The sequence below is a fragment of the uncultured Eubacterium sp. genome (genome assembly GCF_937958975.1).
Lineage (GTDB): Bacteria > Bacillota > Clostridia > Lachnospirales > Lachnospiraceae > Eubacterium_G.
Window position 1 is genome coordinate 1 of sequence record NZ_CALGRE010000037.1, and the last position, 57,671, is coordinate 57,671.

A 57,671-nucleotide genomic window follows, 5' to 3' on the forward strand; every position below is an offset into this window, starting at 1 on the left:
GTACATTCATCAATCATTTTCATGTAGTTTGAGCCTGTCAGCCTGTCGATTTCCTCTATCATCACGATTGACGGCATAACCTGTCTTTCCAGCCATTGCAGAGTGTGTTCCATATTGACAGGTACAGGGTTCATTTCAAAAGGTAAACTGTCATGGGCAATGAATATCTCCCACAATGGATAGTCGGGAAATTCTACAAAATCGGTAATGAGATAAAATACCAGCCCATGAGGGTTATACGTCAATAATAATTCTTCGACTGCCTGTACCGCCTTTTTATCACGCAGACGGATTTCAAAACGATTGATGTTTCTTTCTCGTTGCCTGTTCCTTTTGCTTTTCATACAGGCAGAAATATTTTGTACTTGTCTTTGAGCCGATATAAAGGGTAGTCGCTAAATTGCTGTTTTTTCCGCTTAATTTTCCACCCTGCACGTTTTCGTAATTTTTACAGCGACAATCCGCACCGCCATTTCTGTATTTTTCAGATAAGACAGGAATCTCCAACAGACCGCACATATCGTTGACTGCCAAATCAAAACGTCGGATAAGACCGCCACAGTCAAGACAGCGGTTTAAGAATGAATACCAATCTCTGTTCTGTGCCTGTAAGACGTATTCCATGTTGCGTGAGCCTGCCCCTTTTAATTCCAAAAATACGCCCATGTGTTCATCATCAGAAGCCATGACCTTGATTTCTCCGTAGGCATAATGTTCCTTATAGCCATAATACCCATAGTCATAATGGATAAAATAGTCTGCTTTCATACCAAGCACCTTTCGGATAACTTCCAATGCGTCAGTCGTTGGAAAACGGACAGACAGATAATCAACGAGTAGATAAAAAGGCTTATCACAGACATAGTAATTCAGACAACGCAGGATAATGTTCTGTGTTTCCTTGCTGGCGTTGGCTTTTCCGTTCTCAAAGCGGTTGATACTATATCTTGATACATGGACAAGACTTGCAAGCTCTCCTTGCGAAAGACCGCTGGCAAGGCGTTTGTTCTTCATTTCAAGTGCAAATTCTAAATTGTTCATTGTATTCCTCCAATCCCACAATAGCCTTGAAATAGCTGTAAACCTCTATTCAAAAAGTGTGATATGCACTATCTTCTTAAAACTTCTCATTACTACTCACAGCTTTGGGATTGTATGGTTTTTGACTTGTCTTTTGTGAAATAGTGCCCCCCTGTTAGATAACGGGGGCACAGTCAAGGCTCGCCAGCCGACAAAGCATTTCCGTCCTTTGACGGCAAGCCGTCATGGCGTTGTTGCTGACGCACGCCAACAGTCCTACAATGTTCTGTCGGCAAGTCCTATTTCGCCTTTTCTAACAAGCTCCATTTCAACCAATATTCATATCTACAGGTTTAATCAAATAGGTATTTCTTTTTGAATATTTTTGTATTTCATTCTATTGTGCTTATTTGTTTATGCGAATATAGTAATTCTTATACGCTTATTTGTCAATATGTTTTTTTGCCTTTACAAACTTTATTAAGCGTGTTAGACTTATAAAAGAAACAAAACAAGAAGATATGCAGAGTTGCGGAGGGTTATGCAATGAAAATAAATTTTTTAGGAAACAACATACAGACCATAAGAAAATTTAAAGGAATGAAACAACAGGAGCTTGCAGACAAAATCGGTATCAATATGCAGAGCCTTTCCAAGATTGAACGAGGGTTGAACTATCCTGCTTATGAAACGCTGGAAAAGATAATGGAAGTGCTGGACGTAACACCGAATGAATTGTTATCGGGAGAATGGGAATATATCAGCCAATCCGAAAAGGAAGTCTGTCAATTTCTTAGAGCAGAAGAACGACTTAATACCGAACTGAAACACGGACATTATGATAACTTCTTTGACAACGAGGAAGAATGGCTGGAATATGAATTAGAAAAGTTGCGGGAATATATTACCGACTATATCAACGGAAAGAGCATAGAAGCGTCCGACCTTTACCCAATCAAAGAATTTATCCAGCATTTGAAATTCAAAAAACTGTTAGACCGCTATGATGATTTATACAGCATGGATATGTTTGGAGAAAGCATAGAGGGACATAAGTATAAAACACCTTATCAAGTTGTGAAGATGATAAACCCAAATTCAAAAGAGGATATGGAACTGTTATCAAAATTACCATGGGTAAGGGGTAAATTTGATGATGAGGACGAGTAATCTCAGAAAATAAGACTGTAGCACATGAAAGGAGTTAAAATCGTGAAGAATGAACTTGATACAATAAATCCTATGCAAAATTTGGCTAATATAGAATATTATCCTGCTATGCAAGATATAAATCTACCAATGGAAAAAACAACCAAAATTCCATTAAGCCAAATAAATAATCTCGGTGTTGCCTTCCAGCCTTTAACCACCGTTATTCAAACCGCAATAAATGGTACTGGCGGAAGTGGACTCTATTTTGTTAACACACATGGAAAAGCTATGTTTCAAAAATCCGGTAGTAGTGAATTTATCGGTTCTCTAAAATCAGCTTCTGGACAAGTTGGCGGAGGGCAGGCAACTATGACAACTCTTGCCTGCGATCCGACTATGCTATTTATGGCTATGGCTTTAATGAATATTGAAAAGAAATTGGATAAAATTCAAGAAATCCAGCAAGAATTACTTGAATTCCTAGAAATCAAAGAAACAGCTAAGTTAAAAGGTAATTTGAATACATTAACAGATATTCTGAATAACTATAAATTCAACTGGAATAATGAAAAATATAAAACAAATAAACACATTCTAGTCCAAGATATTCGCAAAGAGTCTGAACAGAACATACTTCTATATCGAGACTTAATTGCCAAAAAACATATAATGCCGTCCTTGCTACATAGCGACCAAGAGGTTGGAAGAAAGTTAAAAAAATTAGAGAGCTTATTCAAAGATTATCAGCTTGCTTTATATTTGTATGCATTTTCTACTTTCCTTGAGGTCTTACTATTAGAAAATTTTGACCCGCAATATTTAAACAGTACCTCAAGAAGAATTGAGGAGTATTCTTTAAAATATAGAGAATTGTATACGCAGACTTACAATCTATTAGAACACTCTTCAAATACCTCTATTCAATCCGGTTTATTAAGCGGAATATCTGCAACAAGTAAAATAATGGGGAAAGCTATTGCCAAAGTTCCTGTTATTAGTAAGTCGCAAATAGATGAGAATTTAATTGAAGCGGGTAAAAAACTTGAACTTCACACTTCAAATAGAACTATAAAAACATTAGATAAATTTGTAGATGTACAGAATACTGTGGTTACCCCTTTCATTGAAAATATCAAAACTATAAATATCCTGCATAATACAGCTACAGAGTATCTCTTTGATAAAGAGAACTTGTATATCTGTCAGAATACTAAATAAGAAAAACACAAGGGATTTCCTTCGCTAAGGATATATCTCTTGTGTTTCTTCTTTATGTATACTTTTCTTCTTTATTCGCCTCTCGTTTATTTTTTTCTATACATTTTTGAATATCTTCTTTGGAACGATAATATGTTGGAAATAAATCATTCACCTCTTTAATACATAAAGGGACTTCGATATTTGCTTTATTTTCATAACTACATTCTGAAAAACTCGTTATATCTATACCATCATAATTCCATGTATCTGTCGGATTAAAGTATAAAATAAATCCTAATGGATAAGCAGTTATCTCACTAACCGCCATTGATTCCAATGTAAAATCATTCTCTTTAAGTAAAACTGTTAATGGAGCATATTTTATAATATTACTTTTAGTAAAGTACATACAAATTTTATATTTCGTTTTATCTAGCCCGACTTCATTTTTATTTAAAACAAAGTTCCTCAATGCATCCATTCTTGCATCTTCGAAATTATTAATTGAACAAAACATGGATAATATCTGCTTTATAAACCGAAGTGGGTAGACACCCTTTATACCGATTCCTTGTGTAGTGTTAGGAATATTATCTTTTAGTGTATAATGCATGACATGAGCAATTAAACTATAATCGTTTCCATACCACGCCCCTGTATTATTATTACAATTACTACAGAGAGAGTATTTCCCCATTCCCTTTTGTTGATTGTCATAAGGCAATCCAGAAATATCCCAAGGCATACGTTCACTATCTTCTATAATCTTATCTCCTGTTACAGGTTTGACAGGATTTGAATTAAATGCTGTCCTAGGTGGAATATGTTCAAATGTCAAATCACATTCTTTTCTACATAAAGCACACTTTCCTTTAGGTTTCTTTCCCATTTTATCTCCTTAAATTTCATTTACTTGTAAATTGTTTTCGATTCTATATCATCTAATTTACTTAGATTTTCCTCTATAGGAATGTTTGTCCAACACGAACTTATATTATTCAATGAACATATTTCTGCTTTTTTATCACCAAAAGCACTTCTTGTTTTTTCGAGATTTTCAGGCCTTACCTGTTTTCCTATAGGATTAGAATACCATCCACAAAAATACATTTTATCATCTTCTTCAATTTTTCGTCTTTTCGATGCAACCAATAATACTTCTTTATAATTTGGCTTGGTAGTAAAGCGAATCGGAATTCTCCCATTCAATGCTTCAAAAAAATCATTAGGTTTAAAAACATGATTCGGATTATATTTTAACTCTAAATACGCCACCAATTTATTATAATCATCCAAATAGCTTTTTACTTTGTATCCTTTTTCGATTTCTAACTCGAACACTATTGGTTTAATACCAAGGGTTGTTAAATATAATCTAAACGGAATAATATCAACTAAAAATATGCAACTAAACTCTTTTTCATTATATTTAAAAGGAAATATTGCTCTTGTTTCACCGATTTCTTTCATATTTTGATGTAAAACTCTTAATCCTGTAAATTCATACATGTTAATCCCTCCTTTAGTGTAACTTTTCGTCATATCGGAACACTTTTCAAAAGTTGTAAAATCGTTGTAATGTACTCTCCTATTGTAAGGAAAACCGCATAAAATAAGGAGATTTAGGCAAAAGAGAAACTCCTGCCGTGGCAGATGAATAGTACTTTTATCATAGTTATTGTTTACTCCTTTTTGCCCTGAAACGCCCTGTTTTGCAGGGGTTTTCGGGAATTTTGTGATTTACTCTGAAAATGCGGATTGTGGCAAATCAGAGCAGATTTTAGCAAGTTATTACTACCTGTTAGTAATAAAATGAAAATACCTACTACTAAGTTTTTTTGTTAAAAAGCCACACTGATATTTTTAGCGTGGCTCTATTAATATTACTTTGGAAACTCCCATATTTTATTTATTACCTCTACCAACGAATCACATCGCTCAGCAATTTCCTTTTCTCCCCACTCACTTAAATTAACAAGCGAATGACTAATTCTTATTGGTGTATGCTTATACCCTATCTGATTTCCGGCTTTATCTTTACATTCTTTTTTATCTACAAATCTCTTATTTTGGTATTCTGAATTATATCCTGTTAATGTCAAATTACCTAAAGTATGTAAATATGTGCTATGTATTTGTTCAGCATCACTTCCTAAATCAGTTTTCCATTCATCACTAAGAATCTGTGGCATAATATGCTCTATAGTATATTCTCCTGTTGGAACAGATTCTTTTCTACCAGTGTTTTCTATTCTACTTAACAACATTTTAGTAGTTCCAGAATTAATGTAATAAATTGGAAGTTTGAGCAAAATGCTATGCATTTCTTGATCACTCGGCATACGCTGTGCCCATGTTAATTGTGCGAGATTTTTCTTGAAAGCCTTAAGATGATTATCATTATAAAGACTCTTCAACATAGATAAACACACAGGACCTGCAGTATTAGTTGGAAGATTACATACTTTTCTTCTCATCCAATACGCTTCTATTATTGTTAATATTTCAATTGTATCATCATCTGATACTTTTCCTTCTTCATTATCCACAAGTAACTTGAGTATTGCTGGAGTAATCTTGAACTGTCTAGTTGCACGTACCTTTGCCAAAGCATTATTAATTCTACCTAATGTTTTTTCAGATTCTCTCCATTTTTTATATAGTTTTGAATACTGTCTTATCTGCTTGACTATATTTTCTGTTCCCATATTAGCATTATCTGCATAATAATCCTTAAACAATTCATAGTAATCACCTGTAATCTGTTTTTTTGTCACAGATGTCATATAGTGATAGAAAAAATCCTCAAATATTTTTGAACTCCCAGAAGCCATATTAAGATCTTCTTCCATAGGATGCCAATAATCATTAAATAGCAGTGTTTGCTTTATAGGAGGAACAGACATAAGCAAATAATTACGAATCTTATCAGCTGTCGACAATTTCATACCTGTGGTATTCACAGTTTCGAATACAAGTTGAGCATTATCTTCGGGAACAAGACATATATCAACCAATAGAAGTTTTTTAATCCCATCAAAAACTACTTGTGGCTCTATTTTTAGATTTTTCATTTCGTTTAAAAGTATATTATAATTAGAAAATATTTTACTTGTTTTTACACCATCTGGCAATTTTCTATTTTTAATTAAACTTTTATAAGCTTCAAAATCCTCTTGATTAAGTCGAATTTTGTAATATAATTCATCTGTTTCATCTTCATTAACAAGATACTTTCTCATTAATTTGTCAAGATTAGTTACTGATTTGCTATATTCATCATCTTCCTTTATATATTCTCTAGTATAATCGCCAAGTGCTAACAGAAGTAACGATAAAGTTGTTAGTCTCTGCTGTCCATCAATAACAAGATATTCTTTTACAGCAGATGCATGTTGTGCACTATCTTTTGCCAAATAAATTACAGATCCTATAAAATGGCATGGTCTGTTTGCATCTTTTGACACCTTGATAATGTCTGAAAACAATTTCAAACAATGTACGCGTTCCCAACTATACCTTCTTTGATAAATAGGAACATAATACTGTGCCTCTGATGATAAAAATTTAGTTAATTCACTTTTTGTTGCATCCATATTATTCTCCAAACATTATTTATTTGTCCGTACAAAACTTAAGCTTTATTATCTCATAATTTATGACTTTTTACAACAAATAAACGCCCCAGCCATAAAGCCGGAACGTCATCCATCTTCCATACTAAATTACCTGAAACATCTTCTGCAGCATCAGGTTCTCAGTTTTCTTTTCAATATCTACCTGTGCCTTTCGGAATTCTTCCATTCGTTTCAATTCTTCCTCCGCATCATCATATTCGATATGTGTGTACACATTCATTGTAACGCTTATATCTGAATATCCCATGAGGTAATGTAATGTGATATACCTTTTCATTCTTTTTATTTATTACATTCCAAATTTAAAACATAAAAGAGAATAATTTATCCTCTCCTACACTCATTGCTATATCAAAACCTTTCCTATTCTCTCATTTATATTTTTTGTAGTTCTTTTATTGCTTTTTGAATATCCTTATAAACTAATGACTGCATACTATCATCATAAATAGATATATTCGCCTTATTAAGTGCAGAAATAATCTGTTTCTTCAATTGCGGCTTATATTTTGCAATCATAGGCAACAGTTTAATACATTGTCGTGCAGTAATGGGCTTGATATCTGTAATGTGATTCAAATATTTATCAATAATTTCATCAATTTTATAATCTTTATCCCATTTTGCATTATAGGCAAACAGTGTAAGCCCTCTTGTGCGAATATAACAATTATCGTTGTCAAGCATATCGCTTAACCTATCCATATAAGAATAAATACAATCCGTTTTTTCACTTTCTTTTTGTAATTTCTGTAATGCTTTGTATGCAACATTATTATTCTTATCAAACAATAATTCAAATGTTTCTGATATATTAAATGACACAATACTCTCCTTTTCAAACACCTTTTTTCTCCGTTCAACGCCCCAACAAATAAGTCGGTGACCATGCAATAAGGTTGCGGACAATCCACATGATAACGGGCGGTACATGAAAAATCAGACTTGCCGAGCCTGCCACAAAAATGATAAGCGTCCAGACAAGAATATAGGAGCTGATAATATATTTCTTCAAATAATTTGTATTCATCTCCTTAAACTCCCTTATTTGTCCATGCTGATGACAAGCTCACTCTTTATACCGTTGAGTTCGATGATATTGTCGGCATCCGGCACACTAAAAACTTCCGTCGGTTTTCCGTCCTTCTCATAAGAAATGCTCGTACCAATCCCTTTTGCAATAGCAGTAAAAGTTACACCTTCCGGAATATGAATTTTTGAAGTCGCCGACACTTGATTGATTGCCACCTCACCGTTTAAGGAATGACAAACCACTTCCATATCAAGGTTACAATCTATCTCTACCATTCCAGAGACATCCTCCAAAACAATGTTTGGTGTCTTTACATCAAGCTCTATACTATCACACTCCAAAGAACGGATTTCCATGGTTTCTGCATTGACCGCACATTCAATTTTCCCGACATACGCGGATGGAATTTGTACGAAAATACTAACGGCTTCTTTTGCAACCGCTTCGGATACGCCGTTCCTACGGTTTATGTCCACATCAATTCGTTTTCGGATGTCGTCAATCTTAACCTTAAAATCGTTCTGTAACGTGGAAAGGGTATTGGATGTCAGTCGGACACGGATTTTCTCGCCCTCATAGCCCGACAATATAAATTGTTTTGCCCCTCCAAACTTCATGTCATAGCGTTTCGGCTCGTCAATATCATACTCCGTCACACTCTCAAAAAGATACTCTGCCTTTTTATTTACTCCCTTTTTATTAGAAAGCATCTCATCAATGGAAATATCAAACAAGGTGGAGATTGCCATAAGGTTTTGAATGTCGGGGATTCCTGCATCCGTTTCCCATTTTGTAATCGCCTGCCTTGATACACCGAGCTTCTCCGCCAACTGTTCCTGCGACATACCTGCCTGCTTGCGGATGGATTTCAATTTTTCTGCAAATGTCATATTCGTGACCTCCTTGTTTTTGATATGTCAAGTGTAGGAAAATGTATTTTGCAATACAAGCAAATAGAAATGACATTTGAGTTTTTCCTGCTACTTTGCGTGGCATTTCTGTATGATACTCCGCCGACTACAGACAACAGTAACAAACACACATCTCTCACTATAATTCATTATTCAAGATATTTTTGAATAGAAGTTAAATATTTTTTATCTGTCCAATCACACGATTTCCCTACTGCACTCATAAGAGCTTTCATCCATGGCTCATAGGTATTTGGATTTTTTTTTGCAATAGCTTTTTGCAACAATTTGCATAAAGTTCTATCCTTAAAAGACATACGACTTTCGTTCCATGCACCTCTTCCATAAAAAAGCGGAATATCACTTAATTCATCTTTCAGATGTAATTTTTTTATATCATTTAAAGCTTTTTCATCATACGGAGATGCTCCTACACAAAATACAGCAATTTTTTTGCCTTTCAAATTTCTGAAATTTTTTTTTAGAAAAGATAATCCAGCTATACTCGAAGCATATACACCACCACATAATACAATGCTTTCGTATTGTATTACCATCTCTAATCTAGCTTTAGGCGTTTCAATACAATCAAAACCCGTGATTTCCATTAACCAATTTGCATATTTTTTCGTCGCTCCGTATTTAGACTGATATATAATAATTCCATTTTTCATATAAAAGCTACTCCTTATTCATCATTATTTGGCTTAAAAAAGCTTTATACGCCGTTTTCTGCTGTTTATAAATCTCATCTGTTGAAATCCCGGGGGTAGTAACGGAAAAAATTGTTCCAATTCCTATTGTATAAATCAGCATATGCAGATGTAATTTCTTTGCTTGTTCGATACTGATACTCAGTTTATCAGAAATAAACCGTACTATATTAGGGTTTGCTTCCGATTGATACAAATCTTCCAGTGAACAAATCCCGTTCCGTTTGTGCAAAATAAAAATTTTAAATAAATGAGGTTCTTCTTTTGCCAATTGGATATAGGCTTTTCCTGTACTTCCAAAAACATCATCTTTATCAATATGTGCGGCAATATACTTTCTGATAAAACAGTTTACCTGTTCTGTTACATCCAATTTCAACCCTTCCATGTTTTTGCAGTAACTGTAAATAGGCTGAACGGAACATCCTATCTTTTCCGCAATATTTTTTACCATTACCTGCTCCATACCATGGCTCCTTGCTATTTCAAAAGCAGCATTCACAACCATTTCTTTTGTAATCCTTTGTTTAGGCATCTGATTTCCCTCCATAATCAAGTTATATAAATCGCTTATATAACTTGATTATGTCATTTATATGGTATTTTGTCAAGCACCCCAACGGCGTAAATAAATCAAGACTTCCGTACACGACAAGTGTGCTGAAAGCCTTGATTTTTACACCTCTAATTCTTTTGAATCTCTCTTTATCTTGTTAATTCAATCTCTCGATATGATTTTTAAATAATTATCTACTTCTTCTCTTGATTGAAAAATAACAATATTTTTATCTACCTGATATTTTTCCAATAATTCATAAATCTGTGGTAATTGATTTCTAGGGAAATCAATTATAAACCGTTCAAAATCTTCATCCAGTTCCGTTTCAATCCACGGCAAGTCCTCTCTCTTGTTTCCAATACGAGATTTGGCCCCCAAAAGACAGACTTCTAACGGAAAATCCATCAAAAAAACGGTATTACATTGCCTTAGGCGAACCTCAAGTGTACGTTGATAATTGCCATCAATAATCCACTTATCGCCTTGGACAATTTCATTCAATCGGATATCAAATTCTTCTCTTGAAATATTCGTTTTATCCGGCTTATGCCACAGCATGTCCAAATAATATAATGGAAGATTTGTAACCTCTCTCAATCTTCGTGCGAACGTGCTTTTTCCTGCACCAGGACTTCCTATAATAATTACTTTCAAGTTTATTTGCTTCACATAAACCCTAGAATCTTCTCCATGAATATCTTTCATCATCTGAAAAAACTCATATCCATATTTTTCGTATAATCCAACATAATTCGTTGAAATGTATATATTTCTCATTGCAGCTGCTTGCGCCAACACTTCTGCATATTTTAGCAACTTTCCCACATAATGATTTCCTCTATATTTAGGGAAAGTATATATCCATCCAATCCACGGTGTTAATTCCGTTGACGGAACATCATCTTTGTCCGCAAATGTACAAAAAGAAACCAAATTTTCGCCATCTGCTAACATAAGTACCTTAGTATTTTCCCCCACCAAACTCTTTAACCCTTGATTCCTTAATAGTTCATACAAATACTGTCCAGCACCCCAATCACATTCTTTGATTTTAGATAACCAATATTCTTTATTGTCAATGCTGAAATACTCTATTATTCTCATTATATAATCTCCTGCCAATATAAAACCTGCTTTTCCGATTTTTAGCATCAACATTCAAAATAGTTTGGTACTATTTAAATAGTTCACTTGAACTAATCAATGAAACTCTGCCTGCTACTATCCCACTCTTCTTTTGTAATACAGGAAACATGCTCTGTTCGAATATCTCCCATCAACTCCCATACAATATCTTTATTCGTATGATGATATCTAAATCCACACTTCTCCTGTACACGTTTTGATTTCATGTTTCCTTCAAAATATGCGCACCATATTTTTTCCAGATGACATGTTTCAAATCCATACTGTTGTATCCTTCTCACCGCCTCAGGTATCAATCCCTGTCCCCAATATGGCACTCCAATCCAATACCCGATTTCTCCTTCATTATCCTCAATATCCAGATTACTTTGTTTTCCAATCATCAGTCCAACACACCCAATAGGTTTATCACTTGATTTCAGAACTACCGCATAAGTATCCGGTTCTGACAAAACATTCCGAATAACCTCTCTGCTGTTTTCAATACTGGTATGTGGAGGCCATCCGGCTATAGGACCAACATCAGGATGCTTTGCATATTTATATAATTCTTCTGCATCCTCTTCCTTCCATGGTCTGAGAATTAATCTATCTGTATACAATTCCATATAAAATCCTCCAATTTCCTTAAATGCTTCTTTTATTCTTTAATCAAAATAAGATATATACTCTATTTTATATTTGCTATTTGGAAACAGCTTTTTATGTAACTCAACAAAATAGTCATCCGTCATGCTGGCAATATAATCTGCCACAATCTGATTTGGTTCCTCTTTACCATAATCAATCCCCTTATAATATTTAAGAGTATTGCGGACAAAATTCATATGATGTTTAAAAATAATAGATGATTCATCCTTCTTTATCAATTGTTCCAAAAGTGCATAATATACATCCCTAAACATTGGTTTTATAACATTTTCATATTTTGAATTAATCTCATCATTTTTATATATCACTTTATAATTTTCGTCTTTTGCCTTTTTTAAATCTTTATATGCATCCTCGCTGAGCAGTATATAATCCTTGCCATAACTGTTTTCTATAATATCTACTGTCAGATTATTAATAATAGATGCATTGGCAGCCCCAATAATTTCATTGCTGAACTTATGCTTTCTATCAATTATTTTTGCAGTAATTGCATCCTGCCTATCCTTACCAATATACGCAATCATATCGCAGATTCTTACCACACAGCCTTCCAATGTCATAGGAATCAATTCCTTAATTGCTTCTCCTCCCCTGAGATAACATTGTTCCACTTCCATGTCATGGTCATTAAATTTCTTATTCCATTTTGGTCGGTATTCCTGCTGCTCAAACTCACCATTATGACACAATACGCCATCTAAAACCTGAAGGCTGATATTTCTAGAAAAAATTTTGTCCAACACCCTTGTGCTCTGCACATTATGGTTAAATCTACGTCCCGTTTCTTCCTGTAGAATCTCATCTAAAAAACGTTCCCCTGCATGCCCAAAAGGTGTATGTCCAATATCATGCCCCAAGGCAATCGCCTCAATCAAATCCAAATTTAGTCCCAATACAGAGCCAATATTTCGGGCAATTCTTGAGACCAACTGCACATGCAAAGCTCTTCTGGTAATATCATCATTATTATAAAAAGAAAACACCTGGGTTTTATCCGCATACCGATTATAATATGGAAGATGCAAAATCTTTTCTACATCCCTTATAAATGCAGGACGCCATATATTGGGAATATCCTGCTCCATATCACGCCTTATAATATCAGAGTCCTTACATCGGTATGGACTCTGATAATGGTTCTTTTTATCTTCACTAATCTGTTTCTGTAGTTCTTCACTCAACTTATGATAAACAAGCCGCATTCTCTTGCTCCTATTTTTTCTTTTTCACCTTTACTACTTTTACCTTAGACCATGCACCATATATCTTTTCTCCATAAAAAGTTGTGTATGCTCTGGCCTTTACATAGTATTTCTTTTTGGCTTTTAACTTCTTCAATGTAATCTTCAGTTTTTTGCCGGAAACTGTTTTCGTAACTTTTTTACCAAATTTCTTTGATGTCGAATACATAACCTGATATCCCTTTGCCTTTTTCACTTTCTTTAATACCAGTTTTATACTCTTATTATTTTTTGCTCTTGTTGCCTTAGAAATTTTTACTCTTCCCGGTGTAGTAACTTTAGTATTAACATCGCTATAGTCTGCCACAACTTCAGCCTTTATTTTGCTTGGACAATCACTGGCCTTTACCGTATAAACATAGCCGTTTTTCCCTTTTTTAATATCCTTTCCATTCACAACAAACTTCTTGATAATCATATCTTCATCCAATACCATAGCTTTTAATGTAATAGTATCTCCCGGAAGATAAAAACCTGCTCCACCTACATATCCGCCAATACCACTGTTATCTATAACGTTTATAAATCCATTCGTAATTGGAATAGACACACAATTAATGCCTTCCTCTTCCTCCAAAAATTGGTCTAAATTAACATCTTTCGTAGACCAAAACTCATCAAAATCATCCTCTGAATATTGGTCTCCATAAATAACATACAATTTATCCTGCACTGTTGTGGCAAAAAGATTACTATACTCCAATTGATTTGAATTTAATGCATATCCTGTCGCTGTATATGTGTCTTTATTCACATCGTAGCGGAATGTATCTCCCAAGTTTTCTACTCTCATATCAGTATAGACGATTCCATCTTTCACAAGACCAACCTGTGCTGTCGTTACTAAAAACTCCTTATCAGCTACTGAATCATTATATGCATCTATTGATTTACCTAATTTCACCTTTGATGTTGTCCATTTCTTTCCATCAAAAATAATATTCTTAGGAATGTCCTTTGTTCCATTGGAACCTAAAGTTATGACTAATTTTTTACCAACCTGCAATGCTTTCGAAAATGCTCTGCATTCAGGCAATGTAACTCCATTTGTCCACTTTTTCGTTGAAACAGAATACTTTTTAACTTTTGAAACAAAGGTACCAGTCTCGTCGATACCACCGGCTAAATATAAATCTCCGTTATAAGCAGCAAGTATGCTGCCGGTCAAATCATACATATCCTCTGGAATATCTGATAACTTCTTCCATCCCTTTTCTTCATTATAACATGCTAAAATTTTGTCCGATGCATATCCCACATCAATAGTTAATATTCCATAAATTACGCCATTCGTATATGTATAATCCGTATCATTATAAATAGTGTAGTCTACAGCCTGAGCATACTCTTTTCCAAACATCTCTCCTTTAAATTCAAACTGACTTTCACTCCAATAAATACTTTCTTTATTTGTGTCATCATCCACATAAGGCAGACCATATATTACCTGTCCATTTGCATTAATATAGACCATACTTTCACCACTGGAAAGAAGCTGTCCTCCATTCAGTCCACCGCTGATAAGCGCTTCTTTCTTAAAGGACTTTCCTGCTGTAAAGAAATATCTATCTTCATAAACCTGCTCATTCTTTACAACTTTTATATTCATTTGTCGGTTTGAATAAGATTGACCATCAACAACAATCAGCTTTCCATTATTCGATAAAACTTTAACCTGTTTATCATTTATATACACTAATGCGTTTTCAGTATAATATCCATGAATCTCAAGCTGTTTCTTGTTATTAAAAGTAACCTTCTCAATTGTCATATCAGGCACTTCAACCTTAGACAAATCGAGAACTCCACCGGTTACCATTTTTTCTTTCAGACTCTCGCTCTTTCGCACACTGCCTAAAATCCTTGCTTTTATCTGAAGTGCAGTCTCGTCAGGATAAGCATTGGCTACTGCGGCTACTGCACCTGTCACATGTGGCGCTGCCATAGATGTTCCATTATAATAATCATATTTACCAAAATTATCAGCCGATACGTTTTCTCTGCTAATTCCCATATCATCCACATACACTGTATAATCACCCTCTACAGCTGCATAAATAGCAAGAACTAATGCATGTTTTTCTTCCTTTTTATTATTGGAAGAAACTTCGTTCGAGAAATGTGTCCAGTAATTTCCTTCATCAATATAACTGCCGGCAAGCATTTCTTCCTCAATATCACCAATTTTACATTTTCCATCTTTATCTATTTTATAATCTGCAAAATATAATACAGGTGGCACTTCAAACAAATCTTCTATACCTGATGCATCTTCATGTTTCGCCGACGGACCTGTAACCTTTGCCATCAGGCTGGCATGTGTCTGGGTAGAGGATGCTTTTATATCATATGGCAGATACAAATAATAATATCCTTTCGCCTTTGCCCCTTGAATCGTCCACTGAAGAGATTTATCCGTTGAAGATTTTTCACCAAAATACTGCTTTGTTGTGGTAAATACATTCATTTCCCCTTCATCTGTCGCACTTGTTCCATAAGCAATATCACCCTGTTGTGCCACATTTTCCGTACTTCCATTTTCATCCATCGTCCGAATCATATTTCCATTATCAAAGGACTCATATGTACTACACAAATCGAACTTATTTTCATACAATCCCGGATTAAAGCAATTATAGGATACTGTTGATAATATATCAGCGCCCGGAGCTGCAATATCCACACTCTTCTTTCCATAATTTGAAAAAGCTGCAAGTTCATCCTTTTCATTCGATGCCGCAACAGAGACAACATATGGACTGTCGATATTTGCCGGTATTGACGCCACGATATCATTATCCTCGCTCTCATTCCCTGCAGCACAGACAGATATAGCCCCCTTTGCCCCAACTAAATTTATAAGCGTCTTTAATATCTCTGATTCTTCATCGTCTCCACCGCTGCCCCAGGAATTATTCACTGCAACAACATTTACTCCCAGCTGCTGTGCCTTATAAATATAGTTATAAGCTCCTACTGCTTCCATGCCATATCCCGAACCACTCTCATCTAAAATTTTAAGTGCCATAATCTTAACATTGTCACTTTTTGCAGTTCCTGCAATTCCTGTTTCATTGTTTGACTTTGCAGCCATAATTCCGGAACAATGGCTGCCATGACCATTATCATCCAGCGGGTCTGCATCCTTATTTATAAAATCATAACCATGCTGACCTAATAACTTTCTATTATTATAAGGATTATTCCATACTACATCTTTTAAATCTTCATGTGTATAGTCAATACCTGTATCTACTAATGCGATAACTCTCTCCTGACTATCTTTATCAGCCAGAAAAGATACATCTGCATTGATATCTAAGCCATCTATTCCATCATTTTGTCCTTTATTCTCCTGCGCCCACTGATGCCTATAATAAGAATCATTATAATCGGCTTTTTTAATCTTGTAATTTGGCTCTGCATATTTTACATTACTTTTTTTACTCAGCCTGTCAATTAATTCTTTTGTAGAATACTTATCTGATTTTACTAATGACACAGAAAATTCCTTTTCAGGAGCCACTTTATTTGCTCTAATACCGGATTGGTTCTCTCCAAACACATATGTACTTACAATTTCTATATCACTGCCTATAATATTTCCCGTCCTGCTCTTTGCAGATATTCCTTCACTATTATACATAATAATAGCTTCGCCCTCTGCATAATCATTCGTTTCTGTTGTATCTACGTTATACTCTTTCATATTATTCTTACCTGCCATAACCGGATAAACGGTAACCGTCATACATACCGTAAGAAATAACGCAAATGCCCTCGTTATCTTTTTTCTCATATTTTGCCTCCTTATACTTCTCTTTTTCTATTCTAATTCTGTTTGAATTACTTTCCATGTATCCACTAATTTATCCAACTTCCACATTGCATTGGCAGGACTCGTGGACGGTAAACAAATTGCTTCTATTTGACTTTCCGGAAAAATATACTTTTTGTATAATTCATTTGCCTTTTTTCCATTCGTATAAATCTTTTTTATTTTACTCTTATGTAAAATTTCTGAAATATCATTAACCACTACATTTTTGATACTGCTATCGGCGGACCCTTCAATTTCACATGAATGTATTACGTCCCACACAGCAATATGATTTCGTATCAACAAGTCCTTTTTCTGCTCTATACTTTCCGGTACTTTATCTCCCATAATTACAGATATTACTTTCCAGAACCTATTCTGTGGATGACCATAATAAAATCCGCTTTCTCTTGATTTCACTGATGGAAAACTTCCTAATACTAATATTTTTGATTCCTGATTATACACAGGTTCAATCGGATGAATTATATTCATATCTAACCATTCTTTCTGTCTAATTTAATATTTATTCAACAGTTACCATATGTTTAATCTGCTGTGGTAAATGTTTTATATCCGTCCGAAAAAAAACGGGATACATCATTGTATCTGACACCTCTTCCACTGGTATCCATTTCAAAGTTGCCAGATTCTCTGCTTCTTTAAACTCCATATGTATGTCATCCAATAACTCGGTATCTTTCATTAAATAATAGAAAGACAATTCATGCCACCGCATCTTATTTTTCTCACCAAAATCTTCTTCGTTCGTATAGTGTTCCTCTGTAAAAAAATTTTCATGAATATAAACCAGTCTGTCAATATCCATCTCAACACCAACTTCTTCAAACACTTCACGTCTAATGGCATCTTCCAATGTCTCATGCATATGAACCCGTCCGCCTACACTATAATAATAATCCGAAAATTCATCTTTTACCATAAGTAAATTATTGTTATGCATAATAATTGCACCAACACGATAATTAAACTTTCCTTTTTCTGTAATAAATGATAAATCCATATAAACTCTCCTAATTCCTTTTTAACATTTGCTTATTCTAACAGTCCTTTGATTCCCTTTTCTTCATAAATGTTTTTATAGTATTCTACCTCATCAAATATCAATTCATCAATTACCTTCATTCCCAATAATTCTACCGGTGCCTTGTCATCTGTCATAATATGTTTTCCCTGACTATATTTTGTCAAATTAAAACTGATTTCTGACATCAGACTTTTCAAGCTACTATCAACTAATTTTTGCTGTCTAATCTCCAGATTCTTTATCATATTACAATTCTGTGATGCAAATAACTCTCTATTCGTAGAACCTTTTACATCTACAGTATATACATTTGAAAAAACACTGGAAATCGTATCTGCCAAATATTCATTGATATCTCCTTCACGTTTTCCACGCATATTCATATTAACAATCATAATACCATCATCCGTCAAATGTTCTTTTACCATAGTAAAGAACTCGACTGAAGACATCTGAAATGGAATCGTAATATCCTGATATGCATCTACCATGATAATATCATACTTTTTATCTACAGCATTTAAATAAGCTCTTCCATCATATGTGGTAACTTTTACATCATCAGACAAATTAAAATATTTCCTCGATAATCCTGTAATTTTATCATCAATTTCCACGCCTTCTATATTCATATTTCCAAAATATTTTTTACACTGCGTAGCATAAGTTCCTGTCCCCATGCCAAGTATTAACATATTACATTCGGAAGCCTTATCCTTCCCGGCCATAAGTGGTGCTGCCATTGCATAATCATAATACAGACCTGTCAACTGGTCATTTTTCATCATCACCGACTGAACCCCAAAAAGAACATTCGTAGATAACAATACCTTCTCATCATCCTCTTTTACTTGAAGATAATTATAGACAGATTCTCCCTCATATGTTAAATCTTTCTCCCAAAAGGCAAAACTATCTGAATATCCCATTACACTACATACAATAATTAACACTACAGCGACAATACACTTGATTTTTCCCTTATTTTTGCTGATAAAATATACAATACACAGACACATCAATATTCCGGAAAATATCAAAAATGTTATGGATGTCCCCACTGCCGGTATCGTTATAAACGTTGGAACAAATGTACCGATAATACTTCCAATCGTATTAAATGCATTCAGATTTCCCACTGTCTTTCCGCTGTCATCCAGACTGTCAACCGAATACTTTGCCAGTGACGGAGTAACTGTTCCCAGCAAAAATAGCGGAAAAACAAATATAACCATACAGGCTGCAAATGCCGCCCATATCAGAAAATTGCTATTTACGGTAAATATTAATAAAGCCGATATTCCCAAAATAATATACTTTCCAAGAACCGGGATGGCGGCAATCCAGATAGAAGCTATGACAATCCTTCCATATAATTTGTCCGGATTCGGATTTTTGTCCGCCTGCCTTCCACCATAAATATTTCCCAGTGCCATTGCTATCATGATTGTTCCGATTATAATTGTCCATACAATCTGTGACGAGCTGAAATAAGGCGCCAAAAGCCGGCTAGCTCCCAACTCCACAGCCATAACAGACATTCCTGCAAAAAACTCTGTAAGGTATAAAAATAATTTACTATTTAAAATATTAATTTTCATATTATTCTCCGTTTCTTTAGCTTTCACATATTAAGACTATGACACATCTGTTTCACTTTTTCAAGGGTCCATATCATCTCACATTTAGTCTGCAAGATTTTTGCAAGGTTTTCCCAAGAAAAATATAATAATTTTAAAACAGACAACTAACAATTTTTAAGACCATTGTGATACACTTAAATTATAAATAATTAAATCAATAAAAGAGGGAATAACAATGAATCAGAGAAAACAAATGAAAAAAAGAAGGCAAAAAACTTTAAGAATTAAATTCATATTATTTATTGTAACAATTCTTTTTGTCATACTTGTAATCAGCGGCTCCTATAAAAACCTGTTTTCCTTTACGGAAAAACTTTCATCCGACAATCCTTTTACAAAACCGGAAATTTCAAGAGATGTTCCCCTTCTATTCCAATATGATTCCAAATGGGCAGACATCTCATATGGTGACACAGATATCAAAACAGCCGGCTGCGCACCTACATGTCTATCTATGGTTATCCGATACCTTACAGATAAAAAGAATATCACACCTGACGAAGTTGCAAAATTTTCTGAAGAGAATGATTACTATGTTGATAATGTAGGAACAAAATGGACATTAATGTCCGAGGGTTCCACATCTTTTGGTGTCACCGGCACTGAGCTTCCTTTAGATAAATCTACAATATTTCAGCAATTAGAAAATAATCATCCTGTTATATGTGCTGTAGGACCCGGAGATTTTACGACAGAAGGACATTTTATCGTCTTATCCGGTACCAAAGACGGAAAACTAATTATAAACGACCCAAATAATAAAAAACGCAGTAATAAACTATGGAATTACGACAAAATTAAAGGGCAGATTCGCAATTTATGGGCATTTGAAAAAAGCAATTAGTTTTATTTAAATTCCGCTATAGCTTATCTATCATCTGCGATGGCACATATGCCTTAATATAAATTCCATCCTCTTTATACTCCTCGCTGATTAACTGGCCATATTTTCGAATAAGACCAGTTTTTCCGGCGTCCGCATAATCAAATACTCTTTCAATTAAAACACGCATAGATTTAAGAGCCTTCTCAATTGCCTCATGAATGTCATCAATGCCTATCCCCTTTTTGACTGCAGCATCCACTACATAATCAGCCTTAAAGTCACGCAAAATTGGCTTTTCGACTAACTTATCCTGTTTATTAAAAACAGTAATTATAATTTTATCTTTCACATCAAGATTTTCTAATGTTTCATATACCGCATGAACATTCCTATCCATTGCAGGATTCGAACAATCTACTACATGAAGAATAATATCCGAATATTTCGCTTCTTCTAATGTACTTCGAAAGGCATCAATTAAATGATGCGGCAATTTTCTGATAAATCCTACTGTATCTGTAAGAAGAATTTCCTGACCATTCGGTAGCCTATAATTCCGTGTAGTTGGGTCTAAGGTAGCAAATAATTTATCTTCCTCCAAGACATTTGCCTCTGTCAGAGTATTGAGAAGAGTTGATTTTCCGGCATTTGTATATCCGACAATGGCAACAACCGGAACCGGATTATCCTGACGTTTTGACCTTGTAACCTGTCTGTGGTTTTCCATATTTCTTACTTGCTCTTTTAATTGTGAAATTCTATCGCGAATAAGACGTCTGTCTACCTCTAACTTCTTTTCTCCGGGTCCTCTTGTGCCGATTCCACCTCCCTGACGTGAGAGATTTCTCATACCAATCAGTCTCGTGGAACGATATCTCAACTGTGCCAGCTCTACCTGTATTTTGCCCTCGGCACTCTTAGCTCTTCCCGCAAAGATATCAAGAATTATCAAAGTTCTGTCCATAACCTTAACATTCAGTTCATCCTCCAGATTTTTATACTGTGCCGGAGACAGCTCATCATCACAGACAATTGCATCCGCCTCATTTTCCCAGATGAAATCTTTCAATTCCTGAACCTTTCCCGAACCAACGTATGTGGCATTATTTATATGCTCTAAATTCTGAATGACTCTTCCTACAACTACGGCGCCCGCAGTATTTACTAATTCCTCTAATTCATCTAAAGATTCTTCTGCATCCACCCCACTGTCCGTAGAAACAGCCACTAAAATCACTTTTTCTAACTTTTCCTTTGTTTCGTACATACACTCACCTCCCTACACTCTGTCATATCATAATCTAGTACGAACTCTCATTCTTCACCAATCGAATGGTCTTCCACTTTCCTCTCTTATATCTCAACAGGCTAAATACTCCATTTAATAACCAGGTCAACCCTGTAGCATAAAATACCCCATAGCTTCCCATAAAAGGTATTAATGTTAGCGGATAAGCGAAACCTACACGTCCTATACATTCTATAATTCCCGTAAAAAGAGAAAACATTGCATCTCCTGCACCGTTCAACACATTTCTTGTAGGATAAATAAGCCCTAAGAACAAATAAAAACAACTGGTAATTCTGAGTCCGTCAATAGCAATTTTTAAAACATCTACGTCTCTTCCGAAAATAGATACAATCTGTGATGTAAATATCCAAAACACTCCAATCACAAAGAATGCAAAAACTGTATTTATCACGTTTGCTGCGTTAAACCCTTTCACTACTCTCTCTATTTTTTCAGCGCCCAGATTTTGTCCTGTATATGTGGAAACAGCTGCTCCCAGAGACATAAACGGCTGCTGTATCAAGGTTTCTATCCTAGATACTATCGTAAAAGCCGTTGTAAAATTGGCTCCATAACTATTGACAATTGCCTGCAGCACAATAAGAGAAAATGCAATCAATGCATTCTGCAATGCGACCGGCACTCCCAGTCTGAGGCTTTTCTTTACAATATTGCCCTGCAACTTAAAATTTCTTTTCTTAAGCTTAAAATATGTATTGCTTTTATAGGCGTATATCATACACATAACCGCCGATAAAAACTGTGCAAATGCTGTGGCAATACCAACACCGATAACACCCCATCCAAATGCCAGTACAAATAAAAAATCTAAAACAACATTTATAATACTTGCAAATATCAGAAAAAATAACGGTGTCTTACTGTCACCCAAAGCTCTCAGAATACTTGACACTCCGTTATAGAACCCCATACAGCATATTCCAATAGATGTAACCCTCAAATATGCCACCGCATCATTTAAAATAACCGGGTCTGTCTGTAATAACACCAACACAGGTCTGGCGGCAAAAAAACCAATAAGAGACATAATAACGGAACAAATTGAAATAATCCACACAGTGCTTCCTATGGTATCTTTCACCTTTTCTTCATTTCCGGCACCAAAAAACTGAGATACAATAATACCGATACCAACAGATAGTCCCGCTACCAATGAAAAGAAAAAGAAATGTAAAGAACCTGTTGTCCCAATGGCTCCCAGTGCATTTGCACTGACAAAATTTCCTACAATCACGGAATCTACCATATTATATAATTGTTGAAAAATATTACCGATAAACAGTGGAATTGCAAACTGTAATAACAATTTATATGGAGTTCCCACTGTCATATCTTTTACAAATCTATTTTGCTCACTCATTTTATCCTCCAATAGATACGTTTTATTATTAGATAAAATAAAATCCCAGAATACCACTCAATATCCCGACAACCGCTCCTGCAATTACGTCCCTCGGGAAATGTACACCTGCAATAACCCTTCCAAAACACATCAAAATCCCATCCAAAAAAAGCAAGCCTCCAACGAATGGACATACATAAAAAAAGGACATTCCAATCACAAATGTAGAAAAAACATGTCTACTCGGCATAGACTGCCCCTTTTTATCTTTTAAAACCACGGGACGAAAATCATATACAACATAAGGTCTTGGAGCATCCACAATATGTCGGAAAACACTAACCAGCAAAAATGAGATTCCCGTAACCAAGACGATTCTCCATATTCTATTATCTTTCTGAATTGCAAGAACAATAAGCAAAATAAAATATGCCACATACACAATTTGTGTCATTATAAGATTGACATGTTTTACTATACTTTCACCATTCGGATACTTTCTTACAAAATCAGAAATCTTTATGTAAGTTTCCTGTTTCATTTCTATTCCCGCTTTACTGTTTTCTTGCCAGTTTATATTCATCTCCATAAGAAAAATATGGACACGAAATACGTTTAAACTGCATCAGTCTTGCCAAATCATCCTCATCCATATTGACTGTGCAAGTATATTCCTCATATTCTTCATCATACACATAATTGCTGCAAAACTCGCAGCTATACTGCTCACTCATTCACACTCTCCTGCTATTTTCCAAAGCTTTCTGCTAACTTCTTAAACGCCGGCAGGGCATCCTTTATCTGCTCTGTCTGCACACAATAAGATACTCTCACATAGCCGGGTGTTCCAAAGCTGTCTGCCGGAACAAGCAATAATTCAAATTCCTTTGCCTTCTCACAAAATTCATGGGCATCTTCACACATCGACTTTACAAATAAATAGAATGCTCCATCCGGGTACACACATTCATATCCCATCTCTGTAAGACTATGATAGAGCAAATCTCTATTTACCTTATAAATAGATGTATCTGCCGTATCGTCAATGCATTTTGCAATAACTCTCTGATACATACTTGATGCACATACATACCCAAGTGCACGTCCTGAGCCGCACACTGCCGCATATGCCTCTCCCTCATTGACCATAGAAGGAGAAACAGCAATATATCCGATGCGCTCTCCCGGCAATGACAATGCCTTACTATAAGAATAGCAGACAAAAGTATTATCATAATAATTCATGAGATAAGGAACTTCTATATCATCATAAACCAGTTCTCTATAAGGCTCATCTGTGATAACAAAAATCGGATGTCCGTATTCTTCCTGCTTTCTCTTTAAAATATCACACATCTTCTTTATTGTATCCACGGAATAAACCACGCCTGACGGATTATTGGGGGAATTGACAATAACCGCCTTTGTATTTTCTGTAATCGCTTTTTCAAACTTATCCACATCTATCTGGAATGTTTTTTCTGCTGATTCTACTGCAACCAGTTTTGCCCCTGTACGCTCAAGAAAAACGCCGTATTCCGGAAAATATGGTGTAAATACGATACACTCTTCCCCCTGAAGCATAATAGCATTCAAAACAATTGTAAGCGAGGAAGCCGCACCGCAGGTCATATAAATATGATTTGCTGTCAGTTTTGTTCCAAACTTTCCATTCACATAATTTGCTATTGTTTCCCGCACCTCTGCATCTCCCTGAGCTGATGTATAGCCATGAAGCGCAACAGAATCAAAATTTTCTACTAAATCAATAATGGTATTATCAACTGTCTTCGGTGCGGGAACACTTGGATTTCCAATACTAAAATCAAAAACCTTATCCGCACCTATTTCTGCCTTTCTCTGATTTCCATATTCAAAAATCTCTCTGATTTCTGAACGAACCTTCCCCAATTTAACTAATGATTCTGAATACATTTTTATCTACCTCCTCTTTTTCAACCGTTTCCTAACTTTTTATCTTATATTTAAAATCTCTTTCGCTCTCCCGTTTCATATCCTTTTTTGCGATATCCTGTCTCTTATCGTACAGTTTCTTTCCTCTTGCAAGTCCTATTTCTACTTTTACAAGACTTCCCTTAAAATAAACTTTGAGCGGTACTAAAGTGAGACCTTTTTCGTTTAGTTTTCCCACAAGTTTATGAATCTCATATTTGTGGAGCATCAATTTCTTGGGTCTCAAAGGGTCTTTATTAAAAATATTCCCCTTTTCATATGGGTTAATATGCATCCCATAAATAATCACTTCTCCATTCTCGACCCGCACAAAGGACTCTTTGATGCTGCAATGTCCTGCCCGAAGAGACTTTACCTCCGTACCATGCAAAACAATTCCCGCCTCATAAGTATCTTCGATAAAGTAATCGTGCCTCGCTTTCTTATTTGTAGCAATTATCTTTTCTGAAGCCATAGTTTTCCTACCTTTTCTAACTATATATTATTGTCATCGGCTCTATTGTAACACTGTAAAGTCAATAGTTCTAGTCACTTTATCAGCGCTTTCCACTCTTACTTTCAGTGGTTGTCCTAACTTGTAAGTTTTCATCGTTCTTTCGCCGGTCATAGAATAAGAAGTCTCATCATATATATAATGGTCATCTGTCAATGTGCTTACATGTATAAAACCCTCCACAGTGTTTGGCAGTTCCACATAGATACCAAAATTAGTAATACCTGAAATAACTCCTAAAAATTCTTCTCCGATAAACCCTCTCATATATTCTGCTTTTTTCAATTTTTCCGTATCCCGTTCCGCATCGTCTGCACGTCTCTCCGTCATGCTGCAATGTTTCGCTACTTCCGTCAAAATTGAGTTGTAATGTTCTCTATGCTTTTGGCTCATTTTATTATGAATACACTCTTTGATAATCCGATGAATCTGTAAATCAGGATACCTTCTAATAGGTGAAGTAAAGTGACAATAATACTTTGCTGCCAATCCAAAATGACCGGTACATGCCGGCGTATATTCAGCCCTCTTCATGGAACGGAGAGTTACCCTGCTAATCATCGCTTCTTCCGGAGTTCCCTCAATTCTCTTCAACAATTTCTGCAATTCTTTGGGATGAATCTGGTCATTGGCAACCTTCACGAAATACCCAAAATTCGTGATAAACATAGCTAATTGTTTCATTCTATCGCTATCCGGCTCCTCATGGTTCCTATACACAAACGGTACCTGCTGCCAGAAGTAATATTCTGCTATCGTCTCATTTGCCGCTAACATAAAATCCTCAATAATCTTTGTTGCCACGTTTCTGTCATACGGCTCTATGGAAACCGGCTGTCCCTTATCATCTAACTTAATTTTGCATTCCGGAAAATCAAAGTCTATTGCTCCCCTGCCATATCTTTTCTCTCTTAATATAGATGACAACTCCTCCATCAACTGAAACATCGGGACAAATTCCTCATATTTTTCTATTGTATCTGAATTTTTATCAGCAATAATCTCTTTGACCGCTGTATATGTCATTCGTCGGTCTACACAAAGCAATGTCTCCGCTACCTGATGGTCAAAAATCTCACCCTTTTCATTAATTTTCATTATACAGCTCAGCGCCAATCTGTCTTCTCCCTGATTCAGAGAACATATCCCATTCGACAATTTATGAGGAAGCATTGGAATTACCCTGTCTACTAAATATACACTTGTGCCTCTCTCTCGTGCTTCTTTATCCAATGGAGAATTTTCTGTCACATAATTAGATACATCTGCAATATGAACTCCTAAGGTATAGATTCCATTTTCTTTTGTCAACGTAATCGCATCATCAAGGTCCTTTGCATCTTCACCATCGATAGTAACTGTCTGCCATTCCCTGATATCTAATCTGTGGGTCTTATCTTTCTCCGGTACTTCATCGGGAATGTTTTTAAGCTGTTCCATGACTTCCAAAGGGAACTCATAGGGAATATCATATCCTTTTACAATGGATAAAATATCCACTCCCGGATCATTGGCATGTCCGAGAATTTCTGTGATAACACCTTCCGGTTTTCTATCTGCGGTGCCATAACTTTTGAGTTTTACTACAACCTTATGACCATGCACAGCGCCCATTGTGTCGTTTCCGGCAACATATATATCACTTGAGATTCTTGAATTATCCGGTACCACATATCCAAAAGATTTATTCTTCTGGAAATAACCGACAACCTCTCTAATTTCATGGGAAAGAACTTTGATAACTCTTCCTTCTCTTCTTTTTCCTGTTCGCACAGGCTCTACTGCAATTAAAACTGTATCGTGATGAAAAGCGCCATTCACTGAAGTCTCAGGAATAAAATAGTCTTCTTCTTCCCCCTCAACTTCCACAAATCCAAAACCTCTCTCATTGCTTATAAAATATCCCTGTACATATGTTTCTTTTGGTATTCCATATTTTCCTCTTTTCGAGAGGACAATCTTACCTTCATTCACTAATTCTGATAGAACAAAATCCAATAATTTTCTGTCTTCTTTTTTTACATTTAAAATAATAGCCAGTTCTTTAAACTTCATTGGAACATAATGTTTATCGTGCATCAAATCAAGTAAAATTTTCTTTTTCTCTTCAATGAAATCAAACTTATCTGTCATAGGGCTTCCTTTCCTTAAATATAGAAAAAAGGTGTAGAAACCTACACCTTAGTCAGTCAATCTTTAAATTTAATCTTAAAAATTTAAAAAATCCATATTGAGAACTACTGAAAGCACGAAGAATAAAACTACACAGATTTTTGTAACCTTCTCAAGCTTACCTTCCATAGAACGTCCCTTGTTCTTTCCCCAATATGATTCAGCAGCACCACTGATTGCACCAGTAAGACCTGCCTGCTTTCCTTCCTGAAGTAAGATAACTACTGTTATAATAAAACATACTATCATAAACACTGCTGTTAATACTCTTAATAATGTCAATGTCCACACCTCCTCTATAAAGTTTTATAGAAAACACCAAATGTTTCCTCTTAACGACGTATCAAACATAGACAATCTTAACATATTAGGGTATTAAAATCAAGTAAAAAATACACGTTTTTTACAGTTCTTCTTCAATTCTCAAAAGTTGATTATATTTCGCTGTTCTCTCACCTCTGCACGGTGCACCTGTCTTAATATATCCTGTATTCAATCCCACTGCCAAATCGGCAATTGTTGTATCCTCACTCTCTCCCGACCTATGAGACATGATAGCAATATATCCCTGACTCTGAGCCATTCTTACCGCCTTTATTGTCTCAGTCACAGAGCCAATCTGATTTGGTTTAATCAGTATTGCATTGGCACTGTTTTCTCTGAGCCCCCTGTCGAGACGCTTAACATTGGTCACAAATAAATCGTCACCTACCAATCGGATTTTATGTCCCAGCTCTGACGTGATTTTTTTCCATCCTTCCCAATCTTCCTCATCCAGAGGGTCCTCTATCGAAAAAATAGGATATTTGTCCGTAATATTTTTCCACATTGCAATTAACTCATCTGTATTCAAATCCCGATTTTTTTTTGGCATTAAATATTTTCCTGTGGTTTCTGTTTTCCATTCTGATGCCGCAACATCCAAGGATATTTTAAAATCCTCTCCCGGCTTATAACCTGCTTCTTCAATTGCCTTAACTATAATATCAAGCGCTTCTTCTTCCCCTGACAAATCCGGTGCAAAACCCCCTTCGTCTCCAACCGCTACAGAATGTCCACCTGACTTTAGAATTTTTTTCAAATGCTCATATACTTCTGCACACCATCTTATTCCTTCCTTAAAACAGCACGCACCTACAGGTAAAATCATAAATTCCTGAACATCAATATTATTGGAAGCATGAGCACCACCATTTAAAATATTCATCATAGGGATTGGCATTTTCTCAGCAGTAATTCCCCCGATATATTTATATTCCGGTATGTTTAAAGCCTTTGCACATGCTTTCATATTTGCCATAGATACGGCAAGAATTGCATTTGCTCCCAATTTCTCCTTATTATCTGTTTTATCTAAGTCAATCATTATAGCATCAACTTTCCTCTGATTGAGTCCGTTCACACCTTCCAGAGCCGGATAAATTTCTTCATCAATATTCTTTACTGCGTTTTGTACGCCTTTTCCGCCAAATCTGTCATCCCTGTCACGCAGTTCTACCGCCTCAAATTGTCCGGTCGATGCACCGGACGGAACAATAGCGGTACCGGTAAACAGCTCTCCTGCCTTTCCGTCCGCTTTCACAGTCACCTCTGCTTCTACTGTAGGATTTCCACGGGAATCTAAAACCTCCCGCCCCTTTACATTAACGATTTTTAAATATTTATACATAAAAAACCTCCCAAATGTATAACTAATAATGATTCATCTATGCAATACTTCCAACCTTTATTCTGTTAGTATCGTCTATAGTAACTATTCTATACATCTGAGAGTTTTTTATCCGCCACTTTCTGCTATTTCATTATCCACTTTCCAAACACTTCATTCGAAAGCTTTACCAAATCTTTATATTGAATCGGGTCGTACCACTGTATACTGTGTCTATTTAATATGTCCTGAGAATACTCTGACAACTTATATGTATATTGTTCCCTGATTACTCCTGCGGATAATCCCCATACATAATGTGTTACTATCGGCACAACTCCTGCTTTCTTCTTTAAAATTCTAACACCATTCTCATCTTTCCGAATCGTTAACTTTGCCATTCCCCCGAGAAGTGTCTTCCAATTTTGTTGCCCGGATGTATAATTCCCCAGAGAATAATAACATAACGCTTTATTTCCATTGTTGCTCTTTATCCATTGAATTTTTTCCACTACATGTGGATGTGTTCCAATAATCAAATCTGCGCCTGCCTCAACCATCATATCTGCCCATTTTTCCTGTTCCGGTGTAGGGTCCGGCTGAACATATTCCTGTCCCCAATGCGGTAGAACAATCGTAAAATCCGCTAATGTTTCTGCTCTCTCAATATCTGACTTTACCTTATCCCAGTGTTCTTCATCTAAGAGATTGACAAGGTATTCCTTTCCTTTCGGCAGAACAAATCCATTTAGCCCATATGTGTAATTTAAAACTGCAAACTTTATTCCTTTACATTCATATATCGGAATGCTGTGATATTGCTTTTCATTTTTATTCAATCCCACCATCATTATCTTTTTCTTATGTTTATTCCAATATTTAATACAATGCTCTATTCCCTCTACCCGTGTATCAAAAGAATGATTCGATGCCTGCTGCACAATATCAAATCCTGCATCAATTATTGCATCCCCCATGCTATCCGGGGTATTAAAACATGGGTATCCCTTATACTCATAGCTATCTCCACCAAGAATTGTCTCCTGATTTAGTATCGCTATATCCGCTTTTTTGATGTCCGGTTTTAACTTTTCATAGACACCGGAAAAATCATAAGAGCCATCATTTTTCTTTGCGGTAGTTAATACCGCGTCACTTACTAAATCATCCCCCACCGCAACCAGTGTAATATCTGTTTTTTCTGTTGTTTTCGTTGTTTCAGCATTTGTCTGTGTTTCCACACTAAAATTTTCTTTCCTCTCCTGAGGAGTAGCCATAGCTTCTGTTGCCTTATATTTTTCATTATTTCTTATATAAACTGTCGCTATCGTTGCTGAAATCAGTATCACACTGCATGCACAAATCATAATTCTCTTAACATTCAGTCGTCTTCTTTTAATATATCTGGAGTGATATCTATTATAATTCATCCTTGGTCTTCTTCTCTTTTTCATTGGTTTCCCACTTCCCTCGTCGCCATATCAAAACGTGGCAGATATTTTTCTCTGCCACGTTTTTCTAATTCTATATTATTTTACTAATAATGATTTTCCTGTCATTTCTTTTGGCTGTTCTAATCCCATAAGTTCAATTAAAGTAGGGACAATATCTGCTAACACACCATCTTCTCTCAAACGATACTGCGGGTCAGCATTTACTAAAATAAACGGTACAGGATTTGTCGTGTGCGCCGTAAATGGTGCACCTGTCTCATAATCTATTAACTGTTCTGCGTTTCCGTGGTCTGCACAGATAAATAACTGTCCATCCACTTCTTTGATAAAGCTAACAACTTCGCCTACACACTCGTCGATAACTTCAATTGCCTTAACTGCCGATTCCAAAACACCTGTATGTCCTACCATATCAGGGTTCGCAAAGTTTGTGATGATAACATCATATTTTCCGCTTGTAATCGCCTTACACACTTCGTCGCAGACAGTATATGCACTCATTCTTGGCTTCTTATCGTATGTTGGAACATATTTTGGAGAATCCACTAAGATTCTGTCTTCTCCTTCATTTGGTTCTTCCACACCACCATTAAAGAAAAATGTAACATGGGCATATTTTTCTGTCTCTGCAATTCTTGCCTGCTTCATTCCCTTTGCAGCAAGAAATTCACCAAATGTATTCGTAACTTCCACTTTTTTGAATGCGATTAATTTGTTTGGAATCGTAACATCATATTCCGTAAAACATACAAATACTAAATCAAGTTTCTTTTCTCTGTCAAATCCATCAAAATCATCTGCACAAAACGCCCTTGTAATCTGACGCGCTCTGTCAGGTCTGAAGTTACAAAATACAACGGAATCTCCATCCTGGATTGTTGCCACCGGAGCACCATCCTTTGTGATAACAGTAGGAAGCATAAACTCATCTGTCACTTCTTTGGCATAGGAATTTTTGATTGCCTCTACAGGGTTCGTCTCTTTTTCACCTTCGCCCCTTGTCATTGCAGCATAAGCCTTTTCTTCTCTATCCCAGTTATTATCTCTGTCCATCGCATAGTAACGTCCCGAAATCGTTGCCACTTCACCGACTCCAATCTCAGCCATCTTGTCCACCATTTCCTGCATATAATCCGCTGCGGATGCCGGAGGTGTATCTCTTCCATCCAAAAATGCGTGCAGATAAACCTTCTCAAGACCAAATCTTTTCGCCATCTCAATGGTTCCATACATATGTGTATTATGACTGTGAACACCACCATCTGATAAAAGACCAAAAATATGAAGTGCACTGTTATTCTTCTTTGCGTTTTCCATTGCCTTAACAAGTTCTTCGTTTTCAAAGAATGTTCCTTCTTCAATTTCTTTTGTAATTCTTGTAAGTTCCTGGTAAACAATACGTCCTGCCCCCATATTCAGATGTCCTACTTCTGAGTTTCCCATCTGTCCATCAGGAAGTCCCACAGACATACCACTGGCATATCCCTTTACATATGGATATTCTGACATTAATTTATCCATATTTGGAGTATTTGCCAATTTAACAGCATTTCCTTCCACCTTGTCGTTTAACCCGTAACCGTCTAATATCATTAACACTGTAGGTTTCTTGCTCATATTTTTTCTCCTTTTTTATCAAGATAGAACGCCGGTATCAAACCAGCGTTCCACTTTATATCAAATGATTATTTATTATAATTAACAATCTGACCAAAATCCGGTTTCAAACTTGCTCCACCTACTAATCCACCATCTATATCTGGTTTTGCAAGTAATTCTGCCGCATTTCCGGCATTCATAGAACCACCATACTGGATTCTGATAGCTGCTGCTGTAGCATCATCATAAATTTCTGCAATACATGCTCTAATTGCTGCACACACTTCTTCTGCCTGTTCTGAAGTAGCTGTCTTGCCTGTGCCGATTGCCCAGATTGGTTCATAGGCGATAACTGCTTCCTTCGCCTGCTCTGCTGTAACATTCATAAAAGCAATCTTTATCTGCTGGCGAATGAAATCAATTGTAATTCCCTGTTCTCTCTGCTCAAGAGTTTCACCACAGCAGATAATAGGTGTAATATCATGCTCAAAAGCCTTAAGCACTTTTTTATTTACAGTCTCATCTGTCTCAGCAAAATATTCTCTTCTCTCTGAATGTCCGATAATTACATATTTTACGCCGATATCTGTAAGCATGTTTGGAGCAATTTCTCCCGTAAAAGCACCACTCTCTTCAAAGTACATATTCTCTGCACCAATATTAATGTTTGTTCCCTTTGCTGCTTCAATAGCTGGCACTAAATCAATTGCTGGTACACAGAATACTACGTCAACTTCATCATTTGCTACTAATGGCTTCAATTCATTTATAAGTGCAACTGCCTCACTCGGAGTTTTGTTCATTTTCCAGTTGCCTGCGATAATTTTCTTTCTCATTGTAAAATCTCCTTAAATGTATTCGGACGCCTTTTAACGGACTCAACCTCTCTATACTATATAGCGAGCTCGACCGCTTCGCGCTCTCGCTCTTGTCGCGCGTCCTATCAGTCGTTGTGTATCAATCAGATTAACAATCTGATTGATGCTTCGCATAAACATGTGTCAGAAAAAGTGCTCTTTTGTGCAAGCACAGTCGCACTTTTCTGCCACATGTTTTACACAACTCAATTGATTATTTATCATTTGCTGCCACAACACCTGGCAGTTCTTTGCCCTCAAGAAACTCTAATGATGCGCCACCACCTGTTGAGATGTGTGTCATCTTTTCTCCAAATCCAAGGTTGTTTACTGCTGCTGCTGAATCACCACCACCGATGATTGTTGTTGCATCTGTCTCAGCAAGTGCTTCTGCTACTGCGATTGTTCCGGCTGCAAGACATGGATTTTCTGATACACCCATAGGTCCGTTCCACACAACTGTCTTAGCGCTCTTAACCGCATCAGCAAATAATTCTCTTGTCTTAGGTCCAATATCAAGACCTTCTTTATCATCCGGAATATCATTTGTTGGTACAATCATTGTCTCAATTTCAGCATCAATTGGATTTGGGAATCCGTCAGCTGCTACTGTATCAATCGGAAGTAATAATTTCTTTCCAAGCTCTTCTGCCTTTTTAATCATGTCAAGACAGTAATCAAGTTTTGTATCATCTACTAAAGAGATTCCAACATTTCCGCCCTGAGCTTTAACAAATGTATATGCCATACCGCCACCAATAATAAGTGTATCACATTTTTCAAGTAAGTTATTGATAACATTTAACTTATCAGCAACCTTTGCACCGCCTAAAATAGCAACAAAAGGTCTCACAGGATTATTTACTGCGTTTCCTAAGAAATCAATTTCTTTCTGCATTAAATAACCAACAACTGCTGTGTCAACATATTCTGTTACACCCACATTGGAACAATGTGCTCTGTGCGCTGTACCAAAAGCATCATTTACAAATACATCGCAGAGTGAAGCAAGTTCCTTGCTGAATGCTTCACCGTTCTTTGTCTCTTCTGCTCTGTAACGTGTGTTCTGAAGAAGAACAACATCACCGTCATTCATAGCTTCCACAGCCGCTTTTGCATTTTCACCTACTACGTTGTCATCTGCTGCAAACTTTACTTCCTGTCCTAACAATTCAGAAAGTCTTACTGCAACCGGTGCAAGTGACAATTCCGGCTTTGGCTCTCCCTTTGGTTTTCCAAGATGTGAGCAGAGAATAACTTTTCCTCCGTCGTTAATTAATTTTTTGATTGTCGGAAGTGCAGCAACAAGACGATTTTCATCTGTAATAACACCTTCCTTTAAAGGTACGTTGAAGTCACAGCGGACTAAAACTTTTAACCCTTTTACATTTATATCATCAACTGATTTTTTATTAAGCATAATTTGCTCCTTTCAATATTTTCTACACTTTATTCGCCGTGCAACTCTCAGAATCCTTTGGATTCTGTTTCGTCGCGGGCTTCGCCCTATATGAATCAATATAGTCTTCTATCGCCTCGAGCAAGCTCGGGCGATTTCGTCTATATTGATTCATGCACGGCTCATTGCCTTCGCGAAAAAAAGGGTCCGGCCCAAGAAAGCCGGACCCTTGTGGATCTAAATAATTTTTATACTATGCTAATTCTGCAAAGTATTTAATTGTTCTAACCATCTGGCTTGTGTATGAGTTTTCATTGTCATACCAAGCAACTGTCTGAACTTCATAAAGGTCATCACCAATCTGGTTAACCATTGTCTGTGTAGCATCGAATAATGAACCATATGTGATACCAACGATATCAGATGATACCAATGGGTCTTCTGTATAACCAAATGAAGCAGAAGCAGCAGCCTTCATAGCTGCGTTGATTCCTTCAACAGTAACGTCTTTACCCTTAACTACAGATGTAAGGATTGTTGTTGAACCTGTTGGAACAGGAACTCTCTGTGCAGAACCGATTAATTTTCCATTTAACTCAGGAATAACTAATCCGATAGCTTTTGCGGCACCTGTTGAGTTAGGTACGATATTAACTGCTGCTGCACGGGCTCTTCTTAAATCACCTTTTCTATGTGGTCCATCAAGTACCATCTGGTCGCCTGTATAAGCGTGGATTGTTGACATGATACCTGACTGGATTGGTGCATAATCATTAAGAGCTTTTGCCATAGGAGCTAAGCAGTTTGTTGTACATGATGCAGCTGAAATAATCTTATCGTCTGCTGTTAATGTATCTTCGTTTACTGAGAAAACGACTGTTGGAAGGTCATTTCCTGCTGGAGCTGAGATAACTACTTTCTTAGCACCTGCATCGATATGAGCCTGTGATTTTGCTTTAGAAACATAGAAACCTGTACATTCAAGTACAACGTCTACATCAAGTTCTCCCCAAGGAAGCTTTGAAGCATCAGCCTCTGCATAAATCTTTAATGTCTTTCCACAAACTGTGATTGTTCCATCTTCATCGTTCGCTGAAACTTCGTCACAGTATTTATATCTTCCCTGTGATGAATCATACTTTAATAAATGTGCAAGCATTGATGGTTTTGTTAAGTCATTGATTGCAACAACTTCATATCCTTCTGCATCAAACATCTGTCTGAATGCAAGACGTCCAATACGTCCAAATCCGTTAATAGCTACTTTAACTGCCATTTGATTTTTCCTCCTAAAAATAAGAATTTAAAAATTTGTCGTTAATTTTCATTAACCTAAAAGTTATTTTACATAATAAATTTACAAATATCAAGATATTTTTATGGTTTTTATTGGATTTTTGTTAAATTTTTGTCAATTTATAGATAATGTAATGTAAAAGTAGATTTTTATTGTCATTTTTGCTATATTTTACGATGTGTAGAACAATTATTTTCTTGAAACTCACACCAGATAACACAAACAGTATAGAAATTTTTATTACATTATATATTTTAAATCGTTTTTCGTTTTTTATTCATAAAATTTAAATTTACAAGGAGTGTCTATGTATTCAGATTATCATGTACACAGTCTGTTTTCTTTTGACAGCGAAGAAAAAATTAAAAGTATTTTAGAGCGGGCAATCAATCTTGGCATGAAACAAATTGCCATTACGGACCATCAGGATTTTAACTGGCCTGTAAAAGGAGAATTTCCTAATATTAATATAGATGAATATTCTGAGACAATTAATGTTTATAAAGAAAAATATAAAAATAGAATTGATGTCTTAAAAGGCATAGAGCTTGGTCTTATGAAAGGCACCTCTGCCCTATGCCAGAACCTTATTCATACATCAATGTTCGATTTTGTGATTGGCTCCTGTCATATTGTTGACAATATGGACCCATATTATACAGATTTCTGGAATGGACGCAAAGACCGTACTGCTTTTGAACAATACTTTAACACACTATTTGATGGATTAAATGAATTTCACGAGATTGATGCCTTAGGACACATGGATTACATTGTAAGGTATAGTCCAAATAGAGACAGTAACTACTCCGTTTCCGATTACACAGATATCATTGACGAAATTTTAAAGTTTATCATACAACGAGACATTAAATTGGAAATCAATACTTCCAATCTTGCCAAAGGATTCCGCGTTCCAAATCCCCACACTGATATTATAAAAAGATATAAAGAATTGGGAGGTATGTATGTGACCGTTGGCTCTGATGCACATAAGGCTGAATATATCGGTTATGGTTTTGATAATATAAGAGATATTATTGACACTTACCACCTTAAGATTTTTACGAAATAACATTTGAACAGACAAAAGAAAACAGGCATATTTATACCACAATATAAATACCCTGTTTTCATAGAGCAATTATTTTACTTACTCCTTAACATTCTTACATTTTCTTTTAATCTGTGTATTGTATAATCAATTTCTTCTTTAGTATTTTCTCCACAAAGCGTAATCCTTATGGTTCCATATGCATAGTTTTCCGGCACGCCAATAGCTGAAATCACATGGGACGGTTTGTCTGAACCTGAGGAACATGCCGAGCCGGAAGATATACAGATTCCGTCGTTGTCCATCAAAACTACAAGAGAGGTTCCATCAATTCCTGCAATCGTAAAGTTTGCATTTCCGGGAAGTCTTTTTATGCTGTTTCCATTTAGTCGTACATACGGAATCTCGCTTAAAACTCTATTAATCAGATAATTTCTCAGGTTCGTCTCTTTTTTCATTCTTTCTTGTAAATCTTTTGTCATCTCACATACTGCTCCGTTCATGCCTGCGATTCCCGCCACATTTTCTGTTCCGGAACGTTTTCCTTTTTCCTGTCCACCGCCGTAGACGAGCGGCATCATTTGCTCCGGATTTCTGATATACAAAAATCCTACACCTTTTGGCCCGTGAAACTTATGGCCGCTGGCGCTCATCATATCAATATTCATTTTTTCCACATCTATCGGAACGTGCCCAAATGCCTGAACAGCGTCTGTATGAAAAATAACATTATAATTTCTTGCTATCTCCCCAATCTCAGCTATCGGCTCTGTCGTACCGATTTCGTTATTCGCAAACATAATGGAGATTAGTGCGGTGTCACTTCTTATACTCTTTTCCACATCTCTTGGATTCACCACTCCCTGATTGTCGACATTTAAATATGTGACTTTCATTCCCTGTTTTTCTAATTGCTCGCATTTATTTAAAATGGCATGATGTTCTATCTTTGACGTTATAATATGGTTTCCGTAATTTTTTGCGTTTTCTAAGACCCAGTTATCAGACTCGGTTCCTCCCGATGTAAAAAAAATTTTTTCAGGTTTTCCATTAATAGCTCCTGCAATATTTTTTCTCGTCTCTTCTACCAGTTCTTTCGACATTTTTGCAAAGTTATATATTCCCGAAGGATTTCCATACATTTCATTTAAATAAGGTTCCATTGCCTGTATGGCTCCATCGCTGATTTTTGTTGTAGCTGCATTATCCAGATATATCATGGTTTACTCCTTTTTACATATTTAAAAGTTTATAGATTTGTAGCATTTTTTCATATTTAAAGAATACATTGTATAAATAAATATTAGAAATGTGATAATATGTCGGTTAAAAATCAAATTATTAAAGGTACAATCATACTAACCCTTGCCAGTATCCTAAGCAGGGTATTAGGTTTCTTATATAGAATATTCCTCTCAAACCTAATAGGTGCAAAAGGTATGGGTATTTTTCAATTAATTTTTCCGGTTCTCGGCTTTTGTGTTGCCCTCAGTTGCGGCGGTATTCAGATTGCCGTTTCAAGATTTGTCGCAGAATCTAAAAACAATAAAGACAAGTTCCTCGTATTAATCAGCAGCATTATAATGTCCCTCTTTTTGTCATCTGCCACCGCTTTTTTACTCTACTATTTTGCCAGCCCTATTTCAGAGTACATAATAAAAAATGACGATTGTGCAATGCTGTTAAGATATGCGTCTATTACAATTCCATTTACAACATTTCATGCCTGTATTTCGGGATATTATTTGGGATTAAAGAAAACCTTTGTCCCAGCTGCCTCATCCATTTTTGAGCAGATTATCAAGGTTATTTCTATTTATATACTCGGTCTTATCTGGATAGAAAAAGGCGTAGAACTGACACCGCTAATTGCCGTATATTCCATGATAATATCTGAACTTGGTGGTGTAATTTTTTGTATTATTGCTGTAGGTGCAGAAAAGAAATATGCTTTTAAAATCAGACAACTGTTTTCTCAGATGAAAAACTTATTTTCTGTCTCTTATGTTCTCACGATTAATAAAATCATGATTACATTTTTACAGTGTTTAGAAGCTATTTTAGTACCAATTGTTCTCGTAAAAAGCGGAATGTCAAATAACGATGCATTGAGTCTGTACGGTATTCTAACAGGCATGGCGATTCCGGTTATCACCTTTCCATCTGCGATTAATACTTCTGTATCAACCATGATACTTCCAACGATAGCGGGTGCAAATGCAGGCGGAGAAAAAAACAATGTAAAAAAGACAACAGAAGTATCTATCTGGTTTTCCCTTGTCACCGGCATTTTCTGTATCGGAATGTTTTTGTGTTATGGCGATTTTATCGGTACAACAATTTTTGGACACAGTGAAGCGGGCGATTACATAAAAATTTTAGCATGGCTTTGCCCATTTATGTATCTTTCCATAACGCTTGGCTCTGTATTACATGGACTTGGAAAAACGAATACCGCCTTTATTCATAATGTAATAGGAACGGTTATAAAATTGTTCTGTCTCTGGTTTGTTGTTCCTGTTATTGGAATCACCGGATACCTATGGGGATTGCTTATCAGCAACCTGGTGATTACCTTCCTGCACGGTTTTTACATATTTAAAGAAATTCATTTTTCTTTTTCTGCCACAGATAATATCATCAAACCTTCGGCATGGCTATTTTGCAGCATTGTCGCAGGAAAATTAATAAATTACATATTAGGATTTTCTTCTTTCTCAGGAAAAATATTTGATATCGGAAAAGCACTGCTGAGCGCCGGGGTCGTTTTCTTTGTTTTTCTATATTTTCTGAGAAAAGAAATGAAATACTCACGGATATAAATGAACTGCCCCAAAACGTAAAACGGATATTGTGTCTCTTAAATAAAAACACAATATCCGTTTCTCCTATATATCAACTATTATATAATTGATAATAAAATCCTTTTTTTCTGAGCAGTTCCTCATGATTTCCCTGCTCAATGATTTTTCCTGCTTTCATAACTAAAATTGTATCCGCTTCTTTTATTGTCGACAACCTATGCGCAACAATAAATGTGGTTCTTCCCTCCATCATTTTATGAAAAGCTCTCTGTATTTTAATTTCAGTTCTTGTATCTATGGATGACGTTGCCTCGTCTAAAATCAACATCGGCGGTAATGCCAACATAACTCTGGCAATACATAAAAGCTGCTTTTGTCCCTGTGAAAGATTACCGCCATCTTCACCGATTACCGTATCATATCCTTCCGGCAGTCTCTTTATAAAACTGTGGGCATGACTTGCTCTAGCTGCTTCAATAATTTCCTCTCTGGAGGCTTCCGGTTTTGCCATTGCAATATTTTCGGCTATTGTTGCATTTCTAAGCCAGGTTTCCTGCAATACCATTCCATATGACCTTCTTAGACTTTTTCTTGTAATATCTTTGATATTTCTATCGTCAACACTTATAATACCGGATTTCACATCATAAAACCTCATCAGAAGATTAATAATTGTTGTTTTTCCGCAGCCTGTGGGACCAACAATAGCAATTCTCTGTCCCGGCTCTACATGTAAATTTAAATCCTCAATCAGTTGTTTATCCGGGTCATAGGAAAAGCTGACATTTTCAATATCCACTTTCCCTGACACGCTTTTTATGACTGTACTTTCATTTTCCTCTACATCTTCTACTGTTATTTCTTTAATTAAAGAGAAAACTCTTGCACTACATGCCAACGCATTTTGAAGCTCCGTAATTACTCCTGATATTTCATTGAAAGGTTTTGTATATTGATTTGCATAACTCAATATACAGGTCAGCCCACCCACAGTGATTCCTCTCGTCAAAATAGCTTCTAAGCCTCCACTAATGGCAACCCCCGCATATACCAGATTATTTACAAACCTCGTCGATGGATTTGTAATAGAAGAATAAAATGTAGCTTTCACATTGACAACATTTAGCCTGTCGTTTATATCATCAAACTGACTTATCGTCTTCTCTTCCTGACCAAATGCCTGAACCACCTTAATTCCACTAAGCACTTCATCTACCAATGCTGTCTGTTCTCCACGAATTTCAGACTGTTTTCTAAACATAGAATAAGTCCTTCTTGCAATAAAACTTGCAACAAAAAATGATACCGGAGTAATAAGAATAACTACTAGCGCAATTTTCCAATTTGTCTGTAACATAAATATTAATGTAAAAAGTATCGTTATAACTCCTGTAAATAAATTGGAGAATCCCATCAACAGCCCATCCGCCAACTGGTCTACGTCCGTTATCACACTGTTTACAATATCACCGCTGGATTTTGAATCAATATAACTTACCGGAAGTCTTTGAATCCTTGTAAAAGCTTCCTGTCTCACATCTCTTATTACATGAAATGTAATTCTATTATTACATAATCCCATAACCCATTGTGCAATTCCTGCAACAACTGCACAAATAAATATACTGAAAACCACTTCTTTTAACCCATCAAAATTAACTTTTCCCGCTGCAATAATTTTATCTGTGCCAAAACCAATGAGTTTTGGTATATAGAGAGACAAAACCACATAGACCACTGCAAGCATAATTGAACATGCTAATAAATACCAGTATTTCTTTATTCTTAGACCCAATTCTTTGAGAGCTTCTTTTTGTGAAATTATTTTCTTTTCCATCTATTTGCCCTCCTGCTCAGATTTTTTAAATTGTGACTCATAAATTTCCCTGTAAACTTCACAGGATTTCAAGAGTTCATCATGTGTTCCAATCCCCACAGATTGTCCGTCATCTAACACAACAATTCTGTCTGCGTCTATAATGGAAGCTGTTCTCTGTGATACAATAAATACAGTAGTATCTTTGAGTGTTTTTATACTTGCTCTCAATTTTGCATCTGTAGCAAAATCAAGCGCTGAAGAACTGTCATCTAAAATAAGAATTTCCGGTTTTCTCACCAATGCTCTCGCAATTGTAAGACGCTGTCTCTGTCCTCCGGAAAAATTCTTACCATTCTGCGCCACCTCACCGTCCAGTCCATTTTCCTTTTCCATAACAAAATCATAACTTTGTGAACGTTTTAATGCCTCAATTAACTCATCATCTGTAGCGTCTTCATTTCCCCATAATAAATTACTCCGGATAGTTCCCTTAAAAAGTAACGCTTTCTGCGGGACCATTCCAATTTTTTTTCGAAGTACAGACTTATTATATTTTTTTACATCTACACCCTCAATTTTGACACTCCCCTCTGTCGCATCATAAAACCTTGGTATCAAATGCACCATAGAAGTCTTTCCTGAACCTGTTCCACCAATAATACCAATTGTTTCTCCTTTAAAAACTTTTAGGTTCATTCCTTCTACCGATGGCTCTTTCGCCCCTTCATAGGTAAGAGCAGCATTTTCAAATTCAACTGCTATTTCAGAAAGAGAACCACACACTGCCTCTCCCTCTTCTATTCCACATGGAATCTCAAAAATATCCTGAATACGTTTTGCTGATGCGAATGCTTTTGTAAGATTTATAATAAGACTCGCTAACTTTATAAGTTCTACAAGTATCTGAGACATATAGTTCACAAGCGCTACTACTTGTCCCTGTGTCAGATTCCCGGTGTTTACACGCTGTCCTCCTACCCATAAAATTGCAATAATAGCACCGTTGATTACGATATATGTCATCGGATTCATAATTGTAGAAATTCTTCCTGCAAAAATCTGAAACTTATTTAAGATTTTATTTTCTTCCAAGTAATTTTGTATTTCTTCCTCTTCTTTATTAAAAGCTCTGATAACTCTTGTTCCACTGAGATTTTCTCTTGTACTTCCCATAACCTTATCCAAAGCTGCCTGGACTTTTTTATAAAGCGGAATCGTTATTAACATAATTCCATACACAATCAGAGATAAAACAGGAATCGCAACAACAAACACCAGAGCCGTCTTAAAGTCCACAAAAAATGCCATAAGCATTGCACCAATTACGATAAAAGGAGAGCGCAGTAAAAGTCTTAATGCCATATTTACCTGGGTCTGAACCTGATTAATATCTGCTGTCATTCTTGTAATAAATGTCGATGTTCCATATTTATCAATCTGCGAATAAGATAATCCCTGAATATGTTTTAACAACTCATGCCGCAATTGCTTTCCAAACCCTGCTGATGCCTTCGCTGCAAAGTATTGGGCAGTTATCGAGAACGCAAGTCCCACAAATGCCAGAAGAATAAGCACTGCTCCCATTTTCAACACATATACTTTGTCATCATATCTTATACCATTATCGATAAGCGCTGCAACCACTAGCGGCACAGCCAAGTCAAAACATGCCTCAAGCATTTTGAACAGTGGAGCAAAAAAAGACTCCTTTTTAAAATCTTTTAGGTACTTTAATAAACTCTTCATTTCAACTCCTCAAATTCATTTGATTTTTTATTCTTAACAAGTATACGTTACATAAAAAAAAAAGGCAAACTATGTTTGCCTTTTTCTGCTAATTTCCTAAAAGTTTTACAGACACATCACCAATTCCACAGTCAATATCCATATTCCATGCTGCATTGTTGTTAATTTTCTCCTGATTTGAAAAACCTTCGTATTCGTTTTCATTCAATTCTATTTCACCTGTAGCTACCTTCAAAGCATAATTAAAATCCTTATAGCTATTCTGAAGTTCAAGAGAAACCGAACCTACTCCACAATCAATATCTGTATTGCCCATTATCATTCCTGTAATATCCGCATCTCCCATTCCTACATCAATATCACAGGTTCCAAACTTCCCGTTTACAATATCTGCCTCACCGGCTCCCACAGAAACTTTTATATTGTCCGCCGTCACATTCTCGAAAGTACCCTGTCCTGCTCCTATATCAATGTCCAGTTCACCTGCACTAATATAATTTCCTTTTACTGTTCCGGCTCCAATATTAATATCTAAACGATTTAATTTATAATCTGTAGGAATATATACTACCATCTTGCATGACTTATTTTTCCACAAAAATGTTCTCTTTCCATTGTCTACTATCTTTAAAGTATTTTCTTGCACTGAATACTTGATATTTCCCGAATGATTCCTGATACTTATTCCAATTTCCTCCTTATCCCACTGACAAAATTCAAATTCACCATATTTGCCTTTTAATTCAATGCTTTTAACTTCATCTTTAGAAAACATACTCTGATTTTCTGCAAGTTCTTCCATTCCGTCTGTATTTATATCATCTGAATTAAAATGAATAAATAGCTGTTCATTGTTTGAAATATTCTTTTTAATAATGCCTGCACCTCCACAATTTACTCCTATGATTATTAAAATAATGCCTATTCCGGCCAACACCGCACTGATAACAGCAAGTCTCTTTCCAAATCGTTTCATTATACCTGCTCCTTTCTTCCAAACAATCTTTTACATAAATTAACACATTCTTTGACAAGCCAGGGAAGAAATTTACTACAATACAACACAAGCGGAATAAATGTAATAACAGCGAGAGATATGCTTACCATTCCACAACCTGCAAGCAAAATTCCTCCTGCGATTCCTTTTGTAAAAAAAGCCGATACCACCAACGCTCCACCTGCCACAACAAAAGCAAAAACCAGACTTCCTAAAACTGCTAATACTGAAAACAATATACCTATAATCGAAGCAGCAATTCCTATCCACAGAGGAGATAAAACTATCAGTAAAACAATTGCTATTATCTGATTTGTATTATCACCGCCTCTTGGTACTCCTGCATTATTTACATTATTATACTGATAATTGCTCTGTTTATTTTCATGTCCCATCGTGCCATTATAATAGCTTCCACCATTATTTTTTTTATCATTAAACGAATAATTTCTAGCCTTATAATATGGAACATTCTCTGTTTTTCCTTTCATGTTTGCATTTTCGTCAATATAGTTCTCTTTTAAATTCTTACCGGTCAATTCATCAATAATCTGCTTTGCAATACACTCAGGTGTTCCTACGCTGTCCGGTACCAGCATATCATCCATGATTCCTGCCTCTGCAAAATAATCTTCATAATATCCAATCGCATCTATTCTCTCGTCCATAGGAATAACTCTCAATTTATTCTCTAATTCACGCATAAATTCCTTTTTAGTCATTGCGCTTCCCTCCCAACAAAATATTTGTTATTTTTGTAGAATAATTCTTCCATTCTATTTTATATAGGTTAAGCTGTGCATTTCCCTTATCTGTTATTTTATAATAACGTCTGTTTCTGCCATCAATAGCCTTATCATAAGTTTCAAAACATTCCTCTTTCTGGAGTCTCCGCAAAACAGGATACAAAGTTGACTCAGAAACATCAATCACTGTTCTTACATCCTGTGTAATCTTATACCCATATGTTCCCTCTTGTTCTTTTGAAACAACTGATAAAACTATGGCATCTAATAAAGTCGAGCCTGTATTAAAAACCATATTTTCCTCCTTTATTGCTATTTTTATAATATTATACGATATATAGTATTCTTTGTCAACTAACATTCTTTTTATTATTCTTGACCGAATGTTTTGGTAGTGCTATTATTTAAGATGGTTTATAAAGGAAATTTTATATCCTATAAAAAGAATAAATAAAAAGAGGTATACGCAAATGAATAAAAGTTTTGATGATTTACTCGCACAAGTTGCTGAATGTCCAAAGAAAACAGTTGCAGTTGCATGTGCACATGATGATGCAGTATTAGAGGCTGTAAAAGCAGCAAAGGAAAGAGGAATTGCTGATGCTATATTGGTCGGTGACGAAGCAAAAATCAGAACAATTGCCAGAGTCATTAAGATGAATTTAAATGACTACAAAATTATTAATGTAGAAGATACTATTGAGGCTGCAAGAACTGCTGTAAAATTAGTACATGATGGGGAAGCTGATATGTACATGAAGGGGCTGATTGATACAAAATCTTTCCTTCGAAGTGTATTAGACAAGGAAGTTGGTCTCAGAACAGACAAAACTTTATCGCATGTTTGTGTATTTGAAATTAAGGGATTGAACCATCTGCTATTTTTATCCGATGTAGCTTTTGTTCCTTATCCGGACCTTGAAACAAAGGCACACATTATTCAAAACACAGTTGAAATTGCCCATGCCTGCGGTATTGAATGTCCAAAAGTAGCTCCACTTGCAGCTGTTGAGGTTGTAAATCCTAAAATGCCTGCTACCGTGGATGCGGAGGCACTCACAAAAATGAACGAAGAGGGAAAAATTGAAGGATGTATCATTGATGGCCCTCTCTCACTTGACCTTGCCATTGAACCGAGAGCTGCTTTCCACAAAGGAACGACAGACAGAAAAATCGTTGGTGATGCCGACATATTATTATTCCCTGATATTCAGGCAGGTAATATTACATACAAATGTTTAGTTCACACAGCTGAATGTAAAAATGGAAATATTTTAACGGGTACAAAAGCTCCCGTTATCCTTACATCCCGCTCAGATGAATTTGAAGTAAAAGTAAATTCTATTGCCCTCGCAGCAATTGTTGCAGAAAAACTGAAATAATAATATTGGGCAATATAAATATAATTTAAGGAGATATTGTTATGGCTTATAAAATTTTAATTATCAATCCCGGTTCTACATCTACTAAAATCGGTGTTTATGAAGATGAAACTCAGGTAATGGAAGAAACTCTCAGACATTCTACAGAAGAAATCGCAAAATATGCTACAATCTATGACCAGAAAGATTTTAGAAAAAAAGTGATTGTAGATGTTTTGAAAGATAAAGGCATTAACCTGAACGATATAGATGTTGTTGTCGGTCGCGGCGGCATGCTAAAACCAATGCCAAGCGGAACTTATGCCACAACACCTGAACTCTTAGAAGATTTAAAAATAGGTGTACAGGGACAACATGCCTCTAACCTTGGTGGTATCCTTGCACATGAGATTGCATCTGACATTAACGTTCCATCCTATATTGTAGACCCTACCGTTGTAGATGAATTGCAGGATGTCGCAAGACTTTCAGGTCATCCTGAAATGCCTAGGGTTTCTGTGTTCCATGCATTGAATCAAAAAGCTGTTGCAAAGAGATTTGCAAAAGAAAACAACAAAGCATATGAAGATTTAAACTTAATCGTTGTTCATATGGGCGGTGGTGTTTCAGTTGGTGCCCATAAACACGGAAAAGTTGTTGATGTTGCCAATGCCTTAGACGGTGATGGTCCATTTTCACCGGAACGCTCCGGCGGTCTTCCATCAGGTGCGCTGATGAAACTTTGCTTTAGCGGAAAATATACTCAGGCTGAAGTTGGCAAAATGATTAACGGCAATGGTGGTTTCAACGCTTATGTTGGAACAAACGATATGAGAGACCTTGTTAAGATGGCTGAGACAGATGACAAAGCTAAGTTAGTATTAGATGCTTTCCACTATCAGCTTGCAAAAGAGATTGGTTCTATGGCTGTAGTTCTTGACGGTAAGGTTGACCAGATTATTTTAACAGGCGGTATTGCCTACAATGCTATTACACAAAATTATTTTAAAGATACTGTAAGTTTTCTTGCTCCCGTTACTGTTTACCCTGGTGAAGATGAACTCCTCGCTTTAGCACAGGGCGCTATCCGGGTAATGAACGGGGAAGAAGAAGCAATGAAATATTAAGGAGATTTCTCTATGAAAAAAAGACTTTGTAAATCATCATCTGACAGTAAAATTTGTGGTGTATGCGGCGGATTGGGCATATATCTCAATCTGGATTCGACCGTAATAAGATTGATTTGGGGACTTGTCACCGTATGTTCCTGCGGAACAGGAATTATTGCTTATATCGTGGCTGCACTGATTATGCCGGATGACGAAATTATACAATAAATAAAGAAAAGCGTCTTCCAACTATTGTTGGAAAACGCTTTTTTTTGTTCATTAATAACTTAAGCAATTAAGAAAAACTTAATCAGGAATATCGCTGAAATTACATATGTAAGAATCGATACATCCTTTGCCTTTCCTGTAAATACTTTAATAACTGTATATGAAATTAATCCTAAACCAATGGCATGTCCAATCGAACTTGAAATCGGCATAGCAATCATCATAATTGCCACAGGAAGTGACTGACAGATATCACCAAAATCAACATTCTTTAAACCGCTAATCATCAATACGCCAACATAAATCAATGCTGCGGATGTAGCTGCTGCCGGAATAATTGCTGCAATCGGTGCAATAAATGTACAGGCAAGGAACACAATACCTGTTGTAAGAGCTGTCAAACCTGTACGTCCACCAGCCTCAACACCGGAAGCTGACTCAACGAACGTTGTAACTGTAGATGTACCTGTGCAGGCACCAGCCACTGTACCGACAGCATCTGCAAGCAATGCCTCTTTCATCTTTGGCATCTTTCCTTCTTTATCTAACATACCTGCACGGCTCGCTGTTCCAACCAGTGTTCCAATTGTATCAAACATATCAATAATACAGAAAGTAAGCACTAATGTAATCACAGTAAACCAACCGATATCAATAAATCCCTCAAAATTAAACTTAAATAATGTTGTACTTGCCATATCATCAAATGCCGGAAGCCATTTTGCAGTCTTTAAATTTGCAAAAGGATTTACCTCGAAAAAGATAGCCTGTCCTGCCCAATAAATAATACTTGATACTAACATACCAAGAATAACTGCTGCTTTTACACCCTTCTGTGCCAAGATAACAATTACAAAAAGACCAATAAACATTGTTACAACAGTAAGTACCATTGTATTGTATCCATCTCCCATATTTGTCTTTGCAAGACTAGGAGTAAGTGCTCCAAAGAAGTCTCTCATCACAAAGAATGGGCCACCTTTTGACGAATAAACACCTGCATTAGAACCTAAGCCAATGTTCATAAGCATTAATCCGATAGCCGGTGCAATACCTAAACGGACACCTAAAGGAATTGCCTCAACAATCTTTTCACGAATGTTAAGCACTGATAAAATCAGAAATACAACACCCTCAATAAGAATGATACATAATGCTGCCTGAAAAGATGCAACATAGCTCATACCTGTAATACTTACAATGTTTGCGACTACTACAGCAAAGAAACTGTTAAGTCCCATACCCGGAGCCATTGCAAATGGCTTATTTGCTACAAATGCCATAACAAACATACCAATCGCCGAAGCAATACATGTTGCAAGGAAAATACCGTTCCAAAGTTCGGTTCCTCCCTCTGCCCCAAAACCTGTTAAAAGATTCGGATTCAGCGCAATAATATACGCCATTGTCATGAATGTTGTGAGACCGGCAATAATTTCTGTTTTAACAGAAGTCTTGTTCTCACTGAGTTTAAATAATTTTTCCAACATCTCCTCTTTCGTATAGCCGTGCTATACTTTCCTTTCTTAAATATATTTGCTAACGTTCTTTATCAAACGCTTTAGCCATAATGAATGAACACAAATAAAATTATTACAAAGTATTTACAATATAAGAAGGTATGACTGTTCCTGACCAGCCAAACTCTACTTCTCCATATAAAGGCTCTACTTTCTTAATAACCTCTTCATAAAGTGTATTATGGGAACTGAAATTAGGCATATAACTTCCATTATATAATTCCTTTGCCACTTTAAAGATATTAAATCGTACAGTTTCTCCATAAATAATTGTACCGTTATCTAATATTGCATATGGTCTGACTTTATAATTCTGATTATATCCCCCTGCGATATCCATTGTCATCACATAATAATCTGCACTGTCAGAATTTCCCAGTTGAACAAATGCCTTTCCTTTCTGTGTTGATGCCACATGCATAACAAACTCATTATCATTGTCAATAACCATATCCCTGTCTGAAATGTTAGCACTATCCAATCCGATAACCAATCCCATTTCTTTTACTTTGTCATTATTTACAGCCTGCTCTATCTGATATATTGTCCTTATTCCTATTTTCCCCTGGACTCCGCCAATTGATGTTGTCATCTGATAGCCTGTGATTGCAATATCCTTCTCTGTCAACAAATCTTTTTCAGGATTTGGGTCACTATCATAATATGCTTTATCCATATCTACATTCCACTGTTCACACAACCAAATATTTCTATTCTGAATCCATGTTCTCAAAAACTCTATCGGTTGTTCCCACGATGTCCATCCGGACTCAGCAGAATAGCTGTATCCATCTTCATTAGTAAGTTCCCAGCCTGCGCCAAGCTGACTCTGAGGCAGATAATTTCTAATAAATGATTCTTTATAATTATCCAGCAAACCGGATATGCTGAGCTGTGTCTCTGTATCCACTTTATACATATTCTGTATTGTATATTGCAGTTTAGCATACCTGTCTTTTACTTTGTTATAAAATGTTTCATTTTTTAACAATTCTCTGTACCAATTCATACTTTGGCAATAATATCCTTTGTAACTCACACCATCCACATAATAATCATTGTAATAAGATTTTTTGCAATTTCCACTGGACAAATCAAAATCCCAAAGAGGACCTGCATAAATCTTTTCATTCTTTATATAAAATCTGGTAGAACTAAAATTAAAATCTACATTTTTAAATAATTCATTTACAATATAAAAATTAACAAAAGTATCCTCATCAATATAATTTAAAATTTCCTCATAATTTTTATTGATAAGTGCATTCTCAAAGCTGTTTAAATACTCCCTCACCCTGGCAATCTTTGTATCTACCTCCATGTCTGTCAGGTCATCTCCCTTTTCAGGGTCATTCACATCAAAAGTGGTATTCAAAACTGATGTTGTAAAATGGTCTACATCCGGCTCATTTCTTGTGCCAAGCTCCAATAAAATGTCATTGCTTTCTGCATTATATGCATCTATGTTGACACGCTCTTTCTTAGCCTGAACAGCTTCTGTAATAAGATAATTTCCATGAAAAACTCCATTCAGATAAACCTCTGCAAACCGGTTCTGACAGGTGTATGTAACTCCATTTTCTGAGCCAAAATTATATGCAAGATAATTTCTCATCAACGATTTATCAAAAGAATTTGCAAGCAGACACCACTTTTTTCCTTTGTTCATTCCAAGTATGCTCTTTTTCCCACTAAGTTTAATATTCCAAGGCTTCTTTGGCGCCCCTGCTGTGGAATTTCCCCGAATTTTTATATTACACGAACTATCAACAAAGTCTATATATTCTCCTCCATCTTTGTCAATCACCGAAACTGTAACATTCGCATTTTTATGATATTCATTCGTCACATTCTCAGCTGTATAAATATAAACCTGTGGAATATCATTATAATTCCCTACCGTTTGATTCAAATAAAATTCTGTACTGATTTTGGCGGATTCTGCTCCGTCTATATTTGTATTCACAACCGATAACGTATGTATGCCTGTACTATATCCTTTCATGTCCCGAGCCGACAAATACTCTCCGGAACCTTTAATGTTTTTCACCGGCTCTTTGCCGTCATCAATATATACTTTGTATCCCGCTGACTCCTCAGGCTCATTAAAATAAATAAAATATTTTCCTGTGTATTTGTAATAATCTAATATCTTGAGTCCGGACAGTACCTGCACAACTTTTTTCTGTGCCTCCGTTCCATAAATCCCTATCTCATAAATAGAATTTCCATATATAGTTGTTCTGGAGACACAATAAATTCTTACAGCTCTGATATTAATTTCTTTAGACAATTTAATATCGTCTGTTCGTCTCCCATAATTACTCTGTACATTCGCAAGTTTTTCAAAATGATTTCCGTCTTCTGAAACCTCAATATTATATTCCCTCGCAGATGCACCTTCCCAATAAATATCGATATTTTTCACTGAATAGACATTCCCCAAATCAATCGTCAGATACTGCGGGTCTTTTCCATGTTCACTCTCCCATCTGGAATCTAAATTCCCATCCATAACCCTGCCTGCTGCTCCTAAACTGTCTGAGGATGCAAACGCTGTCACTCCATCATACCTGGCATAGTTATTATATGTTACACCGTCAATGACCGTCGTCGTCCCCGACAATGCCTCAATAATTGCCGAACTTCCATTGTTCACAATGTTCACATCCGTGAAAACATCTGACAATACTAATTGTTTTCCTATTTCCTCCGCTCCCGTGGGTACTCTGAATAGATGGATTGATGTTACACCAAGCGCAACAATCAACATTAGAGCAATCATTTTTTTAGCCAACCTCATGTTGATACCTCCTAATTTTCTATCCAAACCCTTTCATTCCTTTATTCTAACAGATATATACAAAAAATGCACTTGTTATGTTTTTAACAATTTGTTTTTTCTTTATAATATAGATAAGGGCAGAACCAATAAAAGAGAGAAACTCTCATCCGTGCAAGCAGGATTCAAGTTTCTCTCTTTTATTATGTCGCTCTGCCCTAAGCTTCGCGTCTATTTATTTGCTTCTTCTGTTTTAATGGCTTCTGTCAGCTGTGGAACAATCTTATTTAAGTCACCCACAATACCGTAATCAGCAACATCAAAGATTGGAGCATCTTCGTCTTTGTTGATTGCGATGATGAGGTCTGATTCTTCCATACCGGCTACATGCTGGATTGCACCTGAAATACCGATTGCAAAGTAAACCTGTGGACGAACTGTCTTACCTGTCTGTCCAACCTGTCTGTCTGCCGGTAACCATCCGTTATCTGTAACAGCTCTTGAACATGATACCTCACCACCAAGAACTTTTGCAAGGTCTTCTAAAATCTTGAAGTTTTCAGCGGAACCAACTCCACGTCCACCGGATACTAAAATCTTAGCATCCATAATATCAACAGTCTCCGTAACTGCCTTGACAACTTCCTGAATTTCAACATACTTGCTATTTTCTTCTAACTTAGCATCATAGTTTATAACTTCTGCCTTTGCACCCGGCTTCGGTTCAGCCTTCTGCATAACGCCGGCACGAACTGTTGCCATCTGTGGTCTGTGATCCGGACAAGCAATTGTTGCAATTGTATTTCCACCAAAAGCCGGACGAGTCATAAGTAACTGATTATGTTTCTGTTCTCTTCCAGGAATTGGATTGATTGGAAAATCTCCAATCTCTAACAATGTACAGTCAGCAGTAAGACCTGTTGCTACTCTTGCTGAAACTGTAGGACCTAAATCTCTACCGATTGCTGTAGCACCAACTAACATAATTTCCGGTTTAAATTCATTGATTACTGCTGTTAAAGCCTGTGCGTATGGTTCTGTTCTATATGTCTCAAGTGCAGGGTCATCAACGACGATAACCTTATCAGCACCATATTCTGCCAACTGGTCAACTAAATTTCCAACATTGGAACCAAGAAGTACAGCTGTAACTTCTGTTTCTAATGGTTTAGCGAGTCTTCCTGCTTCTCCAAGTAACTCTAATGCAATACCGCTTAATTCATTATCTACCTGCTGAGCGAAGACATATACGCCTTTATAATCTTCTAAATTAATGTTCTGCATAATTATAATCTCCTCATATATTGTGTCGCCCCCTCGCTAACGCTCGGCGGCATTTCGTCGAAGTCATTTTAATGATGAACTACATTTCATCAAGACTTCTCCTCTAAATAACGTGTTTTGTTAATAATTTATCCATGATATACTCAACAGATTCTTCAGGGCTGTCAAGCGCAACCTTTTCTCCTGCACCCTTGCGAACCTTATCAGAAGCCTTTGCAATTTTTGTAGGAGAACCCATAAGACCTAAATCTCCATCATTTACATCAACAAGGTCTTTTCTGCCCCAAGTTGTAATTTCAGCATCACATGCATCAAAAATTCCACCCGGAGTCATATAACGTGGGTCATTTAATTCTGAAAGAGCTGTAATAAGCACCGGCATCTTAGCTTTTAACATATGATGTCTGTCCTCATACTGTCTCTTAACAATAACACTATCACCATCTACTTCAATACCTTCTGCATAAGAAATAACAGGGATTCCAAGATGCTCTGCAATCTGTGGTCCAACCTGTGCTGTATCACCATCGATAGCCTGACGTCCTGTAATAATAATATCATAATCCTCAATATTTCTGATAGCACCGGCAATTGTTGTAGATGTAGCCCAAGTATCAGCACCACCTAAAACTCTGTCTGTTACTAATATTCCATTGTCAGCACCCATGGCGATTGCTTCACGAAGTACATCCTCTGCCTTTGGAAGTCCCATTGTCAGAACTGTAACTTCTGCGCCGTACTGATCTTTTAATCTAAGTGCTGCCTCAAGACCTGCCTTATCATCAGGGTTCATAATTGTAAGCATTGCACCTCTATTTAATGTACCATCCGGATTGAACTGAACTCCACCCTTTGTATCAGGTACCTGTTTAATACATACGATAATTTTCACGATTAGTACCTCCTATTACTTTAATAAGTTTGCAGAGATAACCATACGCTGAACTTCTGAAGTACCTTCATAGATTTCCGTAATCTTAGCATCTCTCATCATTCTTTCAACGTCATATTCTCTGATATAACCATAACCACCGTGTAACTGAACAGCCTTTGTTGTAACTTCCATTGCAACTTCTGCCGCATATAATTTTGCCTGTGCTGCTTCAACAGAATATGTTTTCTGTGTAGCCTTAGCCATAGCTGCCTTGTATACTAACATCTTAGCAGCTTCTACCTTTGTAGCCATATCAGCCAACTGGAACTGTGTATTCTGGAACTGTCCGATTGTTCTTCCGAACTGTTTTCTTTCTTTCACATATTCGATTGTTGTTTCTAAAGCACCTTCTGCAATACCAAGAGCCTGTGCTGCGATACCAATACGTCCACCGTCAAGTGTATGCATTGCAATACCAAAACCTTTGCCCTTCTGTCCTAACAGGTTTTCAGCCGGAATACGGCAATCTTCAAAGATTAATTCGTATGTAGCTGAACCACGAATACCCATTTTCTTTTCTTTTGTTCCAAATGAGAATCCCGGCGTTCCTTTTTCAACGATAAATGCTGAAATTTCTTTCATCATTCTGCCACGTTTTTCAATCTTACCTGTTACAGCGATTACAATGTAAACATCTGCATATTTACCATTTGTAATAAAGCACTTAGAACCGTTTAATACCCATTCATTTGTAGCTTCATCGAAAACAGCCTTTGTCTGCTGTCCCTGTGCATCTGTACCTGCACCCGGTTCCGTCAAACCAAATGCACCTAACTTCTCACCTTTTGCAAGTGGTGTTACATATTTCTTTTTCTGCTCTTCTGTACCATATGTCATAATAGGGTCGATACAGAGTGATGTATGTGCTGATACGATAACCCCTGTCGTACCGCAGACTTTTGATAATTCTTCAACACACATAGCATATGTTAAAGGGTCACATCCCTGTCCACCATATTCCTTTGGAACCGGAATACCAAGGAATCCATATTTTGCCATCTTTTCAACTGTCTCTACCGGAAACTGTTCATTTTCATCTGTTTCCTGTGCGAGAGGCTTTACTTCATTCTCAGCAAATTCTTTGAAAAGAGTTCTAGCCATTTCATGTTTCTTACTTAATGTAAAATCCATTTTTTATTTCCTCCGTTTTTTTAATGTATATAAATTTTTTCTTAGTTCGAAAACCCTTGTGCTCCACACAACCATAGCTTCGCTATTTCTGATTTTCTCACTAAAACGCTCAGAGGAAATTGAATACAGGCTTTGCCTGTGCTCATTTTCCTTCCTCGCATTTAAATTATTTACTATAGTCGTAAAAACCTACGCCGGTTTTTCTGCCAAGTTTGCCCGCACGAACCATCTTTCTGAGAAGAACATGTGCACGGTACTTAGAATCACCTGTTTCTGTATAAAGAACATCCATGATTGCAAGAACAACATCAAGACCAACTAAATCACCTAACGCTAAAGGTCCCATTGGATGTGAAGCGCCAAGCTTCATTGCTGTATCAATGTCTTCTACGGAAGCAATGCCATCAGCATAAATTCCAATTGCTTCATTAATCATTGGAATCAAGATTCTGTTTACAACAAAACCAGGAGCTTCCTTAACTTCTACAGGAGTCTTACCGATTTCAACAGAAATCTTCTTAATTGTCTCAACCAATTCATCCGGTGTATTTTCACCGGCAATTACTTCGATTAATTTCATTCTATCAGCCGGATTGAAGAAATGCATACCTATAACCGGTCTGTCAAGTCCTGCACCAATCTCTGTGATAGATAATGACGATGTATTTGTTGCAAAAATACAATTTTCCGGAACAATTTCCATTAATTCTTTAAATGTATCTTTCTTAATGCTCATCTTTTCAGGTGCAACTTCTACAACCAAATCAGCATCTGTACAGATATCTTTTAAGCCTGTTTTAATCTTTCCTAAAATTTCAGCGCCCTTTTCAGCTGTAATCTTTTCCTTACCAACAAGGAAATTTATGTTTTTTTCAATTTTTGCTTTACCGCCGTCAGCAAACTCCTGCTTGATGTCACAAAGATATACTTCATAACCATCTGTCATAGCAAATGCCTGTGCAATACCTGAGCCCATTACTCCGGCTCCAATAACTCCAACTTTCATTCTATTTTCCTCCAAATCATAAATATATTTTATTTATCCACGCAGCTCGATTCCACTATTTTTCTATTGCGTGGTCTATTTGTTTGCAAATGGAACAACTTTTAACTTTTTCTCTTTATCTTTTTCAAGGAAGTTACCCATTCCTGCTTTCTGGTCTTCTGTCTCAAAACAACTTCCAAATAACTTTTCTTCGATTACAATTGCAGCATCCATATCCGCGTCAAGACCATCGTTAATCGCCTTCTTGCAGGCTCTCACTGCAATCGGCGCCTGCATAGCAATACCCGCTGCCATTTTCTTTGCTGCTGCCATAAGTTCTTCCTGTGGATAAACAGCATTTACAAGACCAATTCTATATGCCTCGTCAGCTTTAATATTTCTAGCTGTATAAATCATCTGTTTTGCCATACCCGGTCCAACAATTCTTGCAAGTCTCTGTGTTCCACCAAATCCCGGTGTAATACCAAGACCAACTTCCGGCTGACCGAAAATAGCATTGTCAGAACAAATTCTAATATCACAGCTCATTGAAATTTCACATCCGCCACCTAAAGCGAAACCGTTTACTGCCGCAATAACAGGTATTGGGAATACCTCAAGCTTTCTAAAAACGTCATTTCCCTTTTTACCAAATGCCTCTCCTTCTGCCTTTGTCAGTGTTGACATTTCTCCAATGTCTGCACCTGCTACAAAAGACTTTTCACCTGCACCTGTAAGAATTAATGCTCTTGTCTCGTCAAGATTTACAGCATCCAATGCAGCCTCTAATTCTTCAAGTACCTGGCTGTTTAAAGCATTTAATGCCTTCGGACGGTTAATTGTAATTACGCCGACAAAACCTTCCTGTTCATATGTAATAAATTCCATATTACTTCTCCTTTATTTTTAGTTCCTATCACAACAAACTGGCTTGAAGGCAAGCCTCAAACCAGTTTATCTTTTTTGATTAGTCTCTTTCAACAATTGTTGAGCAGCCCATTCCACCACCGATACAAAGTG

Annotated in this window: 52 protein-coding genes and 1 pseudogene (1 of these 53 running past the window's edge); 8 read left to right on the forward strand and 45 right to left on the reverse strand. The window is 36.3% G+C overall.

Annotated features, from left to right (window positions below; all coding sequences use genetic code 11):
* A pseudogene (locus Q5O86_RS06030) lies at positions 1-1,041 on the reverse strand (replication initiation factor domain-containing protein); the annotation flags it as partial.
* A 525-nt stretch (positions 1,042-1,566) separates the two neighbouring features.
* On the opposite strand from Q5O86_RS06030, the gene Q5O86_RS06035 reads away from it, so the two are divergent.
* Complete coding sequence (locus tag Q5O86_RS06035) at positions 1,567-2,190, forward strand: helix-turn-helix domain-containing protein (RefSeq protein ID WP_302626245.1); 624 nt, start codon at positions 1,567-1,569, stop codon at positions 2,188-2,190.
* Between the two features lie 42 nt (positions 2,191-2,232).
* Positions 2,233-3,390, forward strand: coding sequence for a hypothetical protein (locus Q5O86_RS06040; RefSeq protein ID WP_302626246.1), 1,158 nt, complete (start codon positions 2,233-2,235; stop codon positions 3,388-3,390).
* A gap of 52 nt (positions 3,391-3,442) precedes the next feature.
* Here Q5O86_RS06040 and Q5O86_RS06045 read toward each other — a convergent pair whose 3' ends face one another.
* The 16 genes from Q5O86_RS06045 to Q5O86_RS06125 all read right to left on the reverse strand — a co-directional run bounded on the left by Q5O86_RS06045 (position 3,443) and on the right by Q5O86_RS06125 (position 19,736).
* Positions 3,443-4,261 (reverse strand): hypothetical protein, encoded by an 819-nt coding sequence (locus tag Q5O86_RS06045; protein WP_302626247.1) that lies wholly within the window; start codon positions 4,259-4,261, stop codon positions 3,443-3,445.
* Between the two features lie 20 nt (positions 4,262-4,281).
* Complete coding sequence (locus Q5O86_RS06050; protein WP_302626248.1) at positions 4,282-4,881, reverse strand: DUF6037 family protein; 600 nt, start codon at positions 4,879-4,881, stop codon at positions 4,282-4,284.
* Positions 4,882-5,255: 374 nt separating this feature from the next.
* A complete protein-coding gene (locus Q5O86_RS06055; protein ID WP_302626249.1) occupies positions 5,256-6,968 on the reverse strand; it encodes a DUF262 domain-containing protein in 1,713 nt (570 codons plus the stop codon).
* A gap of 124 nt (positions 6,969-7,092) precedes the next feature.
* The gene (locus tag Q5O86_RS06060; RefSeq protein ID WP_302626250.1) at positions 7,093-7,230 is read right to left on the reverse strand and encodes a hypothetical protein; all 138 of its coding nucleotides are present in this window, start codon (positions 7,228-7,230) and stop codon (positions 7,093-7,095) included.
* Between the two features lie 155 nt (positions 7,231-7,385).
* Positions 7,386-7,835 (reverse strand): SufBD protein, encoded by a 450-nt coding sequence (locus tag Q5O86_RS06065; protein WP_302626251.1) that lies wholly within the window; start codon positions 7,833-7,835, stop codon positions 7,386-7,388.
* 34 nt (positions 7,836-7,869) lie between these two features.
* A complete protein-coding gene (locus Q5O86_RS06070) occupies positions 7,870-8,040 on the reverse strand; it encodes a hypothetical protein (protein WP_302626252.1) in 171 nt (56 codons plus the stop codon).
* Positions 8,041-8,054: 14 nt separating this feature from the next.
* Entirely contained in the window at positions 8,055-8,933 is an 879-nt protein-coding gene (locus tag Q5O86_RS06075; protein ID WP_302626253.1) for a helix-turn-helix domain-containing protein, read from the reverse strand.
* A 170-nt stretch (positions 8,934-9,103) separates the two neighbouring features.
* Positions 9,104-9,628 carry a flavodoxin domain-containing protein gene (locus Q5O86_RS06080; RefSeq protein ID WP_302626254.1) on the reverse strand — a complete coding sequence of 175 codons (525 nt, stop codon included), beginning with the start codon at positions 9,626-9,628 and terminating at the stop codon, positions 9,104-9,106.
* A 7-nt stretch (positions 9,629-9,635) separates the two neighbouring features.
* Positions 9,636-10,202: a TetR/AcrR family transcriptional regulator gene (locus Q5O86_RS06085; protein ID WP_302626255.1), complete on the reverse strand. Its 567-nt coding sequence runs from the start codon at positions 10,200-10,202 to the stop codon at positions 9,636-9,638.
* Positions 10,203-10,385: 183 nt separating this feature from the next.
* Positions 10,386-11,330 carry a GNAT family N-acetyltransferase gene (locus Q5O86_RS10910; RefSeq protein WP_368074746.1) on the reverse strand — a complete coding sequence of 315 codons (945 nt, stop codon included), beginning with the start codon at positions 11,328-11,330 and terminating at the stop codon, positions 10,386-10,388.
* A gap of 92 nt (positions 11,331-11,422) precedes the next feature.
* Positions 11,423-11,980, reverse strand: coding sequence for a GNAT family N-acetyltransferase (locus Q5O86_RS06100; protein ID WP_302626256.1), 558 nt, complete (start codon positions 11,978-11,980; stop codon positions 11,423-11,425).
* A gap of 39 nt (positions 11,981-12,019) precedes the next feature.
* Entirely contained in the window at positions 12,020-13,228 is a 1,209-nt protein-coding gene (locus tag Q5O86_RS06105) for a deoxyguanosinetriphosphate triphosphohydrolase family protein (protein WP_302626257.1), read from the reverse strand.
* A gap of 10 nt (positions 13,229-13,238) precedes the next feature.
* The gene (locus Q5O86_RS06110; RefSeq protein ID WP_302626258.1) at positions 13,239-17,066 is read right to left on the reverse strand and encodes a S8 family serine peptidase; all 3,828 of its coding nucleotides are present in this window, start codon (positions 17,064-17,066) and stop codon (positions 13,239-13,241) included.
* Between the two features lie 27 nt (positions 17,067-17,093).
* The gene (locus Q5O86_RS06115) at positions 17,094-17,582 is read right to left on the reverse strand and encodes a DNA-deoxyinosine glycosylase (RefSeq protein WP_302626259.1); all 489 of its coding nucleotides are present in this window, start codon (positions 17,580-17,582) and stop codon (positions 17,094-17,096) included.
* Between the two features lie 31 nt (positions 17,583-17,613).
* Entirely contained in the window at positions 17,614-18,111 is a 498-nt protein-coding gene (locus tag Q5O86_RS06120) for an NUDIX hydrolase (protein WP_302626260.1), read from the reverse strand.
* A 32-nt stretch (positions 18,112-18,143) separates the two neighbouring features.
* The gene (locus tag Q5O86_RS06125) at positions 18,144-19,736 is read right to left on the reverse strand and encodes a spermidine synthase (RefSeq protein ID WP_302626261.1); all 1,593 of its coding nucleotides are present in this window, start codon (positions 19,734-19,736) and stop codon (positions 18,144-18,146) included.
* 217 nt (positions 19,737-19,953) lie between these two features.
* Here Q5O86_RS06125 and Q5O86_RS06130 point away from each other — a divergent pair, with 217 nt between their 5' ends.
* The gene (locus Q5O86_RS06130) at positions 19,954-20,622 is read left to right on the forward strand and encodes a C39 family peptidase (protein WP_302626262.1); all 669 of its coding nucleotides are present in this window, start codon (positions 19,954-19,956) and stop codon (positions 20,620-20,622) included.
* Positions 20,623-20,638: 16 nt separating this feature from the next.
* On the opposite strand, the gene hflX is transcribed toward Q5O86_RS06130, so the two are convergent.
* The 14 genes from hflX to gap form a co-directional block, all read right to left on the reverse strand.
* A complete protein-coding gene (gene hflX / locus Q5O86_RS06135) occupies positions 20,639-21,871 on the reverse strand; it encodes a GTPase HflX (protein ID WP_302626263.1) in 1,233 nt (410 codons plus the stop codon).
* A gap of 34 nt (positions 21,872-21,905) precedes the next feature.
* The gene (locus Q5O86_RS06140; RefSeq protein ID WP_302626264.1) at positions 21,906-23,276 is read right to left on the reverse strand and encodes an MATE family efflux transporter; all 1,371 of its coding nucleotides are present in this window, start codon (positions 23,274-23,276) and stop codon (positions 21,906-21,908) included.
* 28 nt (positions 23,277-23,304) lie between these two features.
* Positions 23,305-23,799 carry a phosphatase PAP2 family protein gene (locus tag Q5O86_RS06145; protein ID WP_302626265.1) on the reverse strand — a complete coding sequence of 165 codons (495 nt, stop codon included), beginning with the start codon at positions 23,797-23,799 and terminating at the stop codon, positions 23,305-23,307.
* Positions 23,800-23,812: 13 nt separating this feature from the next.
* Positions 23,813-23,992 (reverse strand): DUF6472 family protein, encoded by a 180-nt coding sequence (locus Q5O86_RS06150; protein ID WP_302626266.1) that lies wholly within the window; start codon positions 23,990-23,992, stop codon positions 23,813-23,815.
* A gap of 13 nt (positions 23,993-24,005) precedes the next feature.
* The gene (locus tag Q5O86_RS06155) at positions 24,006-25,193 is read right to left on the reverse strand and encodes a pyridoxal phosphate-dependent aminotransferase (RefSeq protein WP_302626267.1); all 1,188 of its coding nucleotides are present in this window, start codon (positions 25,191-25,193) and stop codon (positions 24,006-24,008) included.
* Between the two features lie 31 nt (positions 25,194-25,224).
* A complete protein-coding gene (gene smpB, locus Q5O86_RS06160; RefSeq protein ID WP_302626268.1) occupies positions 25,225-25,686 on the reverse strand; it encodes an SsrA-binding protein SmpB in 462 nt (153 codons plus the stop codon).
* Positions 25,687-25,728: 42 nt separating this feature from the next.
* Positions 25,729-27,858 carry a ribonuclease R gene (gene rnr, locus Q5O86_RS06165; protein WP_302626269.1) on the reverse strand — a complete coding sequence of 710 codons (2,130 nt, stop codon included), beginning with the start codon at positions 27,856-27,858 and terminating at the stop codon, positions 25,729-25,731.
* Positions 27,859-27,933: 75 nt separating this feature from the next.
* Positions 27,934-28,179, reverse strand: a complete 246-nt coding sequence (gene secG, locus Q5O86_RS06170; protein ID WP_302626270.1) for a preprotein translocase subunit SecG — start codon at positions 28,177-28,179, stop codon at positions 27,934-27,936.
* A gap of 121 nt (positions 28,180-28,300) precedes the next feature.
* The gene (gene eno / locus Q5O86_RS06175) at positions 28,301-29,566 is read right to left on the reverse strand and encodes a phosphopyruvate hydratase (RefSeq protein ID WP_302626271.1); all 1,266 of its coding nucleotides are present in this window, start codon (positions 29,564-29,566) and stop codon (positions 28,301-28,303) included.
* Between the two features lie 125 nt (positions 29,567-29,691).
* Positions 29,692-30,999, reverse strand: coding sequence for a CapA family protein (locus tag Q5O86_RS06180; RefSeq protein WP_302626272.1), 1,308 nt, complete (start codon positions 30,997-30,999; stop codon positions 29,692-29,694).
* Between the two features lie 75 nt (positions 31,000-31,074).
* Complete coding sequence (gene gpmI, locus Q5O86_RS06185) at positions 31,075-32,616, reverse strand: 2,3-bisphosphoglycerate-independent phosphoglycerate mutase (protein WP_302626273.1); 1,542 nt, start codon at positions 32,614-32,616, stop codon at positions 31,075-31,077.
* Between the two features lie 68 nt (positions 32,617-32,684).
* Positions 32,685-33,434, reverse strand: a complete 750-nt coding sequence (gene tpiA, locus Q5O86_RS06190; RefSeq protein ID WP_302626274.1) for a triose-phosphate isomerase — start codon at positions 33,432-33,434, stop codon at positions 32,685-32,687.
* Between the two features lie 235 nt (positions 33,435-33,669).
* Positions 33,670-34,875 carry a phosphoglycerate kinase gene (gene pgk / locus Q5O86_RS06195; RefSeq protein ID WP_302626275.1) on the reverse strand — a complete coding sequence of 402 codons (1,206 nt, stop codon included), beginning with the start codon at positions 34,873-34,875 and terminating at the stop codon, positions 33,670-33,672.
* A 232-nt stretch (positions 34,876-35,107) separates the two neighbouring features.
* Complete coding sequence (gene gap / locus Q5O86_RS06200; RefSeq protein WP_302626276.1) at positions 35,108-36,130, reverse strand: type I glyceraldehyde-3-phosphate dehydrogenase; 1,023 nt, start codon at positions 36,128-36,130, stop codon at positions 35,108-35,110.
* 328 nt (positions 36,131-36,458) lie between these two features.
* On the opposite strand from gap, the gene Q5O86_RS06205 reads away from it, so the two are divergent.
* Positions 36,459-37,226, forward strand: a complete 768-nt coding sequence (locus tag Q5O86_RS06205; protein WP_302626277.1) for a histidinol-phosphatase HisJ family protein — start codon at positions 36,459-36,461, stop codon at positions 37,224-37,226.
* A gap of 74 nt (positions 37,227-37,300) precedes the next feature.
* Here the strand turns inward: Q5O86_RS06205 and Q5O86_RS06210 are convergent, their stop codons facing one another.
* The gene (locus Q5O86_RS06210; protein ID WP_302626278.1) at positions 37,301-38,425 is read right to left on the reverse strand and encodes a cysteine desulfurase family protein; all 1,125 of its coding nucleotides are present in this window, start codon (positions 38,423-38,425) and stop codon (positions 37,301-37,303) included.
* Between the two features lie 99 nt (positions 38,426-38,524).
* Between Q5O86_RS06210 and Q5O86_RS06215 the strand changes: the two genes are divergently transcribed.
* Positions 38,525-40,027, forward strand: a complete 1,503-nt coding sequence (locus tag Q5O86_RS06215) for a polysaccharide biosynthesis protein (protein ID WP_302626279.1) — start codon at positions 38,525-38,527, stop codon at positions 40,025-40,027.
* Positions 40,028-40,100: 73 nt separating this feature from the next.
* On the opposite strand, the gene Q5O86_RS06220 is transcribed toward Q5O86_RS06215, so the two are convergent.
* From Q5O86_RS06220 to Q5O86_RS06240, 5 genes are all read right to left on the reverse strand, one after another.
* The gene (locus tag Q5O86_RS06220) at positions 40,101-41,846 is read right to left on the reverse strand and encodes an ABC transporter ATP-binding protein (RefSeq protein ID WP_302626280.1); all 1,746 of its coding nucleotides are present in this window, start codon (positions 41,844-41,846) and stop codon (positions 40,101-40,103) included.
* A complete protein-coding gene (locus Q5O86_RS06225) occupies positions 41,847-43,574 on the reverse strand; it encodes an ABC transporter ATP-binding protein (protein WP_302626281.1) in 1,728 nt (575 codons plus the stop codon).
* A gap of 88 nt (positions 43,575-43,662) precedes the next feature.
* A complete protein-coding gene (locus Q5O86_RS06230) occupies positions 43,663-44,550 on the reverse strand; it encodes a DUF4097 family beta strand repeat-containing protein (protein ID WP_302626282.1) in 888 nt (295 codons plus the stop codon).
* A complete protein-coding gene (locus Q5O86_RS06235) occupies positions 44,550-45,293 on the reverse strand; it encodes a DUF1700 domain-containing protein (protein WP_302626283.1) in 744 nt (247 codons plus the stop codon). The genes Q5O86_RS06230 and Q5O86_RS06235 overlap by 1 nt, the downstream gene beginning before the upstream one ends.
* The gene (locus Q5O86_RS06240; protein WP_302626284.1) at positions 45,286-45,612 is read right to left on the reverse strand and encodes a PadR family transcriptional regulator; all 327 of its coding nucleotides are present in this window, start codon (positions 45,610-45,612) and stop codon (positions 45,286-45,288) included. The genes Q5O86_RS06235 and Q5O86_RS06240 overlap by 8 nt, the downstream gene beginning before the upstream one ends.
* Positions 45,613-45,787: 175 nt before the next feature.
* On the opposite strand from Q5O86_RS06240, the gene ptb reads away from it, so the two are divergent.
* Genes ptb through Q5O86_RS06255 form a run of 3 tightly spaced genes read left to right on the forward strand, consistent with a single transcriptional unit; the run spans position 45,788 to position 48,015 of the window.
* Positions 45,788-46,699 carry a phosphate butyryltransferase gene (gene ptb / locus Q5O86_RS06245; RefSeq protein WP_302626285.1) on the forward strand — a complete coding sequence of 304 codons (912 nt, stop codon included), beginning with the start codon at positions 45,788-45,790 and terminating at the stop codon, positions 46,697-46,699.
* A gap of 41 nt (positions 46,700-46,740) precedes the next feature.
* On the forward strand, positions 46,741-47,805 hold the full coding sequence (gene buk / locus Q5O86_RS06250; RefSeq protein WP_302626286.1) for a butyrate kinase: 1,065 nt from the start codon (positions 46,741-46,743) through the stop codon (positions 47,803-47,805).
* A gap of 12 nt (positions 47,806-47,817) precedes the next feature.
* Positions 47,818-48,015 (forward strand): PspC domain-containing protein, encoded by a 198-nt coding sequence (locus Q5O86_RS06255; protein ID WP_302626287.1) that lies wholly within the window; start codon positions 47,818-47,820, stop codon positions 48,013-48,015.
* A gap of 59 nt (positions 48,016-48,074) precedes the next feature.
* Here Q5O86_RS06255 and Q5O86_RS06260 read toward each other — a convergent pair whose 3' ends face one another.
* From Q5O86_RS06260 to Q5O86_RS06295, 8 genes are all read right to left on the reverse strand, one after another.
* Positions 48,075-49,502, reverse strand: a complete 1,428-nt coding sequence (locus tag Q5O86_RS06260) for an NCS2 family permease (RefSeq protein ID WP_368074747.1) — start codon at positions 49,500-49,502, stop codon at positions 48,075-48,077.
* Between the two features lie 106 nt (positions 49,503-49,608).
* On the reverse strand, positions 49,609-52,338 hold the full coding sequence (locus Q5O86_RS06265; RefSeq protein WP_302626289.1) for a CotH kinase family protein: 2,730 nt from the start codon (positions 52,336-52,338) through the stop codon (positions 49,609-49,611).
* A gap of 210 nt (positions 52,339-52,548) precedes the next feature.
* Positions 52,549-53,601, reverse strand: coding sequence for an electron transfer flavoprotein subunit alpha/FixB family protein (locus tag Q5O86_RS06270; RefSeq protein WP_302626290.1), 1,053 nt, complete (start codon positions 53,599-53,601; stop codon positions 52,549-52,551).
* 103 nt (positions 53,602-53,704) lie between these two features.
* The gene (locus Q5O86_RS06275) at positions 53,705-54,493 is read right to left on the reverse strand and encodes an electron transfer flavoprotein subunit beta/FixA family protein (RefSeq protein WP_302626291.1); all 789 of its coding nucleotides are present in this window, start codon (positions 54,491-54,493) and stop codon (positions 53,705-53,707) included.
* A 15-nt stretch (positions 54,494-54,508) separates the two neighbouring features.
* The gene (locus tag Q5O86_RS06280) at positions 54,509-55,666 is read right to left on the reverse strand and encodes an acyl-CoA dehydrogenase (protein ID WP_302626292.1); all 1,158 of its coding nucleotides are present in this window, start codon (positions 55,664-55,666) and stop codon (positions 54,509-54,511) included.
* Positions 55,667-55,832: 166 nt separating this feature from the next.
* Positions 55,833-56,672 carry a 3-hydroxyacyl-CoA dehydrogenase family protein gene (locus Q5O86_RS06285; RefSeq protein WP_302626293.1) on the reverse strand — a complete coding sequence of 280 codons (840 nt, stop codon included), beginning with the start codon at positions 56,670-56,672 and terminating at the stop codon, positions 55,833-55,835.
* A 75-nt stretch (positions 56,673-56,747) separates the two neighbouring features.
* Positions 56,748-57,539, reverse strand: a complete 792-nt coding sequence (locus Q5O86_RS06290; protein ID WP_302626294.1) for an enoyl-CoA hydratase-related protein — start codon at positions 57,537-57,539, stop codon at positions 56,748-56,750.
* Positions 57,540-57,618: 79 nt separating this feature from the next.
* Positions 57,619-57,671 carry the 3' end of an acetyl-CoA C-acetyltransferase gene (locus Q5O86_RS06295; protein WP_302626295.1) on the reverse strand. The gene runs 1,132 nt beyond the window's last position, so 53 of the gene's 1,185 nt are visible here — the last part of the coding sequence; its start codon lies off the right edge, out of view; the stop codon is at positions 57,619-57,621.

What these genes read in the sequence shown, in the direction of transcription:
- Q5O86_RS06035 (WP_302626245.1), top strand. Translation starts at nt 1,567, where the DNA reads ATGAAAATAAATTTTTTAGGAAACAACATACAGACCATAAGAAAATTT.
- Q5O86_RS06045 (WP_302626247.1), bottom strand. Translation starts at nt 4,261, where the DNA reads ATGGGAAAGAAACCTAAAGGAAAGTGTGCTTTATGTAGAAAAGAATGT.
- Q5O86_RS06050 (WP_302626248.1), bottom strand. Translation starts at nt 4,881, where the DNA reads ATGTATGAATTTACAGGATTAAGAGTTTTACATCAAAATATGAAAGAA.
- Q5O86_RS06055 (WP_302626249.1), bottom strand. Translation starts at nt 6,968, where the DNA reads ATGGATGCAACAAAAAGTGAATTAACTAAATTTTTATCATCAGAGGCA.
- Q5O86_RS06060 (WP_302626250.1), bottom strand. Translation starts at nt 7,230, where the DNA reads ATGAATGTGTACACACATATCGAATATGATGATGCGGAGGAAGAATTG.
- Q5O86_RS06070 (WP_302626252.1), bottom strand. Translation starts at nt 8,040, where the DNA reads ATGAATACAAATTATTTGAAGAAATATATTATCAGCTCCTATATTCTT.
- Q5O86_RS06075 (WP_302626253.1), bottom strand. Translation starts at nt 8,933, where the DNA reads ATGACATTTGCAGAAAAATTGAAATCCATCCGCAAGCAGGCAGGTATG.
- Q5O86_RS06080 (WP_302626254.1), bottom strand. Translation starts at nt 9,628, where the DNA reads ATGAAAAATGGAATTATTATATATCAGTCTAAATACGGAGCGACGAAA.
- Q5O86_RS06085 (WP_302626255.1), bottom strand. Translation starts at nt 10,202, where the DNA reads ATGCCTAAACAAAGGATTACAAAAGAAATGGTTGTGAATGCTGCTTTT.
- Q5O86_RS10910 (WP_368074746.1), bottom strand. Translation starts at nt 11,330, where the DNA reads ATGAGAATAATAGAGTATTTCAGCATTGACAATAAAGAATATTGGTTA.
- Q5O86_RS06100 (WP_302626256.1), bottom strand. Translation starts at nt 11,980, where the DNA reads ATGGAATTGTATACAGATAGATTAATTCTCAGACCATGGAAGGAAGAG.
- Q5O86_RS06105 (WP_302626257.1), bottom strand. Translation starts at nt 13,228, where the DNA reads ATGCGGCTTGTTTATCATAAGTTGAGTGAAGAACTACAGAAACAGATT.
- Q5O86_RS06110 (WP_302626258.1), bottom strand. Translation starts at nt 17,066, where the DNA reads ATGAGAAAAAAGATAACGAGGGCATTTGCGTTATTTCTTACGGTATGT.
- Q5O86_RS06115 (WP_302626259.1), bottom strand. Translation starts at nt 17,582, where the DNA reads ATGAATATAATTCATCCGATTGAACCTGTGTATAATCAGGAATCAAAA.
- Q5O86_RS06120 (WP_302626260.1), bottom strand. Translation starts at nt 18,111, where the DNA reads ATGGATTTATCATTTATTACAGAAAAAGGAAAGTTTAATTATCGTGTT.
- Q5O86_RS06125 (WP_302626261.1), bottom strand. Translation starts at nt 19,736, where the DNA reads ATGAAAATTAATATTTTAAATAGTAAATTATTTTTATACCTTACAGAG.
- Q5O86_RS06130 (WP_302626262.1), top strand. Translation starts at nt 19,954, where the DNA reads ATGAATCAGAGAAAACAAATGAAAAAAAGAAGGCAAAAAACTTTAAGA.
- hflX (WP_302626263.1), bottom strand. Translation starts at nt 21,871, where the DNA reads ATGTACGAAACAAAGGAAAAGTTAGAAAAAGTGATTTTAGTGGCTGTT.
- Q5O86_RS06140 (WP_302626264.1), bottom strand. Translation starts at nt 23,276, where the DNA reads ATGAGTGAGCAAAATAGATTTGTAAAAGATATGACAGTGGGAACTCCA.
- Q5O86_RS06145 (WP_302626265.1), bottom strand. Translation starts at nt 23,799, where the DNA reads ATGAAACAGGAAACTTACATAAAGATTTCTGATTTTGTAAGAAAGTAT.
- Q5O86_RS06150 (WP_302626266.1), bottom strand. Translation starts at nt 23,992, where the DNA reads ATGAGTGAGCAGTATAGCTGCGAGTTTTGCAGCAATTATGTGTATGAT.
- Q5O86_RS06155 (WP_302626267.1), bottom strand. Translation starts at nt 25,193, where the DNA reads ATGTATTCAGAATCATTAGTTAAATTGGGGAAGGTTCGTTCAGAAATC.
- smpB (WP_302626268.1), bottom strand. Translation starts at nt 25,686, where the DNA reads ATGGCTTCAGAAAAGATAATTGCTACAAATAAGAAAGCGAGGCACGAT.
- rnr (WP_302626269.1), bottom strand. Translation starts at nt 27,858, where the DNA reads ATGACAGATAAGTTTGATTTCATTGAAGAGAAAAAGAAAATTTTACTT.
- eno (WP_302626271.1), bottom strand. Translation starts at nt 29,566, where the DNA reads ATGTATAAATATTTAAAAATCGTTAATGTAAAGGGGCGGGAGGTTTTA.
- Q5O86_RS06180 (WP_302626272.1), bottom strand. Translation starts at nt 30,999, where the DNA reads ATGAAAAAGAGAAGAAGACCAAGGATGAATTATAATAGATATCACTCC.
- gpmI (WP_302626273.1), bottom strand. Translation starts at nt 32,616, where the DNA reads ATGAGCAAGAAACCTACAGTGTTAATGATATTAGACGGTTACGGGTTA.
- tpiA (WP_302626274.1), bottom strand. Translation starts at nt 33,434, where the DNA reads ATGAGAAAGAAAATTATCGCAGGCAACTGGAAAATGAACAAAACTCCG.
- pgk (WP_302626275.1), bottom strand. Translation starts at nt 34,875, where the DNA reads ATGCTTAATAAAAAATCAGTTGATGATATAAATGTAAAAGGGTTAAAA.
- gap (WP_302626276.1), bottom strand. Translation starts at nt 36,130, where the DNA reads ATGGCAGTTAAAGTAGCTATTAACGGATTTGGACGTATTGGACGTCTT.
- Q5O86_RS06205 (WP_302626277.1), top strand. Translation starts at nt 36,459, where the DNA reads ATGTATTCAGATTATCATGTACACAGTCTGTTTTCTTTTGACAGCGAA.
- Q5O86_RS06210 (WP_302626278.1), bottom strand. Translation starts at nt 38,425, where the DNA reads ATGATATATCTGGATAATGCAGCTACAACAAAAATCAGCGATGGAGCC.
- Q5O86_RS06215 (WP_302626279.1), top strand. Translation starts at nt 38,525, where the DNA reads ATGTCGGTTAAAAATCAAATTATTAAAGGTACAATCATACTAACCCTT.
- Q5O86_RS06220 (WP_302626280.1), bottom strand. Translation starts at nt 41,846, where the DNA reads ATGGAAAAGAAAATAATTTCACAAAAAGAAGCTCTCAAAGAATTGGGT.
- Q5O86_RS06225 (WP_302626281.1), bottom strand. Translation starts at nt 43,574, where the DNA reads ATGAAGAGTTTATTAAAGTACCTAAAAGATTTTAAAAAGGAGTCTTTT.
- Q5O86_RS06230 (WP_302626282.1), bottom strand. Translation starts at nt 44,550, where the DNA reads ATGAAACGATTTGGAAAGAGACTTGCTGTTATCAGTGCGGTGTTGGCC.
- Q5O86_RS06235 (WP_302626283.1), bottom strand. Translation starts at nt 45,293, where the DNA reads ATGACTAAAAAGGAATTTATGCGTGAATTAGAGAATAAATTGAGAGTT.
- Q5O86_RS06240 (WP_302626284.1), bottom strand. Translation starts at nt 45,612, where the DNA reads ATGGTTTTTAATACAGGCTCGACTTTATTAGATGCCATAGTTTTATCA.
- ptb (WP_302626285.1), top strand. Translation starts at nt 45,788, where the DNA reads ATGAATAAAAGTTTTGATGATTTACTCGCACAAGTTGCTGAATGTCCA.
- buk (WP_302626286.1), top strand. Translation starts at nt 46,741, where the DNA reads ATGGCTTATAAAATTTTAATTATCAATCCCGGTTCTACATCTACTAAA.
- Q5O86_RS06255 (WP_302626287.1), top strand. Translation starts at nt 47,818, where the DNA reads ATGAAAAAAAGACTTTGTAAATCATCATCTGACAGTAAAATTTGTGGT.
- Q5O86_RS06265 (WP_302626289.1), bottom strand. Translation starts at nt 52,338, where the DNA reads ATGAGGTTGGCTAAAAAAATGATTGCTCTAATGTTGATTGTTGCGCTT.
- Q5O86_RS06270 (WP_302626290.1), bottom strand. Translation starts at nt 53,601, where the DNA reads ATGCAGAACATTAATTTAGAAGATTATAAAGGCGTATATGTCTTCGCT.
- Q5O86_RS06280 (WP_302626292.1), bottom strand. Translation starts at nt 55,666, where the DNA reads ATGGATTTTACATTAAGTAAGAAACATGAAATGGCTAGAACTCTTTTC.
- Q5O86_RS06285 (WP_302626293.1), bottom strand. Translation starts at nt 56,672, where the DNA reads ATGAAAGTTGGAGTTATTGGAGCCGGAGTAATGGGCTCAGGTATTGCA.
- Q5O86_RS06290 (WP_302626294.1), bottom strand. Translation starts at nt 57,539, where the DNA reads ATGGAATTTATTACATATGAACAGGAAGGTTTTGTCGGCGTAATTACA.